Annotated in this window: 56 protein-coding genes (2 of these 56 cut by a window edge); 39 read left to right on the forward strand and 17 right to left on the reverse strand. The window is 31.6% G+C overall.

What is annotated here, in order from left to right:
* From HMPREF3241_RS11590 to HMPREF3241_RS11600, 3 genes are all read right to left on the reverse strand, one after another.
* Positions 1-1,159, reverse strand: partial view of an aldehyde dehydrogenase gene (locus HMPREF3241_RS11590; protein WP_002447475.1) — the 5' portion only. 221 nt of this gene lie to the left of the window's left edge; only the first 1,159 of its 1,380 coding nucleotides appear in the window; its start codon is at positions 1,157-1,159; the stop codon falls past the left edge of the window.
* Positions 1,160-1,457: 298 nt separating this feature from the next.
* A complete protein-coding gene (locus tag HMPREF3241_RS11595; protein WP_070853676.1) occupies positions 1,458-2,387 on the reverse strand; it encodes a manganese-dependent inorganic pyrophosphatase in 930 nt (309 codons plus the stop codon).
* 54 nt (positions 2,388-2,441) lie between these two features.
* A complete protein-coding gene (locus tag HMPREF3241_RS11600) occupies positions 2,442-2,996 on the reverse strand; it encodes a cysteine hydrolase family protein (protein WP_002447473.1) in 555 nt (184 codons plus the stop codon).
* A 194-nt stretch (positions 2,997-3,190) separates the two neighbouring features.
* Between HMPREF3241_RS11600 and HMPREF3241_RS11605 the strand changes: the two genes are divergently transcribed.
* Entirely contained in the window at positions 3,191-4,288 is a 1,098-nt protein-coding gene (locus HMPREF3241_RS11605) for a glycosyl hydrolase family 28-related protein (RefSeq protein ID WP_002447472.1), read from the forward strand.
* A gap of 112 nt (positions 4,289-4,400) precedes the next feature.
* Here the strand turns inward: HMPREF3241_RS11605 and HMPREF3241_RS13040 are convergent, their stop codons facing one another.
* The 3 genes from HMPREF3241_RS13040 to HMPREF3241_RS11615 form a co-directional block, all read right to left on the reverse strand.
* Positions 4,401-4,559, reverse strand: a complete 159-nt coding sequence (locus HMPREF3241_RS13040; protein WP_002447471.1) for a hypothetical protein — start codon at positions 4,557-4,559, stop codon at positions 4,401-4,403.
* 330 nt (positions 4,560-4,889) lie between these two features.
* Complete coding sequence (locus HMPREF3241_RS11610; RefSeq protein ID WP_002447470.1) at positions 4,890-5,693, reverse strand: prephenate dehydratase; 804 nt, start codon at positions 5,691-5,693, stop codon at positions 4,890-4,892.
* Between the two features lie 18 nt (positions 5,694-5,711).
* On the reverse strand, positions 5,712-6,779 hold the full coding sequence (locus HMPREF3241_RS11615) for a nitric oxide synthase oxygenase (RefSeq protein WP_002447469.1): 1,068 nt from the start codon (positions 6,777-6,779) through the stop codon (positions 5,712-5,714).
* 191 nt (positions 6,780-6,970) lie between these two features.
* Here HMPREF3241_RS11615 and HMPREF3241_RS11620 point away from each other — a divergent pair, with 191 nt between their 5' ends.
* From HMPREF3241_RS11620 to HMPREF3241_RS11665, 10 genes are all read left to right on the forward strand, one after another.
* Entirely contained in the window at positions 6,971-8,440 is a 1,470-nt protein-coding gene (locus HMPREF3241_RS11620) for a nicotinate phosphoribosyltransferase (protein ID WP_002447468.1), read from the forward strand.
* Positions 8,433-9,260: an ammonia-dependent NAD(+) synthetase gene (gene nadE / locus HMPREF3241_RS11625; RefSeq protein ID WP_002495661.1), complete on the forward strand. Its 828-nt coding sequence runs from the start codon at positions 8,433-8,435 to the stop codon at positions 9,258-9,260. Before HMPREF3241_RS11620 ends, nadE begins: the two co-directional genes overlap by 8 nt.
* A 74-nt stretch (positions 9,261-9,334) precedes the next feature.
* Positions 9,335-9,961 (forward strand): DUF2179 domain-containing protein, encoded by a 627-nt coding sequence (locus HMPREF3241_RS11630; protein ID WP_002447466.1) that lies wholly within the window; start codon positions 9,335-9,337, stop codon positions 9,959-9,961.
* On the forward strand, positions 9,945-10,124 hold the full coding sequence (locus tag HMPREF3241_RS11635; protein WP_002447465.1) for an NETI motif-containing protein: 180 nt from the start codon (positions 9,945-9,947) through the stop codon (positions 10,122-10,124). The genes HMPREF3241_RS11630 and HMPREF3241_RS11635 overlap by 17 nt, the downstream gene beginning before the upstream one ends.
* A 410-nt stretch (positions 10,125-10,534) precedes the next feature.
* A complete protein-coding gene (gene purB, locus HMPREF3241_RS11640; protein WP_002447464.1) occupies positions 10,535-11,830 on the forward strand; it encodes an adenylosuccinate lyase in 1,296 nt (431 codons plus the stop codon).
* Between the two features lie 124 nt (positions 11,831-11,954).
* Entirely contained in the window at positions 11,955-12,257 is a 303-nt protein-coding gene (locus HMPREF3241_RS11645; protein ID WP_002458557.1) for a YerC/YecD family TrpR-related protein, read from the forward strand.
* A gap of 323 nt (positions 12,258-12,580) precedes the next feature.
* Positions 12,581-13,273, forward strand: coding sequence for a heptaprenylglyceryl phosphate synthase (locus HMPREF3241_RS11650; RefSeq protein WP_002447864.1), 693 nt, complete (start codon positions 12,581-12,583; stop codon positions 13,271-13,273).
* Positions 13,270-15,459 carry a DNA helicase PcrA gene (pcrA, locus tag HMPREF3241_RS11655; protein WP_002495660.1) on the forward strand — a complete coding sequence of 730 codons (2,190 nt, stop codon included), beginning with the start codon at positions 13,270-13,272 and terminating at the stop codon, positions 15,457-15,459. The genes HMPREF3241_RS11650 and pcrA overlap by 4 nt, the downstream gene beginning before the upstream one ends.
* Positions 15,460-15,462: 3 nt before the next feature.
* On the forward strand, positions 15,463-17,460 hold the full coding sequence (ligA, locus tag HMPREF3241_RS11660; protein WP_002447461.1) for an NAD-dependent DNA ligase LigA: 1,998 nt from the start codon (positions 15,463-15,465) through the stop codon (positions 17,458-17,460).
* Positions 17,461-17,479: 19 nt separating this feature from the next.
* Complete coding sequence (locus HMPREF3241_RS11665; protein ID WP_002447460.1) at positions 17,480-18,688, forward strand: CamS family sex pheromone protein; 1,209 nt, start codon at positions 17,480-17,482, stop codon at positions 18,686-18,688.
* A 326-nt stretch (positions 18,689-19,014) separates the two neighbouring features.
* Here HMPREF3241_RS11665 and putP read toward each other — a convergent pair whose 3' ends face one another.
* Positions 19,015-20,550, reverse strand: a complete 1,536-nt coding sequence (gene putP, locus HMPREF3241_RS11670) for a sodium/proline symporter PutP (protein WP_002447458.1) — start codon at positions 20,548-20,550, stop codon at positions 19,015-19,017.
* A 378-nt stretch (positions 20,551-20,928) separates the two neighbouring features.
* On the opposite strand from putP, the gene gatC reads away from it, so the two are divergent.
* The 7 genes from gatC (at position 20,929) to dinB (ending at position 28,834) form a co-directional block, all read left to right on the forward strand.
* Positions 20,929-21,231: an Asp-tRNA(Asn)/Glu-tRNA(Gln) amidotransferase subunit GatC gene (gene gatC / locus HMPREF3241_RS11675; RefSeq protein WP_001830435.1), complete on the forward strand. Its 303-nt coding sequence runs from the start codon at positions 20,929-20,931 to the stop codon at positions 21,229-21,231.
* A gap of 1 nt (position 21,232) precedes the next feature.
* The gene (gene gatA, locus HMPREF3241_RS11680; protein WP_002447456.1) at positions 21,233-22,690 is read left to right on the forward strand and encodes an Asp-tRNA(Asn)/Glu-tRNA(Gln) amidotransferase subunit GatA; all 1,458 of its coding nucleotides are present in this window, start codon (positions 21,233-21,235) and stop codon (positions 22,688-22,690) included.
* A 12-nt stretch (positions 22,691-22,702) separates the two neighbouring features.
* The gene (gatB, locus tag HMPREF3241_RS11685) at positions 22,703-24,130 is read left to right on the forward strand and encodes an Asp-tRNA(Asn)/Glu-tRNA(Gln) amidotransferase subunit GatB (RefSeq protein ID WP_002447455.1); all 1,428 of its coding nucleotides are present in this window, start codon (positions 22,703-22,705) and stop codon (positions 24,128-24,130) included.
* A 224-nt stretch (positions 24,131-24,354) separates the two neighbouring features.
* A complete protein-coding gene (locus HMPREF3241_RS11690) occupies positions 24,355-25,305 on the forward strand; it encodes a diacylglycerol kinase (protein ID WP_002447454.1) in 951 nt (316 codons plus the stop codon).
* 89 nt (positions 25,306-25,394) lie between these two features.
* A complete protein-coding gene (gene rlmD, locus HMPREF3241_RS11695; RefSeq protein WP_002475853.1) occupies positions 25,395-26,765 on the forward strand; it encodes a 23S rRNA (uracil(1939)-C(5))-methyltransferase RlmD in 1,371 nt (456 codons plus the stop codon).
* A gap of 143 nt (positions 26,766-26,908) precedes the next feature.
* A complete protein-coding gene (locus HMPREF3241_RS11700) occupies positions 26,909-27,451 on the forward strand; it encodes a DUF3267 domain-containing protein (protein WP_002495658.1) in 543 nt (180 codons plus the stop codon).
* 312 nt (positions 27,452-27,763) lie between these two features.
* Positions 27,764-28,834 carry a DNA polymerase IV gene (gene dinB / locus HMPREF3241_RS11705; protein WP_002447451.1) on the forward strand — a complete coding sequence of 357 codons (1,071 nt, stop codon included), beginning with the start codon at positions 27,764-27,766 and terminating at the stop codon, positions 28,832-28,834.
* 30 nt (positions 28,835-28,864) lie between these two features.
* Here dinB and HMPREF3241_RS11710 read toward each other — a convergent pair whose 3' ends face one another.
* Both HMPREF3241_RS11710 and ftnA read right to left on the reverse strand, forming a co-directional pair.
* Positions 28,865-29,419 (reverse strand): 3'-5' exonuclease, encoded by a 555-nt coding sequence (locus HMPREF3241_RS11710; protein WP_002447450.1) that lies wholly within the window; start codon positions 29,417-29,419, stop codon positions 28,865-28,867.
* 192 nt (positions 29,420-29,611) lie between these two features.
* Positions 29,612-30,109: an H-type ferritin FtnA gene (gene ftnA, locus HMPREF3241_RS11715; RefSeq protein ID WP_002447449.1), complete on the reverse strand. Its 498-nt coding sequence runs from the start codon at positions 30,107-30,109 to the stop codon at positions 29,612-29,614.
* A gap of 221 nt (positions 30,110-30,330) precedes the next feature.
* On the opposite strand from ftnA, the gene HMPREF3241_RS11720 reads away from it, so the two are divergent.
* The 3 genes from HMPREF3241_RS11720 (at position 30,331) to HMPREF3241_RS11730 (ending at position 33,348) form a co-directional block, all read left to right on the forward strand.
* Positions 30,331-31,644, forward strand: a complete 1,314-nt coding sequence (locus HMPREF3241_RS11720; RefSeq protein WP_002447448.1) for a lipid II isoglutaminyl synthase subunit MurT — start codon at positions 30,331-30,333, stop codon at positions 31,642-31,644.
* Position 31,645: 1 nt separating this feature from the next.
* Positions 31,646-32,371, forward strand: coding sequence for a lipid II isoglutaminyl synthase subunit GatD (locus HMPREF3241_RS11725; protein WP_001832482.1), 726 nt, complete (start codon positions 31,646-31,648; stop codon positions 32,369-32,371).
* A 440-nt stretch (positions 32,372-32,811) separates the two neighbouring features.
* Positions 32,812-33,348: an immunodominant staphylococcal antigen IsaB family protein gene (locus HMPREF3241_RS11730; RefSeq protein ID WP_002447446.1), complete on the forward strand. Its 537-nt coding sequence runs from the start codon at positions 32,812-32,814 to the stop codon at positions 33,346-33,348.
* Between the two features lie 151 nt (positions 33,349-33,499).
* Here the strand turns inward: HMPREF3241_RS11730 and HMPREF3241_RS11735 are convergent, their stop codons facing one another.
* Positions 33,500-34,486, reverse strand: a complete 987-nt coding sequence (locus HMPREF3241_RS11735; protein ID WP_002447445.1) for an FUSC family protein — start codon at positions 34,484-34,486, stop codon at positions 33,500-33,502.
* A gap of 173 nt (positions 34,487-34,659) precedes the next feature.
* On the opposite strand from HMPREF3241_RS11735, the gene map reads away from it, so the two are divergent.
* From map to vraR, 5 genes are all read left to right on the forward strand, one after another.
* On the forward strand, positions 34,660-35,415 hold the full coding sequence (gene map, locus HMPREF3241_RS11740) for a type I methionyl aminopeptidase (RefSeq protein WP_002447444.1): 756 nt from the start codon (positions 34,660-34,662) through the stop codon (positions 35,413-35,415).
* Between the two features lie 157 nt (positions 35,416-35,572).
* Entirely contained in the window at positions 35,573-35,959 is a 387-nt protein-coding gene (locus HMPREF3241_RS11745; RefSeq protein WP_002495657.1) for a hypothetical protein, read from the forward strand.
* A gap of 14 nt (positions 35,960-35,973) precedes the next feature.
* On the forward strand, positions 35,974-36,675 hold the full coding sequence (gene liaF, locus HMPREF3241_RS11750; protein ID WP_002447442.1) for a cell wall-active antibiotics response protein VraT: 702 nt from the start codon (positions 35,974-35,976) through the stop codon (positions 36,673-36,675).
* Entirely contained in the window at positions 36,672-37,718 is a 1,047-nt protein-coding gene (locus HMPREF3241_RS11755) for a sensor histidine kinase VraS (protein ID WP_002447441.1), read from the forward strand. The genes liaF and HMPREF3241_RS11755 overlap by 4 nt, the downstream gene beginning before the upstream one ends.
* Entirely contained in the window at positions 37,708-38,337 is a 630-nt protein-coding gene (gene vraR / locus HMPREF3241_RS11760; protein WP_002473914.1) for a response regulator transcription factor VraR, read from the forward strand. The genes HMPREF3241_RS11755 and vraR overlap by 11 nt, the downstream gene beginning before the upstream one ends.
* A gap of 56 nt (positions 38,338-38,393) precedes the next feature.
* Here vraR and HMPREF3241_RS11765 read toward each other — a convergent pair whose 3' ends face one another.
* The 3 genes from HMPREF3241_RS11765 to HMPREF3241_RS11775 all read right to left on the reverse strand — a co-directional run bounded on the left by HMPREF3241_RS11765 (position 38,394) and on the right by HMPREF3241_RS11775 (position 40,734).
* Positions 38,394-39,572, reverse strand: a complete 1,179-nt coding sequence (locus HMPREF3241_RS11765) for a YihY/virulence factor BrkB family protein (protein ID WP_002458547.1) — start codon at positions 39,570-39,572, stop codon at positions 38,394-38,396.
* A 405-nt stretch (positions 39,573-39,977) separates the two neighbouring features.
* Positions 39,978-40,262, reverse strand: a complete 285-nt coding sequence (locus tag HMPREF3241_RS11770; RefSeq protein WP_002447438.1) for a YtxH domain-containing protein — start codon at positions 40,260-40,262, stop codon at positions 39,978-39,980.
* 7 nt (positions 40,263-40,269) lie between these two features.
* Positions 40,270-40,734, reverse strand: coding sequence for a low molecular weight protein-tyrosine-phosphatase (locus HMPREF3241_RS11775; RefSeq protein WP_002458546.1), 465 nt, complete (start codon positions 40,732-40,734; stop codon positions 40,270-40,272).
* Positions 40,735-40,875: 141 nt separating this feature from the next.
* Between HMPREF3241_RS11775 and HMPREF3241_RS11780 the strand changes: the two genes are divergently transcribed.
* The 3 genes from HMPREF3241_RS11780 (at position 40,876) to HMPREF3241_RS11790 (ending at position 42,945) form a co-directional block, all read left to right on the forward strand.
* The gene (locus tag HMPREF3241_RS11780) at positions 40,876-41,091 is read left to right on the forward strand and encodes a DUF1128 domain-containing protein (protein WP_001830421.1); all 216 of its coding nucleotides are present in this window, start codon (positions 40,876-40,878) and stop codon (positions 41,089-41,091) included.
* 1 nt (position 41,092) lies between these two features.
* Positions 41,093-42,334: an aminopeptidase gene (locus tag HMPREF3241_RS11785; protein WP_002458545.1), complete on the forward strand. Its 1,242-nt coding sequence runs from the start codon at positions 41,093-41,095 to the stop codon at positions 42,332-42,334.
* A gap of 80 nt (positions 42,335-42,414) precedes the next feature.
* Positions 42,415-42,945, forward strand: coding sequence for an acyl-CoA thioesterase (locus tag HMPREF3241_RS11790; RefSeq protein ID WP_002447436.1), 531 nt, complete (start codon positions 42,415-42,417; stop codon positions 42,943-42,945).
* Positions 42,946-43,080: 135 nt separating this feature from the next.
* On the opposite strand, the gene yfkAB is transcribed toward HMPREF3241_RS11790, so the two are convergent.
* Positions 43,081-44,223 (reverse strand): radical SAM/CxCxxxxC motif protein YfkAB, encoded by a 1,143-nt coding sequence (gene yfkAB, locus HMPREF3241_RS11795; protein WP_070853677.1) that lies wholly within the window; start codon positions 44,221-44,223, stop codon positions 43,081-43,083.
* A gap of 158 nt (positions 44,224-44,381) precedes the next feature.
* On the opposite strand from yfkAB, the gene HMPREF3241_RS11800 reads away from it, so the two are divergent.
* The 7 genes from HMPREF3241_RS11800 to HMPREF3241_RS11830 all read left to right on the forward strand — a co-directional run bounded on the left by HMPREF3241_RS11800 (position 44,382) and on the right by HMPREF3241_RS11830 (position 50,297).
* Entirely contained in the window at positions 44,382-44,543 is a 162-nt protein-coding gene (locus tag HMPREF3241_RS11800) for an SE1561 family protein (protein ID WP_001830395.1), read from the forward strand.
* Between the two features lie 356 nt (positions 44,544-44,899).
* Positions 44,900-45,418, forward strand: a complete 519-nt coding sequence (locus HMPREF3241_RS11805; protein ID WP_002447434.1) for a type 1 glutamine amidotransferase domain-containing protein — start codon at positions 44,900-44,902, stop codon at positions 45,416-45,418.
* 323 nt (positions 45,419-45,741) lie between these two features.
* Complete coding sequence (gene sgtB, locus HMPREF3241_RS11810) at positions 45,742-46,551, forward strand: monofunctional peptidoglycan glycosyltransferase SgtB (RefSeq protein ID WP_002458542.1); 810 nt, start codon at positions 45,742-45,744, stop codon at positions 46,549-46,551.
* 278 nt (positions 46,552-46,829) lie between these two features.
* Entirely contained in the window at positions 46,830-47,633 is an 804-nt protein-coding gene (gene recX, locus HMPREF3241_RS11815) for a recombination regulator RecX (RefSeq protein ID WP_002487342.1), read from the forward strand.
* Positions 47,626-47,940, forward strand: a complete 315-nt coding sequence (locus HMPREF3241_RS11820; RefSeq protein WP_001830430.1) for a YfhH family protein — start codon at positions 47,626-47,628, stop codon at positions 47,938-47,940. Before recX ends, HMPREF3241_RS11820 begins: the two co-directional genes overlap by 8 nt.
* Before the next feature lie 15 nt (positions 47,941-47,955).
* Complete coding sequence (locus HMPREF3241_RS11825) at positions 47,956-49,473, forward strand: ATP-binding cassette domain-containing protein (RefSeq protein ID WP_002447431.1); 1,518 nt, start codon at positions 47,956-47,958, stop codon at positions 49,471-49,473.
* Positions 49,474-49,481: 8 nt separating this feature from the next.
* Positions 49,482-50,297, forward strand: a complete 816-nt coding sequence (locus tag HMPREF3241_RS11830) for a hypothetical protein (RefSeq protein WP_002458541.1) — start codon at positions 49,482-49,484, stop codon at positions 50,295-50,297.
* 196 nt (positions 50,298-50,493) lie between these two features.
* Here the strand turns inward: HMPREF3241_RS11830 and HMPREF3241_RS11835 are convergent, their stop codons facing one another.
* Positions 50,494-51,468 (reverse strand): metal-dependent hydrolase, encoded by a 975-nt coding sequence (locus tag HMPREF3241_RS11835; RefSeq protein WP_002447429.1) that lies wholly within the window; start codon positions 51,466-51,468, stop codon positions 50,494-50,496.
* 179 nt (positions 51,469-51,647) lie between these two features.
* On the opposite strand from HMPREF3241_RS11835, the gene mutY reads away from it, so the two are divergent.
* The 3 genes from mutY to HMPREF3241_RS11850 all read left to right on the forward strand — a co-directional run bounded on the left by mutY (position 51,648) and on the right by HMPREF3241_RS11850 (position 55,318).
* A complete protein-coding gene (gene mutY, locus HMPREF3241_RS11840; protein ID WP_002495654.1) occupies positions 51,648-52,691 on the forward strand; it encodes an A/G-specific adenine glycosylase in 1,044 nt (347 codons plus the stop codon).
* Positions 52,692-52,797: 106 nt separating this feature from the next.
* A complete protein-coding gene (locus tag HMPREF3241_RS11845) occupies positions 52,798-53,340 on the forward strand; it encodes a nucleoside tri-diphosphate phosphatase (RefSeq protein ID WP_001830384.1) in 543 nt (180 codons plus the stop codon).
* 241 nt (positions 53,341-53,581) lie between these two features.
* Positions 53,582-55,318: an ABC transporter ATP-binding protein gene (locus HMPREF3241_RS11850; RefSeq protein WP_070853678.1), complete on the forward strand. Its 1,737-nt coding sequence runs from the start codon at positions 53,582-53,584 to the stop codon at positions 55,316-55,318.
* A gap of 150 nt (positions 55,319-55,468) precedes the next feature.
* Here HMPREF3241_RS11850 and HMPREF3241_RS11855 read toward each other — a convergent pair whose 3' ends face one another.
* Both HMPREF3241_RS11855 and HMPREF3241_RS11860 read right to left on the reverse strand, forming a co-directional pair.
* Positions 55,469-56,563, reverse strand: coding sequence for an FUSC family protein (locus HMPREF3241_RS11855; RefSeq protein ID WP_002447426.1), 1,095 nt, complete (start codon positions 56,561-56,563; stop codon positions 55,469-55,471).
* A 306-nt stretch (positions 56,564-56,869) separates the two neighbouring features.
* Positions 56,870-57,671 carry the 3' portion of a glutamate-1-semialdehyde 2,1-aminomutase gene (locus tag HMPREF3241_RS11860; RefSeq protein WP_002447425.1) on the reverse strand. It continues 488 nt past the right edge of the window, so 802 of the gene's 1,290 nt are visible here — the last part of the coding sequence; its start codon lies off the right edge, out of view; its stop codon occupies positions 56,870-56,872.

Below are 57,671 nucleotides of genomic sequence, written 5' to 3' on the forward strand. Positions count from 1 at the left end.
CCCCAAATGATAATTCTTCAAGCACTCTATGTGTCATGTTTTCATCTTCGCTAAAAAGATACAAACTTAATGGTTTTGATTTACTTTGGATGATTTCAAGTACTTCATCGAAATTATCATAAGTAATGATAGGCAAAATGGGTCCGAATATTTCTTCTTTCATGATTTTATTGTCATTGGTTATGTTATCCAAAAGAGTTGGTTCAATATATAAATCTTCCTTAGAACTATTACCTCCAAAAACAACATTATCTTTATGAATTTGAAGTAAGTCATTCAACCGATTAAAGTGCTTTTGATTAACAATCCGTCCGAAATCAGGGCTTTTTTCAATATTTTCTCCGTAAAATTCAGTAATTGTTTTTTTAAGCGCTTTTATTAAATCATTTTTAACTTTCCGCTGAACTAATATATAATCTGGAGCGACACACGTTTGACCAGCATTTGTAAATTTACCAAAACTAATACGCTCACTCGCTACTTTGATATTGGCTGTATCATCGACAATAACAGGTGATTTACCGCCAAGTTCAAGAGTAACTGGAATTAATTTTCTTGCTGCAGCTTCATAGACAATTTTTCCGACTTTTTCACTTCCAGTAAAGAATATATAATCAAATGGTAAACTTAATAACGTTTGAGTTTCTTCAATGCCACCTTCAACAACAGAGACGTATGTTTCATCAAATGTATCTTCAATGATGTCCCTAATCACAATAGCAACATGAGGTGTTAACTCTGAAGGTTTAACTATAGCAGTATTTCCGGCAGCTATTGCTCCTATGAGAGGTTCGAAAACTAATTGAACCGGATAATTAAATGGTCCTATAATAAGCACCGTACCGTAAGGTTCTTTTTTAATATAACTCTTTGTAGGGAATAAGTAGAGTGGTGTATCCGTTTGTTTGGTTTTCGACCAATTTTTTAACTCTTTGCGCATTAGTTTTATGCTTTTCAAAAGCATACCAATTTCAGTTGCGTATGCTTCAACCTTACTTTTACCTAAATCTTTATATAAGGCATCTAATAATTTATTTTCATGATTTTTGATATTTTTACTTAGTAATTTAAGTTGTTGTTTTCGAAATTTAAGGTTTTTTGTTTTATGTGTATTAAAAAAAGCTTTACTATTGTTAAATTTATCTCTAATTATTGTCATAAAATTACCTCCAAATTATTTTTTTGGTAAAGAGGTTGAGATAGTCCTGAATATATTAAATGAGAACATAAAAAGATTAGTGATTATTTCTTCTTAAATATAAAATTTTGTTTAAAAAGTTACAAAAAGGGAGTGGAATAGAATTCATATCGAATTCTTAGTCCACTCCTGAAATTTAGAACTAACAATTTAATAACACCTGTTATCAATGTGTTATTAAATCAATCAACTACTGAGAAATTACTCTAGGATGAAAAAATATATCATGGGCAACAACATAGTTTTAATGCTTTTAAAATTATTGAGTTAAAACTTCAGTGATTTGAGGAACAACTTGTTTTTTTCGTGATACAACACCAGATAAGAAAGCCATACCATCATCTAGTTGTACTTTAAATGCTTCTCCAACTTTATCTTTTTCAGCACCAACTACAAGGATTTTAGAATCGCTGTTAATAATATCAGTAACTACAAGAACGAATAAATCGTATTTTTCATTGGCACTCATTTCTAACATAACTTTTTCAAATTCATCTTTACGATCTAAAACTTCATCAATATCTACAGTATTGACTTGAGCAATACGTGTTACATAATCTCCCATATTGAATGATTTAGCATCCATATTGACAAGTGTTTCAGCAGATTTATCTGTTGTTGAAGCACCTGCTTTTAACATCTCTAAACCATATGCTTCTAAATCAACATTTGCAGTATCTTTAAGTGCTTGAGCAGCATCTACATCTTCTTTTGTGCACGTAGGTGATTTAAATAATAAACTATCAGAAATGATAGCTGAAATCATAAGTCCAGCGATTTCTGGTTTAATTTCAAAACCACGCTCTTTATACATTTTATATAAAATTGTTGCACTACAACCAACAGGTTCTGCTCTATAGTATAAAGGGCCAGCTGTTTCAAAGTTAGAAATTCTATGATGATCTATCACATGTTTAATTGTTGCGTTTGAAATGGTATCTGCACTTTGTTGAAACTCGTTATGGTCGACTAAAATAACATCTTGTCCTTTTAAATCTTCGTTTAATAATTCTGGAGCTTCTACGTTAAAATGATCTAGTGCAAATTGAGTTTCCGCACTTATTTCACCTAAGCGATAAGCTTTTGCTTCAGTATTACCAGTTTGTTGCTCAAAATCAGCCATAATTAAAGCTGAAGAAATAGCATCAGTATCTGGATTTTTGTGACCGAAAATAAAAGTTTTTGTCATTTTCAATATCTCCTTATACATATATTGTTAATCATATTTTATCATGATTGTTGTTTAATCTTCTACTTTTGCACCAAGGGAATTTTTAAAATGAGAGAGTGCCCATTGATGACCATCTTGGTTAAATGATGCTACGCCTCTAATTGGGATAGTGATGTTATAACCTAAATTGTATGCCGAAACAGCGGTGTGCAAAATACAAATATCCGTGCAAACACCCACAATTTCAATATCATTGATTTGTCTTTCACGTAATAAACTATCTAATGGCGTGCCGTAGAATGAATCGTATCTCGTTTTATCTAAATAATGTACATTCATTTGGTCTTTAATAGAGTTGTATAATCTTCCTACCTCGCCATATAACTCACGACCTGGTGTTTGATGAATATTATGATTGGGGAATAATTTACTTTCAGGATGAAATTGATCATTTTCATAATGCAAGTCCATTAGGAAAAATATTTCCTGTTGATTATCATGATAATTTTTTATACGCTGAGTAATAAAAGTTTCAATTTCTTGTCCGGGTTTGCCACATGTTAATTTACCATTATCGTCAATAAAATCAAAAGAGTAATCTACAATGATTAATGCTTTGTTACTCATTAGAACATCCTCCCAATATGTGTTTGAAAAGCGTTAGATTGGTATATTTATATAAAGCTAAGACTTTTGTAATCGTTTAAATTAAATTAGCATAAAAAAAAATATATACCATAATTAAAACGAAATGTAATTATAGTATATAGACTTTACTTTAAGCACACAATCATTATTTAAAATATATGAGGAGTTATAACATGTTTATCAATGCAAAAGATTTCGGATTAAAAGGAAAAAGTAAATATAAAGATACAAGAGCGATTCAAAAAGCATTAAATTACGCAAAAAAAGGCAGACACACTGTTTATATACCTAAAGGAACTTATTATATCAGAAAAGCTTTAGTTATTTATGATTCTACAACATTGTTATTGGATGAAGGTGCAATACTTTTAAGACAAGGGAAAGACGCACTATTAAAAAATGGTAGACGTTTAAAGCTATATCACGGCTATAATGGAAATAGTCACATTTATATTAAAGGAGGAACTTTTGATATGAATGGAGGCGAATATCCATATAATAATACAGCCATGTGCATGGGACATGCAGAAGACATTCAAATTTTAGGTGTAACATTCAAAAATATTGTTGGGGGGCATGCACTCGACGCATGTGGAATCAATGGTTTACACATATCAGAATGTGATTTTAAAGGATTTCTTGATATTGATGGAGATCGTTCTTTCTCTGAAGCAGTACAATTGGATATACAAGTACCTGGCGCTTTTCCTAAATTTGGAACTACAGATGGAACGATTACGAAAAATGTTGTCATTGAAAAATGCTATTTTGGTCGTTCAGATCATCCTAAAATGAAAGCGTGGAATAGAGCTATTGGCTCTCATGCCAGTAGATATAACTGCTATTATGAAAACATTCATATCAATCAAAACATCTTTGATAATTTAAATGAGTATGCTTTAACTCCTCTAAAGTCAAAAGACACATTTATTACAAAAAATAAATTTATAAATTGTAATGGTGGAATAAGATTTCTTGGAGTGAAGGATGGTAAAAATGCTGCCGATCCTATTACAGGACAAGTGATGGAAACTCAAGCTGGCGAGAATTTCAATGTGATAGGTAATACTTTTATTGGGAAGATGAAAAGAGATGCGATTCATATTAGAAGTTATCATAACGTCCGACATCAACACGTTTTTATAGCGGCAAATCAATTTGAAGATGCTTCACAATCAATACATTTAGAAAATATTAATGGACTTACTTTAAATCAGGAACAAACAAAAATCAAAATCAAGAGTATTGATGTGAAAAAAATTAGTAATTAAAGATTCAGAAATATATTAATCATTGAATCATTTAGTAAAAATATAAGAGTACAATCTTTAATAGGTAAAATGATTAACGAAATTTTGATAGAACTTGGTGACCAGCACATATTCACACGATTAAAATAGAAAATGTGACAAGAAAAGATGTTGCACCACGATAATGTCTGTATTCAGTCTTAGGAATTGTTTCTACACTATCATTAGTGGGGATAAGGACTGAAGTTTCCTTTGGTAAAGTAAGTTGAGCCGCATTATATTCTTTATACATTAGGCACCTTGTTAATTTAGTTTAGTGGTATTTATTAAATTATACGAAAGGGCCTAATTTTTTAAGTATTTCAATGTAAAATGACATATAAACACAAAGTATTTTGGAGAGACTCTTGAGGGAACAGGACAAGCTGAAGACTACAGGATGAAGCTGTCCCCTAAGAAATCAATCCAACAATACGAAGTATTGTAAATAAAGAAGCCCGTAAATGAATTTATAAAAAACTCATTTACGGGTTATTTTGCTAGGAATTATGTCCTAGCCTTTTAACTTTATGGAATTGTAAAAAATATAGTGCTTTCAAGAATTTTTATCAATCATGTAAAGTTAGTTTTTCTTGTTAAAAGCGCCTATGATTTTAACTTGAAAATCCAAAGTCTCTAAAATTGAAACAATTTTATTCACATCATTATTTATAGCAGTATCGGCTTGAACATAAAAATGATACATTCCTAATTGAGTTTTAAGTGGTCTAGATTCAATCCACGATAAATTTATGTTGAATAAAGTAAAAGTATTTAAAACACTGGCTAAAAGTCCTGGCTTATCATACTTAGGCGTGATAAGAAAGATAGTAGTGTTTGGATGTTCAATAAAATGAGTATGATTTTTTACTACTAAAAATCTAGTTACATTATGAGGATAATCTTGTATATGTTGATCTAAAGTATGGTAACCATAAGTTTCCCCACTCCCAAGAGGAGCTATTGCTCCAATACCATCTTTTATCATGTTAAGGCTTTGAATAGTGCTATCTACATAATCATAGTCAAACTGTTGACGATGAATGTAGTTTATTGTTTGACTGATTGCTGGAGCAATTGAATATACTTTATGAATATCATCAAGTGAATTTGAATGATGACCGTAAAGTGAAAAATCTATATCTAGTTGAATTTCACCATGTGCGTATACATCATGATGTGCTAATGAATCTGCCACGATGTTGATAGTACCTTCAATAGAGTTTTCAATAGGGACAATTCCTACAGCCTGTTTATCTTTAGATACGGATTGAATGACTTCATGCAAATTGGATAATGGAATGAAGTCATACTGTTCGTGTGATTCAAATTGCTTAGCCGCTAGATATGAAAAAGTTCCTTTAGGTCCTAGATAATATAAATGCATTATGCCACCTCGTTTAAATTAATGGAAAGGGCACTTCATAGGTTCTTCTTTTTTATAGAAGAAATTCGTATGATGCATTGTATTATCATATCCATGATGATAGTTAGAAGTTAAAGTTGGTGAAAGTGGAGGTGCCAGCCAAGACCACTTACCAGTAACATCTCTGTTTTGTTGATGTTCATTTCGTTCAAACATTTCAAATTGCTTCGCTGCAGTTAAGTGGTCAACAATAGAAACACCATCAGCTTTAAATGAATGATACACAGCATGATTTAACTCTACAAGTGCTCGATCTTTATTAAATGAATTATTTTTAAGTGTATCAAATTCAAAAGCTTCTGCAACTTTTTCTAAAAGATTATAACGATAGGTGTCTGTGAAATTACGTACAGCAATTTCGGTTACCATATACCATCCATTAAAAGGTGCTGTAGGGTAAGTAATACCACCGATTTTTAAATCCATATTTGAAATAATAGGTACTGCATACCATTTTAAACCTAATTTTGAAAGCTTGGGATAGTTTTCATGATGTATAGAAACTTCTTTTACAATATCATGTGGAAGTTCGTGTATTTTTATAGTGTCGTTTGGCAATTGATAAATCAGAGGTAAAATATCAAAATTTGAACCTTTACCTTTCCAACCAAGATGTTCAGCCAAACGAGTAACCTCTTTTTCAGATGGATCGCCAGCATTTTCATAACCAGCATAACGGATCAATTGATTATTATAAATTTTAGGTGTATCTTCAGGACTAAAAATTGTAATATATGGTTTGATTTTTCCACCGTTTGTAGCTTCTTTAATATGTGTATGTATAAATTTTATAAATTCTTTTTCGTCACATACATCTCGGGCATCTTTAACATTTAAAGAATCCCAAAACAATCTACCAATACAACGATTTGAGTTTCTCCATGCCATTTTTGCACCGTAAGATAATTCTTCATAAGTATGTGTGTAACTACCAGTCAAGTTAATTTCTTGCTCAATCTCTTTCATTCTATTTTCAATTTCATTAGCATTATATTTTAATTCGCTATACATGGTCTGAATAAATGATTTTGCTTTATCTATTAGCATTTAAAACACCTCAATCGTCATTATACGTGAGCATATACTGTTTCTTGAATAATATAGGGAATTGTCATAAATTTGTCGACACTAAATTAGAATTTATTAAGAAATAAATGTAAATCAAACATGCAAGTACCTACTATATATGAATTATGATAAACTAATTGTAAATATTTAGGTCGATTGGAGAGGTTAATGTGTACCAATATAACGACGATAGCTTAATGTTACACAATGATTTATATCAAATTAATATGGCTGAAAGCTACTGGAATGATGGTATCCATGAAAGAATAGCTGTTTTTGATTTGTATTTTAGAAAAATGCCATTTAATAGTGGATATGCGGTATTTAACGGATTGAAACGCGTTGTGAATTTCATCGAAAACTTTGGGTTTACAAATGAAGATATCACATATTTAAAATCGATAGGTTATAAAGAAGATTTTCTAAACTACCTAAAAGATTTGAAATTTACTGGGAATATTAAATCTATGCAAGAAGGTGAAATTTGTTTTGGCAACGAGCCATTATTAAGAGTTGAAGCCCCTTTAATCCAAGCACAACTTATTGAAACTATTTTGTTAAATATCATTAATTTCCAAACATTAATTGCAACTAAAGCCAGTCGAATTCGTCAAATAGCAACTCATGACACTTTGATGGAATTTGGTACAAGAAGAGCTCAAGAAATTGATGCTGCACTGTGGGGCGCTAGAGCAGCCTTTATTGGAGGGTTTGATTCGACAAGTAATGTTAGAGCAGGAAAACTTTTTAATATACCTGTATCTGGCACACATGCACACGCACTAGTACAAACATATGGTGATGAGTACATAGCATTCAAAAAGTATGCTGAGCGACATAAAAATTGTGTGTTCTTAGTTGATACTTTCCATACTTTAAAATCAGGAGTACCAACCGCAATTAAGGTTGCGAAAGAGTTGGGAGATACTATTAATTTTATAGGTATCAGATTAGATTCTGGTGATATTGCGTATCTATCTAAAGAAGCCCGTAGAATGTTAGATGAGGCAGGTTTTACAGAAGCTAAAATTATCGCATCAAATGATTTGGATGAGCAGACTATTACAAGTTTAAAAGCACAAGGCGCTAAAGTTGACGCATGGGGAGTAGGTACAAAACTCATTACAGGATATGATCAACCAGCTTTAGGTGCAGTTTATAAATTGGTTTCTATTGAAACAGATGATGGCACAATGAGTGATCGCATTAAATTATCAAATAATGCTGAGAAAGTCACTACACCAGGCAAAAAAAATGTTTATCGTATCATTAATAACAAAACAGGCAAGGCTGAGGGCGACTATATCACGCTTGAAGGTGAAAATCCTAATGACGAATCTCCATTGAAAATGTTCCATCCTGTTCACACTTATAAAATGAAGTTTATTAAATCATTTAAAGCTGTTAATCTACATCAATCTATTTTTGAAAATGGCAAACTTGTATACCATCTTCCAGATGAATTTGAAGCTCAGGACTATCTTAAAAATAATCTAAATATTTTATGGGAAGAAAATAAACGATATCTTAACCCGCAAGATTATCCAGTAGATTTAAGCACTAAATGTTGGGAAAATAAGCATAAGCGTATTTTTGAAGTTGCTGAACACGTTAAAGAGATGGAGGATGAAAATGAGTAAATTGCAAGATGTTGTAGTTAATGAAATGAAAGTAAAAAAACAAATTGACAGTGTGAAGGAAATCCAAGAAATTAAGCAATTTATTAAAGCGTATGTAAAATCACATTCATTTATACAAACTCTTGTTCTTGGAATATCAGGCGGTCAAGACTCCACTCTAACAGGTAAGTTAGCACAATTAGCAGTAAATGAATTGAAGGAAGAGGGACGTAACTGTAAATTTATAGCAGTGAAATTACCTTATGGTGTGCAACAAGACGCTAATGAAGTAGAAGATGCACTTGAGTTTATTAATCCTGACATAACGTATACAGTTAATATTAAACCAGCAGTTGATCAGAGTGTTCAATCACTTAGTGAAGCAGGCATCAAACTTACTGATTTTCAAAAAGGTAATGAAAAAGCACGTGAACGAATGAAAGTTCAGTTTTCAATTGCTTCTAATACTCAAGGTATAGTTTTAGGAACTGATCACTCTGCCGAAAATATTACTGGATTTTACACTAAATATGGAGATGGTGCTGCGGACATTGCACCTATTTTTGGGTTAAATAAAAGACAAGGTAAGCAATTACTAGCTTATCTAGGAGCACCTAAACACCTTTATGAAAAAGTGCCAACAGCTGATTTAGAAGATGATAAACCTCAGTTACCAGACGAGGAGGCACTAGGCGTATCTTATCATGATATTGATGATTATTTAGAAGGTAAAGAAATTCCTGCAACTGCTCGTGAAACAATCGAAAAACATTATGTTAGAAATGCACATAAGCGTGAACTTGCTTATACACGATACTCATGGCCTAAAAATAACAAATGAAAATTTTATAAGTGACAAAATGATTGGCGACTGATAAAATAATCTGGATTTAAAAGTAAGAAAAGAGGAATAATATGTCAGCAATTGCTCAAAATCCATGGTTAATGGTCTTAGCAATTTTTATAATTAATGTATGTTATGTCACATTTTTAACAATGAGAACGATATTGACTTTGAAAGGTTATCGTTATGTTGCAGCAGTAGTTAGTTTTATGGAGGTCTTAGTTTATGTCGTTGGTTTAGGGTTAGTAATGTCTAGCTTAGACCAAATTCAAAATATTTTTGCTTATGCATTAGGGTTCTCCGTCGGTATTATAGTAGGAATGAAAATCGAGGAAAAACTTGCGTTGGGTTATACAGTTGTCAATGTTACTTCATCGGAATATGAGTTAGATTTACCAAATGAATTAAGAAATTTAGGATATGGTGTTACCCACTACGAAGCATTTGGTAGAGACGGAAGTCGAATGGTAATGCAAATATTAACACCAAGAAAATATGAATTAAAGTTAATGAATACTGTAAAGAACTTAGATCCTAAGGCATTTATTATAGCGTATGAACCAAGAAATATTCACGGAGGATTCTGGGTTAAGGGTGTACGTAAACGTAAACTGAAAGATTATGAACCAGAGCAATTGGAAGTTGTAGTAGATCACGAAGAAATAGTAGGTGGTAGCTCAAATGAGCAAAAAGTTTAGAGTTGAAGATCAAGAAACAATTGCAGATTGTCTCGACAGAATGAAAAAAGAAGGATTTATGCCAATACGTCGTATTGAGAAACCAGTTTATAAAGAGAACAAAGATGGCAGTATAGAGATTTTAAAACAGGATATTATATTTGTAGGTGCGTTAATCCAATAAATATGATTAACTATAGAATAATAAAGCCTAGGACATCCACTATTGTCCTAGGTATTTTTATGCATTGATTACTGATCATAATGTTAATGCCAGTCTTATATCAATTGCTTTTAGACACTTGGTGATTCAACTGAAAAGTGTTGTTCTAAAATTTTATAGGCAAAACGAGTTGAAAATTTCACACTAAGAATTAAATAAAGCATTATCTTACATCTAATTATAGTTTTTACTAGATTGTGTTTCTAGATTGATTCAAATAAAATAGTAATAACTAGATAAACACTTATACATTTTAATCAAGTTCTGTTAAACTATAGATGAAAGCTTAGAAACGAACTTTTCTTATAAAAAATGTGATAATGTACAGTTTTTGTAGGAGCTATAATACATACGATAGGAGTTTACAAAGAATGATAGAACGTTATTCAAGAGATGAAATGTCTAGTATTTGGACAGACCAAAATCGCTATGAAGCATGGTTAGAAGTAGAGATTCTAGCGTGTGAAGCATGGAGTGAGTTAGGTTATATTCCTAAAGAAGATGTAAAAAAAATTCGTGAAAATGCCAAGGTAAATGTTGAACGCGCTAAAGAAATTGAGCAAGAAACACGACACGATGTAGTTGCATTTACACGCCAAGTTTCTGAAACTTTAGGTGATGAACGTAAGTGGGTACATTATGGATTAACTTCCACTGATGTAGTTGACACTGCCTTAAGTTATGTAATTAAACAGGCAAATGAAATCCTTGAAAAAGATTTAGAAAGATTTATAGATGTATTAGCTGCCAAAGCTAAAAAATATCAGTATACATTGATGATGGGGCGTACACATGGTGTTCATGCTGAGCCTACAACTTTTGGCGTGAAAATGGCACTTTGGTATACTGAAATGAAACGTAATCTTAAGCGTTTTAAAGAAGTGCGTAAAGAAATAGAAGTAGGGAAAATGAGTGGAGCAGTAGGAACATTTGCCAATATTCCACCTGAAATTGAGGCTTACGTATGTGAACATTTAGGAATAGACACTGCAGCTGTTTCTACACAAACATTACAAAGAGATCGTCATGCTTATTACATTGCTACATTAGCACTGATTGCTACATCAATGGAAAAATTTGCAGTAGAAATTCGTAATTTACAAAAAACTGAAACTAGAGAAGTCGAAGAGGCATTTGCAAAAGGACAAAAAGGATCATCAGCTATGCCACATAAAAGAAATCCAATTGGTTCTGAAAATATTACAGGTATATCTCGTGTGATTCGAGGATATATTACTACTGCATACGAGAATATTCCTTTATGGCATGAAAGAGATATCTCTCATTCTTCTGCAGAACGTATCATGTTACCTGATGTGACAATTGCTCTAGATTATGCACTTAATCGATTTACGAATATTGTTGATCGACTTACAGTTTATGAAGATAATATGAGAAATAATATTGATAAAACGTATGGTTTAATCTTCTCACAACGCGTTCTACTAGCATTAATTAATAAAGGCATGGTACGTGAAGAAGCTTATGATAAAGTTCAACCTAAAGCAATGGAATCTTGGAAAACAAAAACACCATTTAGAGAGCTAATTGAACAAGATTCATCCATAACTGACGTTCTATCAACTGAAGAATTAGATGATTGCTTCGATCCTAAACATCATCTTAATCAGGTCGACACTATATTCGCACGTGCAGGTTTATCTTAATTAAATCAAATTTAATACAAGACAAATGATTCTAATTTCCTATACATTTTTCATGAAACTACTACACTTTAACGAATTAGTAAGTTAAAATAATGAGAGAATATTTGTATAGGGGTTGTTCGAGATGCAAATTGAAAAATTAAGAGGTCAGTCATTAGATGAATTATTTGATGCGATCTTAGCACTAGAAAACAGAGAAGAATGTTATCAGTTTTTCGATGATTTATGTACTGTAAATGAAATACAGTCATTATCTCAGAGACTTCAAGTTGCTAAAATGATTAAACAAGGTTATACTTATGCAACTATTGAAGAAGAGTCTGGTGCATCAACTGCAACGATTTCTAGAGTAAAGCGTTCGTTACAATGGGGTAATGATGCTTATACAATGATTTTGAATAGACTAAATATTGAAACAAAGGCATAAGAATGCATATATTTTCGTCTGATTTCACTGTTTCATTTAATACATTAATAGCTTTGAAAGATTTATTGAAATCTTTCAAAGCTATTTTTTAATGAAGCTAAATTTTTAAAGATAATTAATTTAAGCATTCTGTGTGAACTATTATAACGAATCCACACTGTATCTAGTTATTGAATTTAATAGCAAGATACTCATTTTTGCTTAAAGCATATGTTAAATTAAATATGACTTAAAATCATATATGATTAACTCATTTAGTCTTTAGAACTTAAAACTTAAAAATGCTATAATTTAGGGTATGTTAAATAAAGGAGTTTCATAAAATGTACGACATAACCAAGTGGAAACATATGTTTAAATTAGATCCGGCTAAATCAATTTCGGATGAAGATTTAGAGGCACTGTGTATGTCTAACACTGATGCAATAATTATTGGTGGGACAGATGATGTAACAGAAGATAATGTTATTCATTTAATGAGTAGAGTAAGACGTTATCCTTTACCACTTGTCTTAGAAGTTTCGAATGTAGAAAGTGTGATGCCTGGTTTTGATTTCTATTTTATTCCAACAGTCATGAATAGTAAGGATACAAAATATCATAACGAAATTTTGCTAGAAGCCCTTAAAAAATATGGACATGTGATTAATTTTGATGAAGTTTTTTTCGAGGGATATGTCGTTCTAAACGCGAATAGTAAAGTTGCAAAAATTACCAAAGCTTATACTCAATTAGATATAGAAGACGTCGAAGCATATGCACAAATGGCAGAAGAATTATATCGATTTCCAATTATGTATGTAGAATATAGTGGCACATATGGAGATGTTGATAAGGTTAGAGCGATTGCAAATATGCTTCAACATACGCAATTATTTTATGGCGGTGGTATAACAAACATTGACAAAGCTAAAGAAATGTCTAACATTGCGGATACCATTGTTGTTGGCGATATTATATATAACGACATTAAAAAAGCATTAAAAACTGTAAAGATAAAGGAGTCTAATAAATGAATGCGCTAGTAAAAAATATGAATTCAGAGCAAAGTGAAGCGGTTAGAACAACAGAAGGGCCATTACTTATTATGGCAGGTGCTGGATCAGGAAAGACACGTGTGTTAACACATCGCATTGCGTATTTATTAGATGAAAAAGATGTATCACCTTATAATATTTTAGCTATTACGTTTACAAATAAAGCAGCTAAAGAAATGAAGACACGTGTAGAACATCTTGTGGGAGAAGAAGCGCAAGTGATTTGGATGTCCACATTTCACTCCATGTGTGTAAGAATTCTGAGAAGAGATGCTGATCGTATTGGCATTGAAAGAAATTTCACTATCATTGATCCTACAGATCAAAAATCAGTGATTAAAGATGTATTGAAAAGTGAAAATATTGACAGTAAACGATTTGAGCCGCGTATGTTTATTGGTGCAATTAGCAATTTAAAAAATGAATTAAAAACACCTGAGGATGCTCAAAAAGAGGCGAATGATTTTCACTCTCAAATGGTTGCAACGGTATACAAAGGTTATCAAAGACAGTTATCACGTAATGAAGCACTCGACTTTGATGATTTAATTATGACAACTATTAATTTATTTGAACGAGTACCCGAAACTCTAGAATACTATCAAAATAAATTTCAATATATACATGTAGATGAGTATCAAGATACTAATAAAGCACAATATACTTTAGTAAAACTATTAGCAAACAAATTTAAAAATTTATGTGTTGTTGGTGATTCTGACCAATCTATTTATGGTTGGAGAGGAGCTGATATACAAAATATTTTATCTTTTGAAGAGGACTATCCTGAAGCAAAGACAATTTTCCTCGAACAGAACTATCGTTCAACTAAGAATATTTTAAATGCTGCAAATGAAGTTATAAAACATAATTCTGAACGAAAACCTAAAGGTCTATGGACTGCAAATTCTGGAGGAGACAAAATTCAGTATTATGAAGCTATGACTGAAAGAGATGAAGCAGAATACGTTGTTAAAGAAATAATGAAGCATCAACGCGGTGGTAAAAAATATAGTGAAATGGCTATATTATATAGAACAAATGCCCAATCACGTGTACTTGAGGAAACATTTATGAAATCAAATATTCCTTATACAATGGTTGGAGGTCAAAAATTCTACGACCGTAAAGAAATTAAAGATTTACTTAGTTATTTAAGGGTTATTGCTAATAGCAATGATGATATTAGTTTGCAACGTATTATTAACGTGCCTAAACGTGGTATTGGACCTTCATCTGTTGAAAAAATCCAAACCTATGCACTTCAAAATAATATAAGTATGTTTGACGCACTGGCTGAGGTAGATTTTATAGGTCTCTCTAAAAAGGTTACTCAAGAATGTATCAGCTTTTATGAAATGATTCAAAATTTAATCAAAGAACAAGAATTTCTCGAAATTAGTGAAATCGTAGATGAAGTACTACAAAAATCAGGCTATAAAGACATGCTTGATCGAGAACAAAGTATTGAATCACGAAGTCGATTAGAAAACTTAGATGAATTTATGTCTGTACCTAAAGATTATGAGGAAAATACACCTTTAGAGGAACAATCGCTTATTAATTTTCTAACAGATTTATCATTAGTTGCTGATATTGACGAAGCAGATACACAGAATGGTGTTACATTGATGACAATGCATTCAGCAAAAGGTCTTGAATTTCCTATAGTTTTTATTATGGGAATGGAAGAGTCGTTGTTCCCGCATATAAGAGCAATTAAAAGTGAAGATGATCATGAAATGGAAGAGGAACGTCGTATTTGTTATGTAGCAATTACACGAGCAGAAGAGTTGCTTTATATCACAAATGCAACGACCAGAATGTTGTTTGGTCGTTCTCAATCCAATATGCCATCTCGATTTTTAAAAGAAATCCCAGAAGACCTACTTGATAGTCATACCGGTCAAAAAAGACAAACTATATCTCCTAAATCTCAACCTAAAAGAGGGTTTAGTAAGCGTACGACATCAACTAAAAAACAAGTTTCCTCATCTGATTGGAAAGTAGGAGATAAAGTTATGCATAAAGCATGGGGTGAAGGGATGGTTAGTAACGTGAATGAAAAAAACGGATCTGTAGAGTTGGATATTATATTTAAATCAGAAGGTCCAAAACGATTATTAGCTCAGTTCGCACCAATAACAAAGAAGGAGGACTCATAGGGGATGCAAGATGTTAAAAAGCGTGTGGAAAAATTACATGATTTGTTGAATCAATATAGCTATGAATATTATGTACAAGATAATCCCTCAGTGCCTGACAGCGAGTATGATAAGTTATTACATGAGCTGATTGAAATTGAAGAAAAATATCCAGAATTCAAATCGACAGATTCTCCAACAGTGCGTGTGGGTGGCGAAGCCCAGTCTTCTTTTGAAAAAGTAAATCACGACACGCCGATGTTAAGTTTAGGTAATGCGTTTAATGAAGAAGATTTAAGAAAATTTGATCAACGTATTCGTGATAGTATTGGTCAGGTCGAATACATGTGTGAACTTAAAATAGATGGTTTGGCTGTTTCACTCAAATATGAAAATGGCCGTTTTGTCCAAGGACTTACACGTGGTGATGGTACGACAGGTGAGGATATAACTGAAAATCTAAGAACTATACATGCTATACCACTAAAAATTAAAGAACCTCTCAATTTTGAGGTCCGTGGGGAAGCTTATATGCCACGTCGTTCATTCATTCATTTGAATAATGAAAAAGAACAAAATGGTGAACAACCTTTTGCAAACCCACGAAACGCTGCTGCTGGTTCTTTAAGACAACTTGACTCTAAACTAGCTGCGAAAAGAAAATTAAGTGTCTTCTTATATAGTGTGAATGACCTAACCGAGTTTAATGCAACAACACAAAGTGAAGCGCTAGAGGAATTGGACCAACTAGGTTTTAAAACTAACCAAGAACGTGAACGAGTATCAGATATTGAGGGCGTACTTAATTATATAGAGAAATGGACAAGCAAAAGAGAATCTTTATCATACGATATTGATGGTATTGTTATAAAAGTTAACGATTTATCTCAACAAGAGGAAATGGGTTATACGCAAAAATCTCCAAGATGGGCGATTGCTTATAAATTTCCAGCTGAAGAAGTTATTACAAAATTATTGGATATCGAACTAAGTATTGGACGTACGGGTGTTGTGACACCAACTGCAATTCTAGAACCTGTAAAAGTAGCTGGTACTACAGTTTCAAGAGCCTCTCTTCATAATGAAGATTTAATACATGAAAGAGATATACGTATCGGAGATAGTGTTGTTATTAAAAAAGCCGGGGACATCATCCCTGAAGTTGTAAAAAGTATTTTAGATAGACGACCTAACGAATCGGAAATTTATCATATGCCAACACATTGTCCTAGTTGTGGACATGAATTAGTTCGTATTGAAGGAGAAGTTGCTTTACGTTGTATTAATCCAAAATGTCAGGCACAGCTTATTGAAGGACTTATACATTTCGTTTCAAGACAAGCGATGAATATAGATGGCTTAGGTACCAAAATTATTCATCAGCTATACGAAAATCAGCTAATCAAAGATGTCGCAGATATTTTCTATTTAAAAGAAGAAGATTTATTACCATTAGAGAGAATGGGAAAGAAGAAAGTTGATAATCTTTTATTAGCAATAGAAAAATCTAAAGAACGGTCATTAGAACATTTATTATTTGGACTAGGTATTAGACATTTAGGTGTAAAAGCTAGTCAAGTACTTGCTGAGCGATATGAAACGATGGATCAACTTTTTAAAGTAACAGAAAGTGAATTAATTGAAATTCAAGATATTGGAGATAAACTTGCACAATCTGTTGTAACATATCTCGAAAATAGTGATATTCGTTCATTAATTGAAAAATTAAGTAATAAAAATGTTAATATGTCTTATAAAGGAATTAAAACAACTGAAATTGATGGTCATCCTGATTTTAGTGGGAAAACAATTGTATTAACAGGCAAACTCGAGCAAATGACAAGAAATGAAGCATCTGAATGGTTGAAAATGCAAGGTGCTAAAGTTACAAATAGCGTGACTAAAAGTACTGATATTGTCATAGCTGGAGCAGATGCAGGGTCTAAATTAGCCAAAGCTGAGAAGTACGGTACTGAAATTTGGACTGAAGCAGCATTTATAGAAAAACAAAATGGAATCTAATAATTAGAGGAGTACGTGAATGAAGCGAACAATATTTTTACTCATGTCGATACTGTTATTATTAACGGCTTGCGGAGATGGACATAAACAAACTTCATCAGATAAAGAACAAAGTGAACATAAGGATAACCATAATAAAAATCAAGTGAAACAAATAGCGACTGATAAAAAAGTTCAAGGTGATAACTATAGAACTATATTGCCCTTTAAAGAAAGTCAGGCTCGTGGATTATTACAAGATAATATGGCAAATGGTTATAATGGAGAAGATTTTGAAAGTGGTTTACTAGAATTAAGTAAAGAAATCTTTCCAACAAATAAGTATTTATATCAAGATGGACAATATTTAGATAAAAAAACGATTAATGCATACTTAGATCCGAAATATACAAAAAAAGAAATTGACAAGATGAGCGAAAAAGAAAAGCAAAGCAAAAATGCTAATGAGAATCTTGGACTCAATCCATCTCACAATGGTGAAACAGATGAAGAGAAAATAGCTGAAAATTCTCCAGCCTATCTTTCAAATATACTCGAGCAGGATTTTTATGGAAACAGTGATTCTAAAGGTAAAAATATAAAAGGCATGTCAATTGGTTTAGCTATGAATAGTGTTTATTATTACAAAAAAGAGAAAGATGGCGAAACATATAGTAAAGATTTATCTGATAAAGAGATTGAAAAGCAAGGTAAACAGATGGCTAGTGAAATGCTCTCTCGTTTACGTGAGAATAGTGATTTAAAAGATATTCCTATTCATTTTGCTATCTATAAACAATCTAGTCAAGATTCCATTACACCAGGTGAATTTATAGTTGGTACTACAGTTGAAGAGGGTAAAACTAAAATTAACTCATGGGATAATATTAATGAAAAAGCAGCCTTAATTCCTTCGTCAACTGCAGCTGATTATGATGAAACGCTGAATAATAACTTTAAACAGTTTAATGATAATTTGCAATCGTATTTTTCAAACTTCACACAAGCAGTTGGTAAGGTTAAATTCGTAAATAAAAAAGCTAAACAACTTACAGTTGATTTGCCTATAGATTATTACGGACAGGCAGAAACGATAGGTATTACACAATATGTTACAGAACAAGCCGAAAAGTATTTTGATAAACTAGATGAGTATGAAATTAGAATCAAAGATGGAAATACTCCACGTGCTCTCATTAGTAAAACTAAAGACGATAAAGAACCACAAGTTCATATTTATCATAATTAGTTACCTATGAAGTATGACACCCATTTCATTGTATAGAAAAGAATAGGATAGAATTCAAATTAAGTTTACTGGTCAATCTAACACCAAAGGAATGTATTTGCAATTTGATATTATTGATAATTTTGACTCATTTTTCGAGTCGTCAATAAATTTAAATAAAAAAATTAGCTATGAAGAAATTTATATTGATAGATTTCTTCATAGCTATTTTCTTAAGTGAATGAAAGAAATTGACACTGTATATTAGAAAAGTATTTAAATTATACTTGTAATTGTTATTTAATTAATCAATTTTATAATGTTGATATAGTCTGATAATTGTACATTTATTCTTTAACGATGTGTTTAACTTTATTAAGATTTTCAATAACAACATCATCAGGTTTTTTTGTTAATTTACTTACGATGTACGTAATCAATACGCTAACTATGAAACCTGGTATAATTTCATACATACCAAAGAATGCATTGATTGTAGCCAAAGGTTTAATCCAAGAAATCCAAACAATAACAACTACAGCACCAGCTACCATTCCGCTAATAGCTCCTGTACGTGTTAAATCTTTCCAATACAAAGAGTAGAGTACTAAAGGACTAAAAGCAGCTCCAAAGCCAGCCCAAGCATTACCAACTAAATTTAATATTGTATCGTTTGGATGCCAAGCAATCGTAATAGCAACTATCGCAACAAGTAAAACTGATAATCGTCCAATCAAAACAAACTCTTTTTGGTGTGATGATGCTTTATCTGAACCTCTGATTAGTTTATAGAAATCTTCAGTTAAAGAACTTGATGTTACTAGTAATTGTGAAGAGATAGTACTCATTATTGCAGCAAGGATGGCTGCTAATAAAAATCCACCTACAAGCGGATGAAATAAAATTTGACTCATCACAATAAATAGTGTTTCAGGATCTTTTAATTTAATATGCTTTTCAGATATAAATGAAATTCCTGTTAATCCCACACCTATCGCTCCTAATAGACCGACCGCCATCCAACTTATTCCCAGACGTCTGGCTTTTGGTAGTAATTTATGTGATTTGATAGACATAAATCTTACTATAATATGTGGTTGACCAAAATATCCGAGTCCCCATGAAAATAATGAAACAATGCCTAAAATAGTGGTTCCTCTAAATAAATCTAAGTTTGTAGGTTTCATTTGAGCAACATCATGAAATGTATCCCAACCGTTGAGTTTAAGCATTGCAACGATAGGTACCATTACCATAGCAATAAGCATAATCACACCTTGAAAAAAATCAGTAATTGATACAGCTAAATAACCACCAAAGAAAGTGTAAAAAATAACTATAATAGCCACTATCAAAAGTCCTACGTGATAGTTTAATCCAAATGCACTTTCAAAGAGTTTTCCGCCAGAAACGAAACCTGAATGCGTATATAGAGTGAAAAAAACGACAATAATCAATCCTGAAATAATTTTAATAATATTCTTCTTATCATCTAGTCTATTTTTAAAAAAGTCTGGGAGTGTAATAGCATCTCCCGCAACCTCAGTAAATACACGTAGTCTTGGAGCAACAACAAAATAATTAATGTATGCACCTAAGGTTAATCCAATTGTTATCCAAATGGCGGATAAACCTGTACTGTAAACTGAACCTGGAAGTCCCATAATCATCCATCCAGACATATCAGAGGCACCAGCTGATAATGCTGTGATATATGGTCCGATACTACGCCCTCCCAACATAAATTCACTTAAGTTTCCAGTAGCTTGTCGATAACCATAGAAGCCGATAATTAGAAGGATTAAGAAATAGACAATAATCATAACGTAAGTCTGCCAATTTGCATCAATTTGATTACTGAGAGCTGTACCTAATGTAAACATAATTAACACTCCCTTTATTAAATAATGATATAAGATACATGTAATATTATACAATGTAACTAAATGTTCAGAAAAGTAAAACTTTTAATGGTAGTATTAAAAGTCTTTGATAAAAGGTGTTTAACCCTAAATGCGTCTTATGATTAATCAATATCTATTGCATAAATATGTACAAAATTATTATTAGAATTAAAATTTAATTCATCTATCATTTTAAGACATAGAGATGACAATTAGCGGTATTCATATGTAAAAGTTTATTAAACACCTTAAATATCAAGTGTTTATTTTGAGTAACTTATTCATAAATATTTAGATTTTTGGTTCGAAATTTGATACAATTTGGTGATGAATTAGTATTAAGGAGGCTTTTATTTAATGACTAAAGTTACACGTGAAGAAGTTGAACATATTGCTAATTTAGCTAGACTTCAAATTTCTTCTGAAGAAACAGAAGAAATGGCTAATACTTTAGAAAGTATTTTAGATTTTGCGAAACAAAATGATAGTGCCGATACAGAAGGTATTGAGCCAACTTATCACGTATTAGATTTACAAAACGTATTACGTGACGATAAAGCAATCGAGGGCATTCCTCAAGAATTAGCATTGAAAAATGCGAAAGAAACAGAAGATGGTCAATTTAAAGTGCCATCCATCATGAATGGGGAGGACGCTTAAGATGAGTATTCGTTTTGAATCTATCGAAAAATTAACTGAATTAATCAAAAATAAAGAAATTAAACCTTCTGATGTAGTAAAAGATATATACGCAGCTATTGAAGAAACTGATCCAACAATCAAGTCATTCTTAGCTTTAGATAAAGAAAATGCAATAAAAAAAGCCGAAGAATTAGATGAATTACAAGCTAAAGATCAAATGGATGGTAAACTATTTGGAATTCCAATGGGAATCAAAGATAATATCATCACAAAAGATGTAGAAACTACGTGTGCAAGTAAAATGTTAGAAGGATTTGTACCTATTTATGAATCCACTGTAATGAACAAACTACATGATGAAAACGCGGTATTAATTGGTAAATTAAACATGGATGAGTTTGCAATGGGTGGCTCTACAGAGACTTCATATTTTAAGAAAACATTAAATCCTTTCGATCACACAGCAGTACCAGGTGGATCTTCAGGTGGTTCTGCAGCAGCAGTTGCAGCAGGTTTAGTTCCTTTTAGTTTAGGGTCAGACACTGGTGGTTCTATTAGACAACCTGCATCTTATTGTGGCGTAGTTGGTATGAAACCGACTTATGGCCGTGTATCACGTTTTGGTTTAGTTGCATTTGCTTCTTCTTTAGATCAAATTGGACCAATCACGCGTAATGTTAAAGATAACGCATTAGTACTTGAGGCAATTTCCGGTGTTGATGCGAATGATTCTACAAGCGCACCTGTTGATGATGTAGATTTTACTTCTGATATTGGTAAAGATATTAAAGATCTTAAAATTGCATTACCTAAAGAATATTTAGGTGAGGGTGTAAGTGAAGAAGTGAAGACTTCTGTAAAAGAAGCGGTTGAAACGTTAAAATCACTTGGTGCTGAAGTTGACGAAGTCTCATTACCAAATACAAAATATGGTATTCCATCATATTATGTTATTGCGTCATCAGAGGCTTCAGCAAACTTAGCTCGATTTGATGGTATTAGATATGGATATCATTCTAAAGAAGCACAATCGTTAGAAGAATTATATAAAATGTCCAGATCGGAAGGATTTGGTGAAGAAGTCAAAAGACGTATCTTCTTAGGTACTTTTGCTTTAAGCTCAGGTTATTACGATGCATACTATAAAAAATCTCAAAAAGTTAGAACGTTAATTAAAAATGATTTTGACAAAGTATTTGAATCTTATGATGTTGTGGTTGGACCTACAGCACCTACAACAGCATTTAATATTGGCGAAGAAATTGATGATCCTTTAACTATGTATGCGAATGACTTATTAACTACACCAGTTAACCTTGCTGGTTTACCTGGTATTTCAGTTCCTTGTGGACAATCAAACGGACGCCCAATTGGTTTGCAATTAATTGGTAAACCTTTTGATGAAAAAACGTTATATCGTGTCGCTTATCAATTTGAAACACAATACAACTTACATGACGCATACGAAAATTTATAAGGAGTGGAAATCATGCATTTTGAAACAGTAATCGGACTTGAAGTTCATGTTGAGTTAAAAACGGACTCAAAAATGTTCTCTCCATCACCAGCACATTTTGGAGCTGAACCAAATTCAAATACAAATGTTATCGACTTAGCTTATCCAGGTGTGTTACCAGTAGTTAATAGACGTGCAGTAGATTGGGCAATGAGAGCTTCAATGGCATTAAATATGGATATTGCTACAAATTCTAAATTCGATCGTAAAAACTATTTCTATCCAGATAATCCAAAAGCATATCAAATTTCTCAGTTTGATCAACCTATTGGAGAAAACGGCTATATTGATATTGAAGTTGATGGAGAAACAAAACGTATCGGTATTACACGTCTTCATATGGAAGAAGATGCAGGTAAATCAACACATAAAGATGGATATTCTTTAGTAGACTTAAACCGTCAAGGTACACCATTAATTGAAATTGTATCTGAACCCGATATTCGTTCACCTAAAGAAGCATATGCTTACCTTGAAAAACTACGTTCAATCATTCAATATACGGGTGTATCTGATTGTAAAATGGAAGAGGGCTCCCTACGTTGTGATGCTAATATTTCACTTCGTCCATATGGTCAAAAAGAATTTGGTACAAAAACTGAATTGAAAAACCTTAACTCATTTAACTACGTTAAAAAAGGTTTAGAATATGAAGAAAAACGTCAAGAAGAAGAATTATTAAATGGTGGAGAGATTGGTCAAGAAACACGTCGATTTGATGAATCTACTGGTAAAACAATTTTAATGCGTGTGAAAGAAGGTTCAGATGATTACAGATATTTCCCTGAACCAGATATTGTACCATTGTATGTAGATGAAGATTGGAAAGCACGTGTGAGACAAACAATTCCAGAATTACCAGATGAACGTAAAGCTAAATACGTAAATGATCTTGGACTTCCAGAATATGATGCGCATGTATTAACATTAACTAAAGAAATGTCTGATTTCTTTGAAGGCGCAATTGACCATGGTGCAGATGTTAAACTTACTTCCAACTGGTTAATGGGTGGTGTTAACGAGTATCTTAATAAAAATCAAGTTGAATTAAAAGATACGCAACTAACTCCTGAAAATTTAGCTGGTATGATAAAATTAATAGAAGACGGAACAATGAGTAGTAAAATCGCTAAAAAAGTTTTTCCAGAACTAGCTGAAAATGGTGGAGATGCTAAACAAATTATGGAAGATAAAGGTTTAGTACAAATTTCTGATGAAGCAACATTACTTAAATTTGTAACTGATGCTTTAGATAATAATCCACAATCAATAGAAGATTATAAAAATGGTAAAGGTAAAGCTATGGGATTCTTAGTGGGTCAAATTATGAAAGCTTCTAAAGGTCAAGCTAACCCACAAAAAGTTAATAGCCTATTAAAACAAGAATTAGATAACCGTTAATTCGAAAATTATAATACTTTAAGCTTCTAACAAAGGATATGAACTTTGTTAGAAGCTTTTATTACTTTTGAAAAGTATAGGTATTAAGTTTCTTAATGTTTAAAATTACATATATTTTACCTTTGTAGTACCGAATAGTATAGAGAAATCGGAAATAAATACTTTTAACTGATGTATAAATCATATAATATAAGTAATGAGTATATGAATTTGAGGGATTAACTATGAGAAAACGTGCAAGAATTATATATAATCCAACATCAGGAAAAGAACTTTTTAAACGTGTATTACCAGATGCACTGATTAAACTTGAGAAAGCAGGTTATGAAACGAGTGCATATGCAACTGAAAAAATTGGTGATGCTACTTTTGAAGCTGAAAGAGCACTAGAAAATGAATATGATTTACTCATTGCAGCTGGAGGTGACGGTACGTTAAATGAGGTGGTCAATGGAATCGCCGAGCAACCCAATCGTCCTAAATTAGGTGTAATACCAATGGGAACCGTTAATGACTTTGGAAGAGCGCTTCATTTACCAAACGATATAATGGGAGCGATTGATGTAATTATTGATGGTCATACAACCAAGGTAGATATTGGAAAGATGAATAATCGTTATTTCATTAACCTAGCTGCAGGGGGAAAACTAACACAAGTATCTTACGAAACACCAAGTAAGTTGAAATCAATTGTAGGACCGTTCGCGTATTACATTAAAGGATTTGAAATGTTACCTCAAATGAAAGCGGTAGATGTACGTATCGAATATGATGATAATATCTTCCAAGGAGAAGCTTTACTATTCCTTCTAGGTTTAACGAATTCAATGGCTGGCTTTGAAAAATTAGTTCCAGATGCGAAGCTTGACGACGGTTATTTCACGTTAATTATTGTAGAAAAAGCAAATCTTGCTGAATTGGGCCATATTATGACATTAGCGTCTCGAGGTGAGCACACAAAGCATCCTAAAGTCATTTATGCTAAAGCGAAGTCTATTAATATTTCATCATTTACTGATATGCAACTTAATGTTGATGGTGAATACGGTGGGAAATTACCTGCAAATTTCCTTAATTTAGAACAGCACATAGAAATTTTCACACCTAAAGATGTATTTAACGAAGAACTATTAGAAAATAGTACAATACCTGATATTACGCCAGATAAGCAATGAAATTATTATGAATAGTTACGACATCAAATTTAAGGTTAGGAATGCCACATATTATATTCCTAACCTTTTTGTATGTGGGAGGGAAAAAATTGGAAACATTTAAGAAAAACGAAGTTAAAACGGGAAAGGTTATTGATTTAACTCATGAGGGACACGGAGTTGTTAAAGTTGATCGATATCCAATTTTTATTCCTAATGCTTTAATTGATGAAGAAATTAAATTTAAATTAATTAAAGTGAAAAAGAATTTTGCTATAGGAAAATTGATAGAGGTCATAAGTGAAAGTGATGATAGAGTGACACCGCCTTGTATTTATTATGCAAAGTGTGGTGGTTGTCAATTACAACATATGACATATAGAGCACAATTGGATATGAAAAGAGAACAAGTAGTTAATCTTTTTCACAGAAAAGGCCCTTTTGAGAATACCATCATAAAGGAAACTATTGGCATGGATAATCCTTGGCGTTACCGTAATAAATCTCAAATCCCTGTAGGTCAAGGTAACTCCAATCAAGTTATAATGGGATTCTATAGACAACGTAGCCATGACATTATAGATATGGATAGTTGTCTTATACAAGATAAACAACATCAAGAAGTAATGAATCGAGTGAAGTACTGGCTCAATGAATTAAATATATCTATATATAACGAAAAAGCGAAAACAGGTTTAATACGTCATTTAGTAGTAAGGACTGGTTATCATACCGATGAAATGATGGTTATCTTTGTTACAAATGGAGCAACATTTAAACAATCAGAACTGTTAGTAAACAAGCTGAAAAAAGAATTTCCAAATATAACAAGTATTAAACAGAATATAAACAATAGCCATTCTAATGTTATTATGGGGCGTCAATCAATGACTTTATATGGTAAAGACAAAATTGAAGACCAATTAAGTGAAGTAATTTATCATATTTCTGATTTATCATTTTATCAAATTAACTCATCACAAACTGAAAAACTTTATCAGCAAGCTCTGAATTATGCTCAATTAACAGGAAAAGAAATAGTATTGGATACGTATTGTGGTATAGGAACGATTGGGCTATATATGGCACCACTAGCCAAACATGTTTATGGAGTAGAAGTTGTTCCGCAAGCCATAAAAGATGCGGAAGACAATGCGACTAAAAACCAACTAAAAAATACGACTTTCGAATGTGGAAAAGCAGAAGATGTTATCTTAACATGGAAATCACAAGGGATTAAACCTGACGTAGTCATGGTAGATCCACCTAGAAAAGGATGCGATGAAACTTTCTTAACTACTCTTTTAAAATTAAATCCGAAAAGAATTGTTTATATATCATGTAACCCTTCAACACAACAAAGAGATGCGCAAATATTGGCTGAACAATACGAGTTAGTAGAAATTACACCAGTTGATATGTTTCCACAAACAACACATATTGAGACTGTAGCTTTATTTGTACGTAAAGACGAAGAGTGAATTTAATAGAAGTCAATTCATTATTATTTTGAAGTGATTGTTAAGATTGTATTACAGGCAACTTACTTTATTGAAAAAGGTCTTTTTTAGCTATAATAAAAATTGTATACTATTTTTGAAAATAGAGAACTGGAGGGGTGAATGTGCATAAAATAGATTTATCAGGCAATAAATTTCAAATCCAACGATTTGTTCTGTTACAAATTGTATTGGCGCTATTTACAATACTATTTACTTATAAATGGGCTTATCAAACAACACATATCATTGAACAAAATCTTGTCATTAATCTTATTTTGGGCTTTGTAGGTTTCGCAGTGTTAGTTATTTTGCACGAGTTTATCCATCGTATTTTGTTCATTATATTTTCTAAAGGTGAAAAACCATCTTTAAAATATGATAAAAACAAAATTATTGTACAGTTCTCTCAGACTTGTTTTCATCGATGGCAATTTACAATTATCATGATAGCACCACTTGTTATCATAAGTGCGACCTTACTAGCACTTATTCAAATATATTCCTTCTCATCTTTAATCTTTATGTTTAGTATACATACAAGTTATTGCATGATAGATGTGTTTTTAGTAGCATTGGCATTACAAAGCAAATTCAAATATATACAAACTTATGGAGAAGGTTTGTATCTTTATCAACAAAAGCCCACTCAAACCTATTATGAATAATCACTAATTATACTGAAAAGCGCATATATTAAAGTTGATAATTGATTTAAAAATTTCATTTCTTATTTTTCAACTCGTTTCCATCGTAATAAACAAATATCTCATTAAAATATGCAACTACATTCACATAACCACTTATGTAGGAAAGGATAGGACTATGAATTTATTCTAAAATTGTAGTCCTATTTTTTGCTATTACATTAAGTAAATAAATAATACAAGTATTATCATGTGCACAATACATGTAAAGATAAAACTGATGGCGTATAATAGTATAAAGCTATTTTTTGGAAGACATAGTGAGGTGAGTCGATGACTGAAAGAAGAATTATTCATATAGATATGGATTATTTTTTTGCTCAAGTTGAAATGAGAGATAATCCTAAATTAAAAGGAAAACCTGTCATCGTTGGTGGTAAAGCGAGTCATCGAGGCGTTGTTTCTACGGCATCATACGAAGCAAGAGCTTATGGTGTTCACTCTGCTATGCCTATGACTCAAGCACATAAACTGTGCCCCAATGGCTATTATGTAACAAGCCGTTTTGATGCTTATAGAGAGGTATCTGGTCAAATCATGGAAATATTCAGAAGTTATACAGAATTAGTAGAACCTATGTCTTTAGATGAAGCTTATTTAGATATTACACATTTAGTGAGACCGGATTTATCAGCATCAACTATTGCAAATTATATTCGCAGAGATATATACGAAGTAACACGTTTAACTGCGTCAGCTGGCGTGTCTTATAATAAGTTTTTAGCTAAGTTAGCGAGTGGTATGAACAAGCCAAATGGTTTGACAGTTATTGATTACAATAATGTACATGAAATATTAATGCAATTAGATATTGGAGATTTCCCAGGGGTAGGCAAAGCGTCGAAGAAAAAAATGCATCAACATCATATATATACAGGTCAAGATTTATATAATAAAGATGAATTTGAATTAATACGCTTGTTCGGTAAAAGAGGACGAGGTTTGTATAATAAAGCTCGAGGTATAGACCATAATGAAGTAAAGGCGAGTAGAGTTCGTAAATCTGTTGGGACTGAAAGGACATTTTCTACAGATGTTAATGATGATGATGTTATTTTAAGAAAAATAAGAGAGCTTTCAGGAAAAACAGCAGAGCGTTTAAATAAAATTCAAAAATCAGGTAAAACAGTCACTGTAAAGATAAAGACTTATCAATATGAAACAATCTCAAAACAAAAAAGTTTGAGAGATCCTATTCGTACTGAAACTGATATTTATAATATTGCATATACTTTATATAACGACTTAAAAGATCCAGAGATTCCGATTCGATTAATAGGTGTTACGGTCGGGAGTTTAGAGCAATCTGATTTTAAAAATTTAACAATATATGATTTTATTTAAATGGCTGATGAACACAGGTTAAGTGGACAATCAGCCTTTATCTTTAAGATTTTTTCCATATATACTTAACATGCTTTGAAGATCATCATAATGTTTCAATAAGCGGTAGGTAATCATTGCACAAGCTTTAGCATCATTTAACGCATCATGATGACCGTGAAAATCTAAATGGTAATGGTTCATTAAATGTTTTAGTCCATATCGATATGCATTAATTGTTCGTTTAGCTAATTGATATGAACAAAAGTATGTCAAAGAAGGAGTATCTATATTAAGACTTTTTAAACTTTGATGTAACACATTCATGTCAAAAGCAGCATTATGGGCAACAACAGGAAGTTGATCAATAAATTGTAACATATATGGATAGACATGCTTGAATCCAGGAGCATCTTGCACATCTTCGGGGTGGATGCCGTGTACATTAATATTTGTTTCAGTAAAGTAGTCAAAAGGATTCACAAGGGTATGAAATGACTCTGTTATTTGATTATCAATAACTTTGACCATTCCTACAGAGCATATGCTTGTTCGTTTACCGTTAGCAGTTTCAAAGTCCAGTGCAACAAATGCATTTTGTGCCATTATTTCATTCCTTTCAATTATTTTTGGTTATGTGAGTATTTAATGTCAATATTTTATTACAATAACAATTTTATAGATAGTAAAACGGGTTAAAACAAATGATTTATGCATTAAAAAAACCCTTAAATCATTTATCTTTGAGGAGATTTAAGGGTAAATAACACAATATTTAGGAATAAGTTATTGTAATTATTACTCGTTGAATGAACGCGCTGCTAATTCTTTTTCATATAAGTAAAGTGTATTACAATCGTCACCAATACGAGTAAGGTAATCTATATGAGTTTCAAATGTAGATTCCTCTTCAACTTGTTCATCTAAGAACCAGTTTAAAAATGAAATTGTAGCATAATCTTTATCATTCCGAGCTAATTCCGATAGATTATAGAAACGTTGAGTAACATCACGTTCTTGAGCTAAACTATCTTTAAATGTTTCTAAAATAGAAGAAAATTCTACTTTAGGAGCTTTAATTGTATCAAAAATAGCATGTTCGCCACGATCATTGATATAGTCATAGATTTTTTTACCGTGGAAACGTTCCTCTTTAGCTTGTTCTATATAAAAATTTGCAAATCCGTCATAAGATTCTTTGTCACAGTATGCCGCCATTGCCATATATGCGTGCGCTGCAAAATATTCTTGATTCATCTGTTCATTTAAAGCTGCTAATAGTTCTTTACTTAACATCTTCAATCACCCCGTATAAATAAAAATAAGATTCTTGTATATTATAACAAAACATTTCTCAATAGCAAATAATAATTATTCTAATCTATAAGTAGTGATTATCGTTTTTATTAATAATTATTCTAATTTGTGAAATGAATAGCACATCTTAGATGAGAATCTTTTTTGTTATACCCTTTACGTGTTATAATTACTCGAGTGCAAATTGGAGGAGGAAACGCATGAGACAATGGACTGCAACCCACATGGCTAAGTTAGCAAGGAAAGCAAGTATAGCTGTAGGTAAAAAGGGTACAGACTTGCCGGGACAGATTGCAAGACGTGTGGATCATAATATTTTAAGAAAATTAGCTAAACAAGTAGATGACATTGTTTTTATTAGTGGGACTAATGGTAAAACGACTACATCTAACTTAATTGGACATACTTTAAAGAAAAATCAAATAAACATTATTCACAATAATGAAGGGGCAAATATGGCAGCAGGGATAACTTCTGCTTTCATTATGCAAAGCTCTAAGGATACTAATATTGCGATAATTGAAATAGATGAAGGATCTATACCACGTGTTTTAAACGAAATTACACCCTCTATGATGGTGTTTACAAATTTCTTTAGAGATCAAATGGATCGATTTGGTGAAATCGATATTATGGTTGATAATATTGCAAAATCAATAAGTAACAAAGGGATAAAATTATTATTAAATGCAGATGATCCGTTTGTGAGTCGTTTGAAAATTGCAAGTCATTCCATTGTGTATTACGGAATGAAAAAATTTGCACATGAATTTGAACAAAGTACAATGAATGAAAGTAAATATTGTCCTAATTGTGGACGATTATTGCAATATGACTATATACATTATAATCAAATTGGACATTATCACTGTGAGTGTGGATTTAAACGAGAAGTACCTACATATGAAGTGTCATCATTTGAAGCTTCACCATTCTTAAAAATGATAATAAACCAAAGTGAGTTTAATATGAAAATTGCAGGAGATTTTAATTCTTATAATGCAATAGCAGCTTATACCGTATTAAGAGAATTGGGATTAAATGATGATGCAATACGCAAAGGTTTTGAAACATATACGTCTGATAATGGTCGAATGCAGTATTTTTCAAAAAATAAGAAGGAAGCTATGATTAATCTAGCAAAAAATCCAGCTGGAATGAATGCAAGCCTATCAGTAGGCGAACAAATTGATGATAAAAAAGTTTATGTGATTAGTCTTAATGACAACGCGGCAGATGGTCGAGATATTTCATGGATATACGATGCTGACTTTGAAAAGTTGGCTACCCAAGATATCGAAGCTATCATTGTAAGTGGTACACGTGCTGAGGAACTACAATTACGTCTCAAACTTGCTGAAGTTGAAGTGCCTATTAAGGTTGAAAAGGATATCTACAAAGCGACTGCATTAACTATGAAATACAGTTCATTTACGGTAGCAATTCCAAACTATACATCATTAACACCAATGCTTGAACAACTTAATCGCTCATTTGAAGGAGGGCAATCGTAAGATGAATGAACTAACGGTTTATCATTTCATGTCAGATAAGCTTAATTTATACAGTGATATTGGTAATATCATGGCATTAAAACAAAGAGCTAAAAAAAGAAATATTAAGATAAATGTTAAAGAAATCAATGAGACTGAAGGAGTCACATTTGATGATTGCGATATTTTCTTCATTGGTGGTGGGAGTGATAGGGAACAAGCGCTTGCCACAAAGGAATTAAGTAAGATTAAAACGTCGTTAAAAAATGCAATTGAAGATGGTATGCCTGGGTTAACTATATGCGGTGGTTATCAATTTTTAGGTCATAAGTATATTACTCCTGATGGTACCGAGTTAGAAGGATTGGGTGTTCTTGACTTCTATACCGAGTCTAAAAAAGAACGCTTAACTGGAGATATCATTATAGAGAGTGATACTTTTGGCACGATTGTTGGATTTGAAAATCATGGTGGTAGAACATATCATCCGTATGGAACATTAGGTCGAGTAACGTATGGTTATGGTAATAATGATAACGATCGAAAAGAAGGTATACACTATAAAAATCTATTAGGTTCTTATCTTCACGGCCCAATTTTACCAAAAAATCATGAAATAACTGATTATCTACTTGAGAAAGCATGTGAAAGAAAAGGCATACTATTTGAGCCTAAAAAGATTGATAACACCGAGGAAGAAGCTGCTAAGCAAGTTCTGATTAAACGTGCAAAAGAAAATAAAAAATAACTCAATACAACTTAATTTTTAATAATGATTGTTAATCATGACGATAATTGATTATTAGTATAAAGACTTATCATATTAATGCCTCTAGAACATCAATGCATGTTCTAGAGGCATTTTAACGTATTAGCAGCCATTGACTGAATTGTAAATAACTTATGAAGATGTTAATTAATAAAAGGTCAGGAACGAAGTGATGAGCATTTTCTTCTAAAACGCTAAAGAAAATGTGGAAAGTGGGATGTGTTGAGATGAAAAAAACAATTTCTTCTATATGAATACGTAGCACCTTTTGATATACATTTAGGAAACGTTAATGTTCATTGACCTTGAAACATTGACACTCAAGTGCTAATTTCTATTATCTACGAAAAAAATACTTTGAAACATATAATAGTTGTTAAACTGTAATTGAACCATACAATAAATATAGGAGTGAAAATATGAAGATTTTTAAATTGACGTCATTGACTCTAGCTGCTTTAACGTTAGCCTTTCCGTTTTCACATGTTGCACAAGCACATACTTACTTAGAAAAGCATCATCAAACAAACGAAACCAAACAATCTCATAGCTTTTCATTAGAAGGTGAGGCAGGTAAAAATCCAACATTTTTAACTCAACCTCAATTTATTACTTCTCTAGATAATGGTCATTTAAATATTAATGGTTATCAGATTCAACAAGATGATACTAATGATATTGAATACAAAAAGATTTATGATCAAGAAATCAGAGCTACAAGCAATCATACAGCGATAAGTGTACGTTTCAGTATTAATAATCAATCACTATCACTTGAAAGTATGAAAGATGCATACCCAAAAGAGAGATTGAATCATATTCCACATACAAGCAGTGATTCACAATATCCAGAAGACGGTATATATGTGTATCATGGTAAAATGATTAAATTACAATACAAAGTGACACAAGGATTTGTTACGAGCGTGACGATAGGTGAAGGTGTAGACGAATAGTTTGCCAAACATTCAAATTTAAAGCGTTAACGAGATTTATGCGTATATTTATATGTATCAAGAAAGCCGTAGATAAACTTTGTTCTACGGCTTTGTATCATATTTAATTATTTTTTGAATAGGTAATAAAGTAATTATTTTTAACGTCATATTATTTTGCATAACGTGAATCTAAAATTTTGTATATGAGTAGAATTTCATATATGAGTGTACTTTTCATTTGATTTTGGTCAAACTCATCCATCTGTTTAACAGAAGACTTTAATGTTGCAATAGATTCTTTTTGACGTGTAAAGCTTCCTTTTTGAATGATGCCATTAATACTATTACTAATATTAATCAATGCTATCTTCTCATTAGCATCAAATGCAATAGACGTATGTTTGGGTAAATAAATAATGTTAGATAAATGTGAAATAAATAAACGGTTGTTATAAGCGCGATTTGTAAGGCGATTTAATAATTTCCAATTATCTTCATTTTTATGATAATGAAGTTCATCTCTTTGATAACTCATTAATGTTTCAGCTTTTTGAGCAATTATGTTTAATTTTGATAATTCTTTACTAGTCTTCTCTGAGCTAAATTTTCCTAATAATAACTCATTACAGCGTACATAAAATAAATTATACATTTTTTTCTCACTAAGGGCTAATTGCTCTTCAAGTTGATGATAATACTTAGGTGGTAAGATGATAAAATTGACTAATCCAGCCGTAACAAGCCCTATAAGAGCTGTAAGTAATCGTGAAAAGAAATTGAATACATATGCTTCATGTATACCTGGAATCATCGCAACGGAAGTTAATACTGCAACAGTTGTTCCTACCTGTAAATTAAGTTTAGTGCAAATCAAAATGGTAAATGTAGCACTTAAAGCATAACTTAACGGCGATTGATCACCGAAGACATATGTAAAGACAACAGCAAATAACGCACCGATAACTGTTGCTGGTAGCCTTTTATACCCCTTTTTTAATGATGCTTTAGCAGTAGGTTCAATTGTAACAATTGCAGTAAGTATGGCAAAAATTGGAGTGAGGTTTAACAACATACAAAATAAAGACGTAAAAAAAGTAGCCAAACCAGTTTTAATAGTTCGCGCTCCAATTATATGTCTATACCATTTATCATTCATATCATACTGACTCCTCTTAAGAAAAGGAAATTCGAAAAGACTTTACTTTAGACAAATTCTCTTTCTTTGAAAATTAATTTAACTATTACGAATCGTTATACATTCATATTTAGTATATCAAAAAATTTTTGCTATAATAAGATGTAATATAATTTATAAAGGAACGGGATAAAATGATTGTTAAAACTGATGAAGAATTACAAGCGTTAAAAGAAATAGGTTACATTTGTGCAAAAGTCAGAGATACTATGAAAGAAGCTACTCAACCTGGAGTGACCACCCGTGAATTAGATCACATTGCCAAAGATTTATTTGAAGAGCATGGAGCGATATCAGCGCCTATTCATGATGAAAACTTCCCAGGTCAAACTTGCATTAGTGTTAACGAAGAGGTCGCACATGGAATCCCTGGTAAACGAGTAATTCGTGAAGGTGACCTAGTTAATATTGACGTATCAGCTTTAAAAAATGGGTATTATGCTGATACTGGTATTTCATTTGTTGTAGGGAAATCAGATCAACCTCTTAAGCAAAAGGTCTGTGACGTAGCCACAATGGCTTTTGAAAATGCTATGAAAAAGGTGAAACCAGGTACAAAATTGAGTAATATTGGAAAAGCTGTTCATGCAACGGCACGACAAAATGACTTGACTGTGATTAAGAATTTAACTGGACATGGTGTTGGACAATCACTTCATGAGGCACCTAATCATGTCATGAATTATTTTGATCCTAAAGATAAAACATTATTAAAAGAAGGGCAAGTCATTGCAGTAGAACCATTCATATCAACACATGCTACATTTGTAACTGAAGGTAAAAATGAATGGGCATTTGAAACTAAGGATAAAAGTTATGTCGCCCAAATTGAACACACGGTTATAGTAACTAAAGATGGTCCGTTACTTACAACTAAGATTGATGATTAATTAAATATTAGTAATTCAAATTAGAATTTAAGATTATGATTTACTTTTTTCATATCTCGTCAGACTAAAGTATGAAGCGTATATGGTTCCGAAGCCTATTTCATTAGGTTTCGGAATTGTTTTATAATAAAGCTTAATCAGTGACGAGGTGATATCATTGAATATTTTAGATTCATATTTACAACAATTTATAAAACGTATTACTAAAAAAAGTATCAATGACTATAAAATGTCATTAGATAAGCAAATTAAAAATATTGATACTTATATTAATTATTTAAGAGAAAAAAGATTACAACTAAAGAAGTTAATTGACACCCTCACGCTCTCATTAGAAAATAAATATATAGATTTAGTAAACAATCAAGCAATCTATTGTGCTGAGGAAATACATGATAATGATATTGATATGATTAAATCACAATTAAATGATGCTGAGTCTTATTATGCGAGAATTGAAGCGGATATAAATTTACAATCTAGAATGAAAATAACTACTGAAGAAGCATTCCACTTTATATATCATATGAGTGCTGTAGCATAGAAAGGTGGCGAAATATGACACGCAAATATATATCAACTGAAATGTTGATTATTTTTACTGCTTTAATGATTATTGCCAATTTTTATTATATATTTTTTGAGAAAATTGGTTTTTTACTAGTACTCCTATTAGGATGTGTACTTGTATATGTAGGATATGTGTATTTCCATAAAGTTAGAGGACTATTATCTTTTTGGATAGGAACTTTATTAATTGCTTTTACACTTTTGTCTAATAAGTATACGATTATTATTCTATTTGTCTTTTTAATTGTAGTCATCATACGTTACTTGGTTTATAAGTTTAGACCTTTAAAAGTGATTGCTACAGATGAAGACATCACATCACCCATTTTCATTAAACAAAAATGGTTTGGTGAACAACATACACCAGTGTATGTATATAAATGGGAAGACGTACAAATTCAACACGGTATAGGAGACATACACATTGATATGACAAAAGCAGCAAATATTAAGGAAACAAATACCATAGTTGTGCGTCATATTTTAGGTAAAGTACAAGTAGTTGTACCTCTTAATTATAATATAAATTTACATGCGACTCTCTTCTACGGTACTGCTTATGTGAATGATAAATCTTATAAGATTGAGAATAACCATGTTCAAATTGAAGAAAAAACGAAAGATGATAATTATACTGTTAATGTTTACGTTTCATCATTCATTGGAGACGTAGAGGTGATTTACAGATGAATCACTACATAAGAGCTATAGGCTCAATGCTTATATTAGTATATAGTATGCTTATTGCTTTTTTATTTATTGATAAAGTGTTTGTAAATATTATCTTTTTTCAAGGGATGTTTTATACACAAATATTTGGAATACCTGTTTTTCTATTTTTAAATTTATTAATAGTTTTTTTATGTATTATAGTTGGATCTGTTTTAGCTTATAAAATTAATCAACAAAATGATTGGATTATTTCCCAAATAGAAAGATCAATAGAAGGACAAACAGTGGGTATCAATGATCAAAATATCGAATTATATACAGAAACGATAGATATTTATCATACACTAGTTCCATTAAATCAAGAATTACATCGACTTAGAATGAAGACTCAGAATTTAACTAATGAAAACTACAATATTAATGATGTAAAAGTCAAAAAGATTATCGAAGATGAGCGACAGCGACTTGCTAGGGAATTGCATGATTCTGTTAGCCAACAATTATTTGCTGCGAGCATGATGCTATCAGCAATAAAAGAGTCGAAATTAGAACCACCTTTAAATCAACAGATACCAATTCTTGAAAAAATGGTTCAAGACTCACAACTTGAAATGAGAGCTTTGTTGTTACATTTAAGACCGATAGGTTTAAAAGATAAGTCTCTAGGTGAAGGTATTAAAGATTTAGTCATCGATTTACAAAAGAAAGTACCAATGAAAGTTTTGCATGAAATTCAAGATTTTGAAGTGCCAAAAGGTATTGAAGATCATTTGTTCAGAATTACACAAGAAGCTATTTCAAATACATTGAGACATTCAAATGGTACGAAAGTAACTGTGGAATTATTTAATCAAGAGGATTATCTTTTACTAAGAATTCAAGATAATGGAAAAGGATTTAATGTAGATGAAAAATTTGAACAAAGTTATGGTTTAAAAAATATGCGAGAACGAGCGTTAGAAATTGGTGCGACGTTTCATATTGTATCTTTACCTGATTCAGGTACACGAATTGAAGTTAAGGCACCATTGAATAAGGAGGAGAATTCAAGTGGCGATTAAAGTTTTATTTGTTGATGATCATGAAATGGTAAGAATCGGTATTTCAAGCTATCTTTCAACACAAGAAGATATAGAAGTAGTAGGTGAGGGTGCTTCTGGTAAGGAGGCTATCACTAAAGCGCATGAGCTAAAACCAGATTTAATATTAATGGATTTACTTATGGACGATATGGATGGTGTAGAAGCTACTACTGAAATAAAAAAAGATTTACCTCAAATTAAAGTAGTCATGTTAACAAGCTTTATAGAAGATAAAGAAGTTTATCGTGCACTTGATTCTGGAGTAGATAGTTATATTTTAAAGACAACAAGTGCAAGTGATATAGCTGACGCTGTGCGTAAAACGTATGAAGGTGAATCAGTATTTGAACCAGAAGTGTTAGTAAAAATGCGCAACCGTATGAAAAAACGTGCCGAGCTTTATGAAATGTTAACAGAAAGAGAAATGGAGATCTTATTACTTATAGCTAAAGGATACTCTAACCAAGAGATTGCAAGCGCCTCTCATATCACCATCAAAACAGTAAAAACTCATGTAAGTAACATACTGAGTAAATTAGAAGTACAAGATCGAACACAAGCAGTAATCTATGCGTTTCAGCATAATTTAATTCAATAAATTATTAAAGGCGAAAGTAACGGTGCATCTACCGATACTTTCGCCTTTCGATATTATCAGTCGGTTGTGTGATGTTCTTCTTTAGATTGATGATTGATATTATATGTATCATCTTCATTAGAAATATCTACATCTTTATTATCTTTGTAGTATTCATAAGTCGTATTTTCGTTATAATGATTTTCATTGTTATCCTCATGTTTAATAGCGGCTTCTTCAGGTGTGTGACCAGCTATGACTTTTCTTTGGTGAATAATTGCATTGATTTCAGCACCGATAATAATAATAAAGCTTGTGATATACAACCATAAGAATAAAATGATAATACCAGCTAAACTTCCGTATGTTTTCGAATAGTTACTAAAGTTTGAAATATAGTAACCGAATGCAAACGACCCTAGTAACCAAATAATGGAAGTGAAAATAGCGCCAGGAATAACGGAACGTAATTTTGTTTTAACATTAGGTGCAACTGAATAAAGTACAGTAAATATGATGAAAATAATAATCAATGGAATAACAATTCGTACTAAATTAAAAATCCATTCAATTTGATTATCAATACCTAGTGGTCCAAATAAAAATTTATTAATGACTGGACCTAGTGTAATAAGTACAACAGCAACAACAAATACTGCACCTAAAACAAGTGTGTATAGTATACTTAATAATTTAACTACTATACCGTTTCGAGAATCTTCAACGTCATAAGCAACATTAAATGAGTTAATGATAGCGGACATTCCATTTGATGCTGACCAAATAGCTAAAATTAACCCAACTGACAAAATACCTCCACTGGCAGTGTCAGAGATATCTTTAACAATTCCGCCAACGATACTAGCTGTTTCTTGATCAGGGACATATTGACTTACTTTTTGATTAATCTGATTAGCATCAATCGTGATGAATTGACCAAGTAGCGTAAGTAAAAAAATTAGCATTGGGAAAAGTGCTAATACAAAATGATACGTCATCTGTGCTGCTAAACCTGCAGCGTCATCTTTACCTATCCTATAAATAAGGTAGGAAAAGAAATTAGAGTTTTCGGTGTATTTTGCTGGTTTATTCAGCCGAGAAACAAAAAATACTTGATTCTTTTTTTTAGGTTTCTTCGATTGGAATTCTTGCGGTTCTATATATGTACGGTCAACTTCTATTTTTTTATTCTTTTTATGCTCTTTATCTTCTATTGAATTAAGATATTTAGAAGTTGTTTTCTCTTTTTTTGACATAACAATCTCCTTCGCTTTTTATGTTTTACATTTAAACTTGTATTCCCATATTTGCGGTATAGTAAAACAAAAATGGTTTTATTTATATATGATAAATCTAATACCCTTTAAAAAGTAATGTATTTTTAACACTCAATGATTATTTTGGCCTAAATTAAATAGAAAGGCAATAGTTTTTGAATATTGATTTATAGTTTTAAACACGAGTTAAAGTATTAAACAAGGGCGAGTCAAAGTTTAACAATCAATGTAGAGTTTATAATCAACAAAGATAAAAAGAGTGGAGCAGAATTCATTTAGAATGAATTCCGTTCCACTTCATAGTCATTGAATATCATAAACTTATATGCCTACATTTTCCAATTGAAGTCCTACTTTCTCAGAAAATGCTACGTATTTAAAAGTTTATTTACCTAAGCGTTGATTTTTACGATTTACAAAAGTTTCTTTAGCATCTTTAATTGAACGTTCTAATTCAGGATTATTGCGACGTATTTCTTCTAATGTATCCTTCCAATACATTACTTCATCTTTGATGCTACTTATTTTTGAAGGTTTACGTGTACGATTTCCTTCTTTGATGTCTTTGAATGATTGTTTTAAAGAATGACGTGTAGATTTATCAGCAAGAGCAGCCGCGCCACCAATTACGGCACCAATTAAAATACCAGGTACTAATTTATTTTCCATAGTTGAATTACCTCTCTTTCAAATTTGCATCTTTTACGATGTAGTCAATTAAATTATCACAAGATGATTGCACCATCTCGAAAACACCTTCAAAATTATTAGTGTAGTATGGATCTGGTACATCACTCTCTTCCATGTTACTAAATTCTAGCAATTTGAACAATTGTCCTTGTAAATTTGGATTGATTTGTTTGATATTGTCTACGTTACTTTGGTCCATAGCAATAATATAGTCAAAATCATCATCAGGTTCGAAAAGTTCGCTCACCATACCATCATAAGGAATATGGTACTTCTGTAGAATTTTTTGTGTTCCATTATGTGGAGGTTCGCCTAAATTCCAACGTCCTGTACCTCTAGAATGAACTTTTATATCTGAAATGCTTCTTTCTTGTAGTCTTTGCCTCATGATAGCTTCAGCCATTGGAGAACGACATATATTACCTAGACATACAAATGCTACATGTATCATAAGTATTCACTCCAAACTATGTATTTATATGCCCATTTTATATACTATCTAAACAATAAGAAAGTACTTAACCTCAAATTCTATCAAAGTTTAACAAAATATGATATTTTGATAGAATATTGAACTAAAGAGGTGAATTAAATGTCATTATCTAATGAAGAAATGATTTCTAATATTAGACAAAAATTAAATATTGTAAATCAAGCGTTACTTAATCCGGAAAAATTTAAATCAACACCTCATCAAGACATAAGCGAAATATATGAATTCGTAATGTCTAAAGATTCATTCTCGCCTAGTGAGGTTACGGCCATTGCGGACCATTTAGGACAACTTAGACAAGATATGGAGGATTAATATGACGAGTTATCATAATAAGTTAAAACAATATGCAGAATTATTAGTAAGAGTGGGAATGAATGTACAGCCACATCAACCAGTATTTATACGTTCATCTGTCGAAGCTTTAGAATTAACTCATTTAATCGTCGAGGAAGCATATAAAGCAGGGGCAGAAGATGTTCGAGTGAGTTACACAGACCCGAGATTAAAAAGATTAAAATTTGAAAACGAATCAGTTGAACACTTTGAAAACCAAGAACTCAAACAATATGATATTGAAGAGCGTCTTGATTATGTTAATCGTGGTGCAGCGAACTTGGCACTCATTGCTGAAGATCCAGAGCTATTAAGTGGAATAGACGCGCATAAGTTAAAAGCGTATCAAACTGTATACTCAAAAGGATTTAAACCATATATGGAAGCAAGTCAAAAAAACCAGTTTCCATGGGTAGTGGCTGCTTTTCCTACGCGAGATTGGGCACATCGTGTCTATCCTGAGTTGGATGTTGAATCGGCATATATTAAATTCATTGATGAAGTATTTGATATTGTTCGTGTAGATGGACAAAATCCAATTGAAAATTGGGAAAAACATGTTAAAGATTTAAGTGTTCACGCTAAACGATTACAAGAGAAAAACTATCAAGCTTTACATTACATATCAGAAGGCACGGATTTAATAGTAGGGTTACCTGAAGGACACATATGGGAAGATGCAACAAGTTATGTAAATGGGGACGGTCAACCTTTTATTGCTAATATCCCTACAGAAGAAGTTTTTACAGCTCCAGATAGAAACAATGTTAATGGATATGTAACAAACAAATTACCTTTAAATCTTAATGGTAACATTATAGACGGGTTTACATTGACTTTTAAAGATGGTGTGATAGTTGATGTCAAAGCAGAAAAAGGTGAGAAATTACTTAAAGATTTGATTGCAACTGATGAAGGTGCATGTAGATTAGGGGAAGTAGCACTAGTGCCCGACGATTCACCAATATCAAATCGACGCACAATATTCTATAACACTCTTTTTGATGAAAATGCATCATGCCACCTAGCTATTGGGTCAGCTTATAGTTTTAATATCAAAGGTGGTACTGAAATGACTACAGAAGAAAAAATTACAAATGGACTTAATGATTCCAATATTCATGAAGATTTTATGATTGGTAGTCCTGATTTAACAATTTATGGGATATTGCAAGATGAAACAAAAGAATTAGTTTTTAAAAATGGAAATTGGGCTAAATAGTATAAGTGGAATAAACAATCAATTTATTGAAATGAATTGGGAGTTTGTTTAAATATTATAAATTGGGGAGATTATGATTTATGGCTAACACAAATAGAAAAAGCAAAAAAATGTCAGATGCTAAATGCGTCAAAACAAGACAGGTATATCCACAAGATACAAATCATCATCACACAATGTTCGGTGGAACTTTAATGGCAAATATAGATGAAATAGCTGCTATTACTGCTATGAAGCACGCTGGGAACCCAGTTGTTACTGCATCAACAGATTCTGTTGACTTTTTAAGACCTATTACAACAGGTGATATTTTATCATATGAAGCAATGGTTTCTTATGCTGGAACAAGTTCAATGGAGATATGTGTTCAAATTGTTATCGATGATGTTTATAAGAACGAGCGCCATTTGGCTGCTTTAAGTTTTTTAACTTTTGTAGCATTAGATAGTGATGGAAAGCCAACATCAGTACCTGATGTTGAACCTGAAACATCTGTAGAAAAATGGTTCCATGAAACTGCACCACAACGTGTTGCTAGACGTAAAGAACGTCGTAAAGAAAGTATAGATACAATTGAATATTTATCTAGAGTTAGACATATCGAAAAGTAAGAATTTAGTAATTAATTTAAATGATAAGATAATATAATTTTAACAATAAAGTTTTCTTTTTTAATAAAACAGTAACCACTCTATGAATGTTGAAAACTACATAGAGTGGTTACTGTTTGTTTATACCAAAATTAGTTACGAAAATATTTGATATTGATGCATTTTTTGTTCTTTTTTCTTGAAATCAGTATTTGGGTAATACATATTTTTAACTAAAACATTTGGACCAAGACAGTGATATTCTGCACAATGACAATTTAAAGATTGTGCAAGATCAGTGTTTAACCACTTGTTGAATACATCTGTCAATTTATCCTTTTGTATATTAGATATTGTACCATTTTCATCACCAAAGTCAGTCACAATAACATCGCCAGTAAATACATTAACATTCAAACGGCTACGACCATCTGGGTCATTTCTCATTGTAACATTCTTTGATTTTCTTAAACGTTGCAATAAATGTTGATCATATTCATCATTTAAACAAGGATAGATAGGTAGAGTACCAAACAACATCCATGTGTTTTCATCACGTATATCTAATAAATGATGAATAGCTTCTTTCATTTCTTTAAGAGATAATACATTTAATTGACTGGCAAAATCAGATGGATACATTGGGTGAATCTCATGACGGCTACATTTCATGTCATTTACCACTTCGTTATGTATTTTATTTAGATAAGGGACTGTGCTTTGATTAAGCATTGTTTCTGCCGAAACGAACATACCTTGGTCTGATAAAGTGCTGGAATTTTCAAGCATTTGCTCATATAATTTCAACTTGGCTTTTAGAGGAGGTTGTTTTCTCATTGCACCAAAGCCAACATCAGTAAACTCTTGAATGGTTCCCCAATTATGTGAAATGTGCATAACATCTATGTATTCTGCAATATCTAAATACCGGTCTTGAGGTAAAGTTAAATTTGAATTCATTTGAACATAAATACCACGATGTTTGGCATACTTAAGTAGAGGCTTAACGACGTTTTTGATTGATTTTTTGGAAAACATGGGTTCTCCACCTGTAATAGACAATGTTCTTAAGTTAGGTATCTCGTCCAAACGTCGATAGATGATATCCATTGGAAGAGGATAAGGATCTTTAGTTTGTAAAGTGTAACCAACTGCACAATGACTGCAACGCATATTACATAAATTTGTAGTTGTAAATTCTATATTACTCAATGTTAATTGGTTATGTTCTAAAATATCATTGTATGCTTCCCATGGGTCATTGTTGATAGAAATAGGGGATTTGTTTGATATTATCATAATTTATTACTCCTAAAATTAAAAAATTTCCATCTACTTTGTTTTGATTATGTGCAAAATGTACAATGAATATTATTATGATTATATCGCTTTTTGTCAAATTCTGTTAGGATAATATTATCGTAGTAAATACAAGTAAAAAGGAGTTCCAATATTTAATGAGTGAACAGCAAACGATTGATCAAATTAAAACACGATTAAACAAATTTATTGAAGACATTGATCACGTAAATCCGGATGAGGTACGTGTAGAAGATATTGATGAGTGGATTGGTTTACTTGATCAGTTGGAAGAAAAAGTGAAACAAGTTTCAAAATAATTATTTAGGAAGTCTAGGACATCAATCACAATCCTAGACTTTCTTAACGTATAACCACTGAATAATTAAAACATAAAAGGTTTCCATATAATTTAGTATTGGGGTCCCAACAAAGAGAATTTCAGATAGAAATTCGACAGACAAAGCAAGTTGGGGTTGGGGCCCCAACAAAGAGAATTTCAGATAGAAATTCAACAGACAAAGCAAGTTGGGGTTGGAGAATGACAATGTAATAATATTAATAAGTTTAGCTTTTTTTAATTTGGAAAATTTAGCAATAGATGTTTAACACCCTATTTTTTTGTCTATACTATACTTAGATTGAAAAGCAGATAAATGAAAGGTGATGTCAAATTATGACAAAAAAAGTAGCAATTATTCTAGCAGATGAATTTGAAGATATAGAATTAACAAGTCCTAAAGAAGCATTAGAAAATGCTGGATTTGAAACAGAAGTGATTGGTGATACAGCTAACCATGAAGTTGTTGGTAAGCACGGTGAGAAAGTCACTGTTGATGTTAGCATTGCTGATGCCAAACCTGAAGACTATGATGCATTATTAATTCCTGGTGGATTTTCACCTGACCACTTACGTGGTGATGAAGAAGGTCGCTATGGTACTTTTGCTAAGTATTTCACTAAAAATGATGTTCCAACATTTGCAATTTGTCACGGTCCATTAGTATTAGTTGATACTGACGATTTAAAAGGACGTACAATTACGGGTGTTATTAACGTACGCAAAGATTTATCAAATGCTGGTGCGAATGTTGTAGATGAATCAGTAGTGGTAGACAACAACATTGTAACAAGTCGTGTACCTGATGATTTAGATGACTTCAATAGAGAAATTGTAAAAAAATTAGAAGCATAAATCGCGATTTACAATGAACTAATTTGCATTCATTATTATGATTTTAAATTATTGATTAAGGCTGTTGTTAAAGTTTTTGACTTTCTCAACAGTCTCTTTTTTATGGCATCAAATAAATGATTAAAAACTGAATTTTGACAAGTAAATGATATCTTTTAAATGACAACTTGAGTATAAATGAATAAATTATACTTTTGACTTTACTTAAGTCTTAAAATTATTGCTACACCTTGGGACTGATTTTTTAACTTAACTATAGCTAAACGGTTAAACAATTGGTAAACTCACTTTAAAAGGGTGAGTTTGAGAAAAGGAGAAAACCCATGAAAAGAAGCGATAAATATACGGCTGATTATATTGAACAACATTATGAGTCTCAACGACCTCATTACAATACGTATTATCAACCAATAGGGAAACCACCGAAAAAGAAAAAAAGTAAAAAAATTTTCTTAAAAGCAATTATCACTATATTAATTTTATTGATTATATTTTTTGGTGTCATGTACTTTATTTCTTCAAGAGCAAATGTAGATGATTTAAAATCAATAGAAAATAAAAGTGATTTTGTTGCTACCGAAAATATGCCTAACTATGTAAAAGGCGCATTTATTTCAATGGAGGATGAGCGTTTCTATAAACATCATGGCTTTGATATAAAAGGAACGACAAGGGCATTGTTTTCAACTATTAGCGATAGAGATGTGCAAGGTGGAAGTACAATTACGCAACAAGTTGTAAAGAATTATTATTACGATAATGAACGATCCTTTACAAGAAAAATCAAAGAATTGTTTGTAGCGCGTAAAGTTGAAAAGCAATACAGTAAAAATCAAATTTTAAGTTTTTATATGAATAATATTTATTATGGTGATAATCAATATACTGTAGAAGGTGCTGCAAATCATTATTTTGGTGTAACGGTAGATAAAAACAATTCAAATATGAGTCAGATTAGTGTGTTACAAAGTGCCATATTAGCAAGCAAAGTAAATGCGCCAAGTGTGTATGACGTAAATGATATGTCGAATAATTACATCAATAGAGTTAAAACCAATTTAGAGAAAATGAAACAACAAAATTTTATTAGTGAATCACAATATCAAGAAGCTATGTCTCAACTTGGAAATTAAACGACAAACAAATAAAGATGATATAAATATATTGGTATTAGTTTATAGAAGCAATACTTTTATTAACTATTTAATGATGATGTTGTGTCAATCTTTTAAAACATTTTGAGTCGATAGATAAATAAATTTGAAGGAGTAGGACAGGATGAAATCTGTTTTACTTCTTTTTTATTGCATAAAGTAAATATATAAAATTCAAAGTCTTTTATGAAACATCTAATGATGTGTAATAATATATGTAAGAAAAAACGTTTGAATATAGAAGTAGGGATAGTAAAATGCCAAAGGTAACTAAAATAGAAGTACAAAAAAAGAATAAAGAACGCTTTAATCTCTTTTTAGATGGAGAATTTGAAATGGGAATAGATATTGATACACTAGTTAAATTTAACTTAAAAAAAGATCAAATACTTGAACCGTCAGATATGCAGAACATTCAAGAATATGATCACTACCGTCGAGGTGTTAATCTCGCAATTCAATACTTGTCTTATAAGAAACGTACTGAAAGAGAAGTTATACAGTATTTAGAAAAAAACGATATTCAAAGTAATGCTATTCAAGATGTCATTGACTATTGCTATAAGGAAAAGTTTATTGATCATGAAGATTACGCAGAAAGTTTAAAAAATACCATGATACATACTACAGATAAAGGGCCAGAAATATATAGACAAAAACTCTACCAATTAGGTATTGAAGTTACGATTATTGAAAAATATGTCAAAGCATATGAACAACAACAACCATTAGATGACGTTATTAAAGTTGGTAAAAAAGTGATGAAGTCTAAAAAAGGCCCTGAAGCAAAGGTAAAGCAAAAAGTAACCCAGTCACTTCTCCAAAAAGGATATAATCTTGAAACGATTCAACTAGTTATGAATGAAATAGATTTTTCTCAAGACGAAGAAACATTAGACCATTTATTGCAACGTGATTTAGAGAAAGTCTATAATAAAAATTGTAAAAAATATGACAGTGATAAAAGTGTTATTAAAACCATAGAGGCACTTATGAGAAAAGGCTATAATTATGATAAAATTAAATCTAAATTAGAAGAAAGTGGTATATCGTATGAATAAAAAGAAAATGAGTGAAATGTCCGAGCAAGAACTTAGACATGAAATACAATTATTTAAAGAAAAAATGCGTAAAGCAGAGATGAATGGCATTATGAATGAATATGATGTTTATCAAAGTAAAGTGATTATAGCAGAAAGCTATCTAGTGGATCGCAATAAAATTGAACCTGGAAAAATCTATAAACTCAATGATGGTAGTAAACAGTACTTTAAAGTAGAACGACTCAAGGGTGTATTTGCATGGGGGTTTAGAATAAACAGTAGTGAACCTGAGGAAGGTCTACCATTAGCATTATTAAAATTTTAGAAGGATGTATAATTGATGGGAAGCTCAATAGTTTTAAAATTACTCAAGGTAACACATTATTATAGAAATCATAGTTCAAAAAAATGGTATCGACCATTGGGTTATGATGCCGAGGACATCAACCTAAATAATATTTCTTTGCACATTTATCAAGGTGAAGCATTAGGTATAATCGGTGAACCTGGATCTTCTAAAACTTTGATTGGTCGAATTTTAAGTGGTTCAGTGAAACCTGATAAAGGTAAGGTTGTCCGAACTAAAAACTTGTATTTCGGTGATATTGATGATCGAAAGATTAATAATTTAACTGTGAGCCAATATGTGAGCGAACTCGTACAACTTTTTCCTTATGAAGTAACTGAGCATAAAGTTGAACAAATTATTCATTGGGCACATTTAGGTGATCATATAGAGGAAAAGGTTTCTAATTTAAGCGAAAAATCATACGCACAACTTTTACTTAGTATTGCACGTTCTTCAAAAAACGATATTATCATCTTAAATCACGTTTTATCACATTTAGATGAAACATTTATAGAAAGAGCTTCCATTTTATCAACAGATTATATTGAAGAAAATAAAACTCTAGTCTTAATCGATAATGATATAGAAAAGATAAGTAAAACAAGCAACTACATAACATGGGTATCACATGGCCAGATACGCAAGGAAGGTTCTCTAAATCAGGTGTTACCAACTTTTAGAGAACATGAAAAAGATCGTAATAGTTTAAAATCAGAAATGGAAATTGAGAACTTTGATTATGATTGGAAGAAGAATCGATCTCGGATTCCTGAAATGACTTATAATTTCAAAAGAATAGAACGTTATAATCATGCTAAGCCACCAAAATTTCTAGTGAGATTTTGGACATTATTTGTCAGCTTTTTGATGGGGCTTGTTTTAATGACTGTACTTTTCTTTAATAACTTAGGTATGGTCAAACTAGGGAATATTAATACTCAAGCATCCATACAGAATCAGAATAAAGATACTTACGAAGAAAAACTTGCATATGGATTAGCATTAGATGGATCAGTTACTTTAAACGGGTCTAAAGATTTAAAAGTACCTAAGTATAGTTTAATTACAATTACTGGTGAAAATAACAAAAGGTACCGCGTCGAATTGAATCAAAGGACATATAGTATTAGTAAAAATCAAGTGTTTTATTTCAATCCAGCTGGGTTATACGAATCTCATACTTTTAAGAAATTATCACCTTATATAAAATCAAATTATAGTACTTACGTAGAGTACTTTAACAGTCACTTACATCAAAAACATGATAAAGTAACAGAAACGCTTAGACCTGATAAAGATAAACAGTATGTTGTACCGATCACGCAACAACCTATAAAAATGATATTTGGTGATAATGATAAACTGTCTGGATTTGTTATTCCAATGACAAATAAAACGGAATTGAAAAAAACATTTAATATCACGAAAGATGTATGGATTACTAAAAATGGAAGCGGTTATTTTATCGCTGACATGAAAGAAGAAAAATGGATTTATATTGAATTGTAGGTGTGAAAATGATAGATAATTTAATTGTATATATTAAAAACTTACCACATCTTTTTAGTTTTTGTACTCAAAGGCTTAAGCAAACATGGAAGTGGTTTGCAATTAGCCTAATTATAGGACTAGTAATTATTCTAGCATTAGAAGGATTTTTTAATTTTAACCATACTACTGATATTGTTCAAGTGCGTTGGTTATTCAGAATTTCATCACTCATCATATTCAGCATAATTATACAATCTATTTATATAGCTTATAAGTACTATATCAGAGATTTCGTTGTCATGAAGTCATTTCATATATCTGCTGTCACACCTACTATAGTTATAGCGATGTTAGGTTTAATAACAATACTTATTCTGGGTATAGTTATTATTATCCTTAAGCCTGTGAATTTTGAAGCATCAATACTTTCATTTTTATATTATTTAGTAATTATAGCCATTTTTATCAGTGTGACTTCGATAATGTTGGGCTTACTGAATTATGCAATTAAACATGTAAAACTGATATTTATTATAGTAAGTGCTATCAGTTTCTTTATGGTTCCAATTACATACATCCCTAAGACAAATTTAAATGTGATTAATCATATTATGATGTTAAATCCTCTGTATTATTTCGTAAATGGTAGTTCGCAAGCAATAGTATTTGGTACAGTCAGTATGAGCAATTTACCTTATCATTTATATATTATTATTTTAATTGGAATCATGTGTGTGATTAATTATGCGCTTGTGCGTCACATAGCATTTGATAAATATCAAAGCCAATCTAACCAAAAGAGTTATTCAAAAGAGAAAAAGAATAAAGAAAAGGAACGTTGAAACGTAAATTTAGATAAATAAATAGTTCAATAAAGTGTACGATATTTTATTAAATTAAGAATGCCTCAGACATCAATTAAAGTCTGAGGCATTCTTAATTTATAGGCAGTCGATGGCTAAATTGAAATTCTTTCATATCAAGTTTTCTCCAATGTTAGCATCGTAGTTAATACGAATTTTGTAACACTCAAATATATTATGAAAATAATTTACGTTGTAATTTATCTTCGCTAAATACCCACCCAATATAAGAGTGATCAATTTCATTTTCATGTGTTAAATGTGCAATAGCTACAAAAGAATAACGACCTTTATTTAAGTATCTTAAATCCATAAGTCGAATTTCCGTTGTGCCATCATCTAATGGCGTAGTTTGCCAACGATAAATTGAAGAAAAGTTTAAAAATGTATAAATATCTTTATTACCTTTAACTTTCCATAATATCGAATCAGGAGTCATAGACTGGCGTTTAACTTTATCAGTAAAAACTACATTTTTCCATTTGGAAACACCGACATAATCATGCTTATCTGTTTGTATTGCGACCCGCCATACATGAAATTTCATTGTTGGAGCTACGAATACTTTTACTGGTGTATGCGATTGCTCAATTTTTTGAAGTGCTTGTTTTCTAATTGCTGCTTGCATCTTAAATCTTACAATATAATAGCCTATGAGAATTAATATGATTGGAAAGAAAACAATATATGGATGAATACCTAATATCCACAATAAGACACCTATACTTAAAATAATAAATATTATCGGATCAAAGGTATTAATCACGCTTAATTGAATCCATTTGTTAGTTATGGGACGCAATGCTTGAGTACCATAAGAATTAAAAATATCTACAAAGACATGTAAAAACACTGCTAGTTGTGCCCACAACCATACATGTAAGGGGTTCGTGTGACTAAATATTACAAATATAAAAAATGTAATTAATATAGGCCATAATATTGTAAAAGGTAATGAATGTGTAATTCCTCTGTGATGTGAAATATATGTCGCATTATCCTTTAGTTTCAGTACGGTGTCACCGTCTGGTATTAAAGAACCTGCGATTAAAGTCGTCGCAGTAGCAGCAAATGATCCTGCCATAACTGGATCTTGCGTTGCTAAAGCTGTAAGACCCACACCCATAACGATATGTGTGGCTGTGTCCATAATTGCTCACTCTTTTCTTCTTTGTTTAGTATATATTATAATCTAAAAGTTGAAATAACAAAATTAACTTACTTTAAATAAACATATACTAAGTAATGTAATATAGAGTCATGTTAAAGTTAACATAAGAATGCTTTTAACAATACATTCTTATGAAACTAATAGAGAGGGAAGGTTTTATGTATCTAGAAAATTCTTTTAAAAAAGATATTGAAGATTGGTTTCATAAAAATCAAAGAGATATGCCTTGGAGAGAAACGACTAATCCTTATTATATTTGGCTAAGTGAAGTGATGTTACAACAGACGCAAGTAAACACTGTTATAGATTACTACTATAGATTTATACATAGGTTCCCTACAATTCAGTCGTTGAGCGAAGCTAGTGAAGATGAAGTGTTGAAGTATTGGGAAGGTTTAGGCTATTATAGCAGAGCGCGTAATTTCCATACTGCCGTAAAAGAAGTTAATAATAATTATGATGGTGAGGTACCATACGATCCTGAAACATTTAAAAAGTTAAAAGGTGTGGGTCCATATACTCAGGCGGCGGTCATGAGTATAGCTTTCAACCATCCTTTAGCAACTGTCGATGGTAATGTTTTTAGAGTATGGTCACGATTAAACAATGACTATCGTGATATAAAGTTACAGTCTACTCGAAAAGCATTCGAACAAGAATTACACCCATATGTGTTGAAGGATGCGGGAACATTTAATCAAGCGATGATGGAGCTAGGGGCGTTAGTATGTACTCCAAAATCACCATTGTGTTTGTTTTGTCCTATTCAAGAACACTGTGAGGCATTTCATATGGGGACTGCACAAGAATTACCAGTAAAAACTAAAAATTTAAATAAGAAAAACGTTGAGCAAAAAGTTTTTCTGATTCGTAATGATAATGGTCAATATTTACTTGAAAAGCGTAAAGAAAAACTTCTTAACGGTATGTGGCAATTTCCAATGAGAGAACAAACAAATGCAAACGATGTGATATCTGATGATTTAGGAAAAAGAATCGAAACAATTAACGAACCAGTATTTAAATTAAAACATCAATTTACCCATCTTACATGGGATATTGAAGTATACAATGTTACAGCACCTCTTAATATACAGGAGAATGATTTACCTCAACAAATGACGTGGTTTAATTTAGATGATAGGGATAAGTATACATTTCCCGTACCAATGGATAAAATATATAAGTTTATTGAAGGTTAATTTATAAACATCAATCTCATATGCCACTTATAAATGATAGGTTAATCAAGCATATTAAAATATGATATAATCTAAATGGTTAAATACGATAAAGGTGGTGTGGAGTATGGTAAAGGAATCCATACCTAAAGAAGGAGAAAATATTAAGATTCAAAGTTATAAACATGATGGTAATATTCATCGTGTCTGGTCAGAAACCACAATTTTAAAGGGAACAGAACATGTGATTATTGGTGGTAATGATCACACTTTAGTAACTGAAAGTGACGGGCGTACATGGATTACTCGAGAACCAGCAATTGTATACTTTCATTCTGAATATTGGTTTAATGTTATTTGTATGTTTAGAGAAGATGGTATTTATTATTATTGTAATTTATCTTCGCCTTTTGCATGTGACGAAGAAGCTTTAAAATATATTGATTATGATTTAGATATCAAAGTTTATCCGAACGGAAAATATCATTTACTTGATGAAGATGAGTACGAGCAACATATGAACCAAATGAATTACCCTCATGATATCGATATTATTTTAAGAAGAAATGTTGATATTTTACAACAATGGATAGAACAAAAAAAGGGGCCTTTTGCTCCTGACTTTATAAAAGTATGGAAAGAACGTTATAAAAAAATTAGAGATTATTAAGCAAAATAGATGTAAATAAGATTAAAATAATTTATATTGTAAAAGTAATCTATAAAAATTCATAAATGAAGTGTAACAACAATGATAATTTGTTAGTTCATCTTTCTAACTTAATATCTGATAGAGTGTCTTCGTGTATTAGAGGTTGAGACATTAACATTTGTATCTTTTATTTTTAAAGTGTATACAAATGCAATGTGCCAACCTCTCTTCATTTTCAAATTATTAGGAGGGAAGGCGCATGATAAAACGATATTTAAAGTTTGTAAAACCTTATAGATATCGTATTATTGCAACAATTATAGTAGGAATTATTAAATTCGGTATTCCCATGCTCATACCTTTATTGATTAAATATGCTATAGATGGCGTGATTAATAATCATTCGCTTACAAATCAAGAAAAATTTAGTCACCTTGGTGTAGCAATAGGAATTGCATTATTTATATTCTTAATTGTTCGTCCGCCGATTGAGTTTATTAGACAATATTTAGCTCAATGGACAAGTAATAAAATACTATATGATATTCGTAAACAATTGTATAATCACTTGCAAGCACTAAGTGCTCGATTTTATGCAAATAATCAAGTCGGTCAAGTCATTTCAAGAGTGATTAATGACGTCGAACAAACAAAAGACTTCATTCTTACTGGATTGATGAATATCTGGCTTGACTGTATAACGATTATTATCGCACTTTCTATTATGTTCTTCCTTGATGTAAAATTGACGTTTGCTGCTATTTTTATTTTTCCATTTTATATTTTAACTGTTTATTTTTTCTTTGGAAGATTACGTAAACTTACACGTGTGCGCTCACAAGCTCTAGCAGAAGTACAAGGCTTCTTACATGAGCGGGTTCAAGGAATGTCTGTTATTAAAAGTTTTGCTATTGAAGACAATGAAGCGAAAAATTTTGATAACCATAACAAAAACTTTTTACAACGAGCATTCCAACATACAAGATGGAACGCGTATTCTTTTGCTGCTATTAATACTGTTACAGATTTAGGTCCAATAATTGTGATTGGCGTGGGTTCATATTTAGCAATTACCGGGTCGATTACTGTCGGAACTCTAGCAGCATTTGTCGGTTATCTAGAACAATTATTTGGACCACTTAGAAGACTAGTATCTTCATTTACTACACTTACACAAAGTTTTGCATCTATGGACAGAGTATTTCAATTAATGGATGAGGATTACGACATCAAAAATGGCATTGGAGCACAGCTAATTAAAATCAGTGAGGGTCAAATTGATTTAAAACATGTGAGTTTCAAATATAATGAAAATGAAAAAGAAGTATTACACGATATTAATTTAAAAATTAACAAAGGTGAAACTGTAGCTTTTGTAGGTATGAGTGGTGGAGGAAAATCTACTTTGATTAATCTTATACCAAGATTTTATGATGTGACTCAAGGTGAAATACTTATCGATCATCATAATGTTAAAGAGTTCCTAACTGGTAGTTTGAGGAATCAAATAGGCTTAGTACAACAGGATAATATTCTTTTTTCTGATACTGTTAAGGAGAATATTTTGTTGGGTAGGCCTGATGCGACTGATGATGAAGTCGTAGAAGCTGCAAAAATGGCGAATGCCCATGATTTTATTTCAAACTTACCGAATGGATATGATACTGAAGTAGGGGAACGTGGAGTTAAATTATCAGGTGGACAAAAACAAAGGTTGTCAATTGCACGTATCTTTTTAAATAATCCTCCTGTTTTAATATTAGATGAAGCAACAAGTGCATTGGATTTAGAGAGTGAAGCAATTATTCAAGAAGCACTTGATGTTTTAAGTAAGGATAGAACAACATTAATTGTTGCACATCGTTTATCGACAATTACTCATGCAGATAGGATAGTTGTAATGGAAAATGGACGAATTGTTGAGACTGGCACACACCAACAATTAATTAATAAACGCGGTGCATATGAGCATCTTTATAGTATTCAAAATTTATAAAACATTGAAAATGCCTGAGACTGTTGTTGTCTCAGGCATTTTTGTACTGTTGGCAGTTATTAAAAATAAGAACTATTTTACCTATAGTCAAAACAGCTAACTAGTAGAATTTCACTGGTTAATCCAATAAAATTCTGATTTACCATTGTATTATAAGTCAAAGTCCTCATCTGAAATGTCTATATCAGTATCAGAACGGTGATAGGTAAAGAAACTTAAACGGATGCGATCTAAGTGTTCAAGTTGATATCTGTATTCTTCAATTTCAGCAATAATTTGCATCATATTGCTATAAGAATATTGCGTCTGATGTGGGTTTTTAATTAATTCTTGCTGAAAAGCATCCATCAAGTTTTTCTTCTGAGGATTGTCAACTTCATAATCTAGTTGAGTGACATCATATCTAGCTTTTTTAGATAAACTCTTAAATATTTGTTCATGTAAAGTAACTAATGAATCAAGTTCTAATTTGATTTGTAAAAGTAATTGATTATTTAGTTGATATAAATCATTTTGATATCGTGACATTCGTTTTAGCACTTCATATGCTTGTCTAGTCGTTCTAACTACTTCTCTAAATAGTATTTTTTTTCTATTCTGTTGATAAATATGTTTTTTTGTTAATGGTCTTTCTTCATTGTAATAGTCGAAAATCTTTTCTAATTTATTGATGCGTGAGTTTAGTTGATCACCATCCTGTTTAATATTATGAAATTCTGATGTGTCATTGAGTACAAGTTTAAACCACACAAATATATCAGAAGAAATATTCATTGAATTATAATAAATTTTTGTTTCAAACTTAGGAGGTAAAAAAATTAGATTGACAATAGAAGAACTCAATACACCAATCATCACTAGTACAAATCTAAAAAATGCAGCAACATAGAAAGAACCAGTATGTTGCCCCATAATTATAAGAGCAGTTACGCTTGCAAGTGTTGCTACATGAGCTAGATTAAATTGGAACAAAATTGCAATGAGTAAAATAACGGTAACGCCCATGATAATGAAATTATCACTGAATATCGTTACCATTGTTACTGCAAGTAGTGCACCAATCACATTACCAATAGCTTGTTCAGAAACAGTTTTGATTGAGCGATAAACACTTGGTTGCATGGCAACTACTGCACTGACACCTGCTAACGTTTTTAGACCAATATTATCAGGAAGTAAAGAAGCGATAGACATAGCTAAGATAATGGCTATACCAGTTTTGAAAATCCGAGCTCCAAGTCTCAAATTAAATGCTCCTTTTAATTATTTTGAGTAATAATAATACTCTCATTCATTATTGTTATACACCCCTGAACTTAAATAATCAAGTTTATCTATATGCAATGTGGTTTTTAGATGAAAAATTTTAAGAAATTAAGTAAATAGTTTTATTTTGTACTTTATAAGCTATTAAATTTTATAAACTATCATAAATTTTACTTAAGAAAAGTGAAAACGCAAATTTCAATTAAATTTTCAACAGTTAATTCATAATTGAACATAAAAAGAACTTGAACACATAGGTAATGTGTCAAGTTCTCATACTGTAGGTTATTTCATTTTACTAAATGCATAATCAGCTGCTTCTAGTGTACGATCAATATCTTCTTCAGTATGTTCTGTAGTTAAGAACCACGCTTCAAATTTAGAAGGTGCGAGATTAATGCCTTGGTTCAACATTAATTTAAAGAATTGAGCGAAAGCATCTCCATCAGAGTTTTCAACTTGTTCATAATGCGTAACTTTTTCATTTGTGAAATACAATGTCAGTGAGCCATAGATTCTATTTATTGTTGCTGTAATTTGATGCTTATCTATTAATTTTTGTAACCCTTCTTCAAGACGACGACCTAATTGATCAAGTTTATCATAAACACCTTCTTGTTCAAGAACCTCTAATAAAGCAATACCTGCTCTCATTGATAACGGGTTACCGGCCATTGTTCCGGCTTGATAAGCTGGACCTAGTGGTGCAACGTGCTCCATAATATCTTGTCGACCACCGTAGCCACCAATTGGTAAACCACCGCCAACAATCTTACCAAAAGCTGTGAGATCTGGTTTAACACCTAATAAATCTTGAGCTGCACCATAATGGAAACGAAAAGCAGTGATAACTTCATCATAGATAACTAATGTTCCATTATCATGAGAAATTTTATTTACTTCTTCTAAGAAGCCTGGTTGTGGCATGACCATCCCAAAATTACCCACAATCGGCTCTACTAATACTGCTGCAATATCGTCTTTCCAATAATCAATAGCTTCTCTATATGATTCTATATCATTAAACGGTACTGTAATAACCTCTTGTGCAACACTTTGGGGGACACCAGCAGAATCAGGAGAACCA

This window comes from Staphylococcus sp. HMSC34G04, from assembly GCF_001838765.1.
GTDB classification, from domain to species: Bacteria; Bacillota; Bacilli; order Staphylococcales; family Staphylococcaceae; genus Staphylococcus; species Staphylococcus epidermidis.

Coding starts and splice junctions, on each gene's coding strand:
- mutY (WP_002495654.1), top strand. CDS start 51,648: ATGTATCTAGAAAATTCTTTTAAAAAAGATATTGAAGATTGGTTTCAT.
- recX (WP_002487342.1), top strand. CDS start 46,830: ATGCCAAAGGTAACTAAAATAGAAGTACAAAAAAAGAATAAAGAACGC.
- pcrA (WP_002495660.1), top strand. CDS start 13,270: ATGAATGCGCTAGTAAAAAATATGAATTCAGAGCAAAGTGAAGCGGTT.
- HMPREF3241_RS11775 (WP_002458546.1), bottom strand. CDS start 40,734: ATGATACATGTAGCATTTGTATGTCTAGGTAATATATGTCGTTCTCCA.
- HMPREF3241_RS11600 (WP_002447473.1), bottom strand. CDS start 2,996: ATGAGTAACAAAGCATTAATCATTGTAGATTACTCTTTTGATTTTATT.
- nadE (WP_002495661.1), top strand. CDS start 8,433: ATGAGTAAATTGCAAGATGTTGTAGTTAATGAAATGAAAGTAAAAAAA.
- sgtB (WP_002458542.1), top strand. CDS start 45,742: ATGAAAAGAAGCGATAAATATACGGCTGATTATATTGAACAACATTAT.
- HMPREF3241_RS11830 (WP_002458541.1), top strand. CDS start 49,482: ATGATAGATAATTTAATTGTATATATTAAAAACTTACCACATCTTTTT.
- HMPREF3241_RS11800 (WP_001830395.1), top strand. CDS start 44,382: ATGAGTGAACAGCAAACGATTGATCAAATTAAAACACGATTAAACAAA.
- HMPREF3241_RS11735 (WP_002447445.1), bottom strand. CDS start 34,486: ATGAATGATAAATGGTATAGACATATAATTGGAGCGCGAACTATTAAA.
- HMPREF3241_RS11755 (WP_002447441.1), top strand. CDS start 36,672: ATGAATCACTACATAAGAGCTATAGGCTCAATGCTTATATTAGTATAT.
- HMPREF3241_RS11805 (WP_002447434.1), top strand. CDS start 44,900: ATGACAAAAAAAGTAGCAATTATTCTAGCAGATGAATTTGAAGATATA.
- yfkAB (WP_070853677.1), bottom strand. CDS start 44,223: ATGATAATATCAAACAAATCCCCTATTTCTATCAACAATGACCCATGG.
- HMPREF3241_RS11835 (WP_002447429.1), bottom strand. CDS start 51,468: ATGGACACAGCCACACATATCGTTATGGGTGTGGGTCTTACAGCTTTA.
- ftnA (WP_002447449.1), bottom strand. CDS start 30,109: ATGTTAAGTAAAGAACTATTAGCAGCTTTAAATGAACAGATGAATCAA.
- HMPREF3241_RS11610 (WP_002447470.1), bottom strand. CDS start 5,693: ATGCATTTATATTATCTAGGACCTAAAGGAACTTTTTCATATCTAGCG.
- HMPREF3241_RS11770 (WP_002447438.1), bottom strand. CDS start 40,262: ATGGAAAATAAATTAGTACCTGGTATTTTAATTGGTGCCGTAATTGGT.
- HMPREF3241_RS11720 (WP_002447448.1), top strand. CDS start 30,331: ATGAGACAATGGACTGCAACCCACATGGCTAAGTTAGCAAGGAAAGCA.
- HMPREF3241_RS11845 (WP_001830384.1), top strand. CDS start 52,798: ATGGTAAAGGAATCCATACCTAAAGAAGGAGAAAATATTAAGATTCAA.
- HMPREF3241_RS11785 (WP_002458545.1), top strand. CDS start 41,093: ATGACGAGTTATCATAATAAGTTAAAACAATATGCAGAATTATTAGTA.
- HMPREF3241_RS11850 (WP_070853678.1), top strand. CDS start 53,582: ATGATAAAACGATATTTAAAGTTTGTAAAACCTTATAGATATCGTATT.
- HMPREF3241_RS11825 (WP_002447431.1), top strand. CDS start 47,956: ATGGGAAGCTCAATAGTTTTAAAATTACTCAAGGTAACACATTATTAT.
- gatC (WP_001830435.1), top strand. CDS start 20,929: ATGACTAAAGTTACACGTGAAGAAGTTGAACATATTGCTAATTTAGCT.
- liaF (WP_002447442.1), top strand. CDS start 35,974: ATGACACGCAAATATATATCAACTGAAATGTTGATTATTTTTACTGCT.
- ligA (WP_002447461.1), top strand. CDS start 15,463: ATGCAAGATGTTAAAAAGCGTGTGGAAAAATTACATGATTTGTTGAAT.
- HMPREF3241_RS11605 (WP_002447472.1), top strand. CDS start 3,191: ATGTTTATCAATGCAAAAGATTTCGGATTAAAAGGAAAAAGTAAATAT.
- HMPREF3241_RS11820 (WP_001830430.1), top strand. CDS start 47,626: ATGAATAAAAAGAAAATGAGTGAAATGTCCGAGCAAGAACTTAGACAT.
- HMPREF3241_RS11635 (WP_002447465.1), top strand. CDS start 9,945: ATGAGCAAAAAGTTTAGAGTTGAAGATCAAGAAACAATTGCAGATTGT.
- dinB (WP_002447451.1), top strand. CDS start 27,764: ATGACTGAAAGAAGAATTATTCATATAGATATGGATTATTTTTTTGCT.
- HMPREF3241_RS11650 (WP_002447864.1), top strand. CDS start 12,581: ATGTACGACATAACCAAGTGGAAACATATGTTTAAATTAGATCCGGCT.
- purB (WP_002447464.1), top strand. CDS start 10,535: ATGATAGAACGTTATTCAAGAGATGAAATGTCTAGTATTTGGACAGAC.
- HMPREF3241_RS11665 (WP_002447460.1), top strand. CDS start 17,480: ATGAAGCGAACAATATTTTTACTCATGTCGATACTGTTATTATTAACG.
- HMPREF3241_RS11615 (WP_002447469.1), bottom strand. CDS start 6,779: ATGCTAATAGATAAAGCAAAATCATTTATTCAGACCATGTATAGCGAA.
- putP (WP_002447458.1), bottom strand. CDS start 20,550: ATGTTTACATTAGGTACAGCTCTCAGTAATCAAATTGATGCAAATTGG.
- HMPREF3241_RS11645 (WP_002458557.1), top strand. CDS start 11,955: ATGCAAATTGAAAAATTAAGAGGTCAGTCATTAGATGAATTATTTGAT.
- HMPREF3241_RS11790 (WP_002447436.1), top strand. CDS start 42,415: ATGGCTAACACAAATAGAAAAAGCAAAAAAATGTCAGATGCTAAATGC.
- HMPREF3241_RS11595 (WP_070853676.1), bottom strand. CDS start 2,387: ATGACAAAAACTTTTATTTTCGGTCACAAAAATCCAGATACTGATGCT.
- HMPREF3241_RS11630 (WP_002447466.1), top strand. CDS start 9,335: ATGTCAGCAATTGCTCAAAATCCATGGTTAATGGTCTTAGCAATTTTT.
- map (WP_002447444.1), top strand. CDS start 34,660: ATGATTGTTAAAACTGATGAAGAATTACAAGCGTTAAAAGAAATAGGT.
- gatA (WP_002447456.1), top strand. CDS start 21,233: ATGAGTATTCGTTTTGAATCTATCGAAAAATTAACTGAATTAATCAAA.
- HMPREF3241_RS11710 (WP_002447450.1), bottom strand. CDS start 29,419: ATGGCACAAAATGCATTTGTTGCACTGGACTTTGAAACTGCTAACGGT.
- HMPREF3241_RS11690 (WP_002447454.1), top strand. CDS start 24,355: ATGAGAAAACGTGCAAGAATTATATATAATCCAACATCAGGAAAAGAA.
- HMPREF3241_RS11730 (WP_002447446.1), top strand. CDS start 32,812: ATGAAGATTTTTAAATTGACGTCATTGACTCTAGCTGCTTTAACGTTA.
- HMPREF3241_RS11780 (WP_001830421.1), top strand. CDS start 40,876: ATGTCATTATCTAATGAAGAAATGATTTCTAATATTAGACAAAAATTA.
- HMPREF3241_RS11725 (WP_001832482.1), top strand. CDS start 31,646: ATGAATGAACTAACGGTTTATCATTTCATGTCAGATAAGCTTAATTTA.
- HMPREF3241_RS11765 (WP_002458547.1), bottom strand. CDS start 39,572: ATGTCAAAAAAAGAGAAAACAACTTCTAAATATCTTAATTCAATAGAA.
- gatB (WP_002447455.1), top strand. CDS start 22,703: ATGCATTTTGAAACAGTAATCGGACTTGAAGTTCATGTTGAGTTAAAA.
- HMPREF3241_RS13040 (WP_002447471.1), bottom strand. CDS start 4,559: ATGTATAAAGAATATAATGCGGCTCAACTTACTTTACCAAAGGAAACT.